Origin of the sequence: Clostridium sp. Cult2 (genome assembly GCF_021655075.1) — a bacterium.
Lineage (GTDB): Bacteria > Bacillota > Clostridia > Tissierellales > Tepidimicrobiaceae > Schnuerera.
In genome coordinates this window covers 1-50,849 of record NZ_PPXX01000075.1, presented here as the reverse complement: position 1 = coordinate 50,849, position 50,849 = coordinate 1, and the positions used below count along the sequence as shown (strand labels likewise).

General features: G+C 31.7%; 42 protein-coding genes, 1 tRNA gene and 3 other annotated features. Of the genes, 1 reads left to right on the top strand and 42 read right to left on the bottom strand.

The window, feature by feature from the left end; genetic code table 11:
- The 15 genes from C3E90_RS08260 to C3E90_RS08190 form a co-directional block, all read right to left on the bottom strand.
- On the bottom strand, positions 1 to 94 hold a 94-nt coding region (locus tag C3E90_RS08260), incomplete at its 3' end, for a GTP-binding protein (RefSeq protein WP_132693438.1).
- Between the two features lie 67 nt (positions 95 to 161).
- Positions 162 to 237: transfer RNA gene (locus tag C3E90_RS08255), tRNA-Thr, on the bottom strand.
- Positions 238 to 295: 58 nt separating this feature from the next.
- Positions 296 to 913 carry an RNA polymerase sporulation sigma factor SigH gene (gene sigH / locus C3E90_RS08250; protein ID WP_236915171.1) on the bottom strand — a complete coding sequence of 206 codons (618 nt, stop codon included), beginning with the start codon at positions 911 to 913 and terminating at the stop codon, positions 296 to 298.
- A 108-nt stretch (positions 914 to 1,021) separates the two neighbouring features.
- Positions 1,022 to 1,555 (bottom strand): NYN domain-containing protein, encoded by a 534-nt coding sequence (locus tag C3E90_RS08245; RefSeq protein WP_236915169.1) that lies wholly within the window; start codon positions 1,553 to 1,555, stop codon positions 1,022 to 1,024.
- Positions 1,530 to 2,285 carry a 23S rRNA (guanosine(2251)-2'-O)-methyltransferase RlmB gene (gene rlmB / locus C3E90_RS08240; RefSeq protein ID WP_236915168.1) on the bottom strand — a complete coding sequence of 252 codons (756 nt, stop codon included), beginning with the start codon at positions 2,283 to 2,285 and terminating at the stop codon, positions 1,530 to 1,532. Before rlmB ends, C3E90_RS08245 begins: the two co-directional genes overlap by 26 nt.
- A gap of 35 nt (positions 2,286 to 2,320) precedes the next feature.
- A complete protein-coding gene (gene thyX / locus C3E90_RS08235; RefSeq protein WP_236915167.1) occupies positions 2,321 to 3,079 on the bottom strand; it encodes an FAD-dependent thymidylate synthase in 759 nt (252 codons plus the stop codon).
- A 26-nt stretch (positions 3,080 to 3,105) separates the two neighbouring features.
- Entirely contained in the window at positions 3,106 to 3,537 is a 432-nt protein-coding gene (locus C3E90_RS08230) for a ribonuclease III domain-containing protein (RefSeq protein ID WP_236915166.1), read from the bottom strand.
- Between the two features lie 3 nt (positions 3,538 to 3,540).
- Positions 3,541 to 4,938: a cysteine--tRNA ligase gene (cysS, locus tag C3E90_RS08225; protein WP_236915165.1), complete on the bottom strand. Its 1,398-nt coding sequence runs from the start codon at positions 4,936 to 4,938 to the stop codon at positions 3,541 to 3,543.
- Between the two features lie 45 nt (positions 4,939 to 4,983).
- Positions 4,984 to 5,198 (bottom strand) — a binding site (T-box leader).
- 65 nt (positions 5,199 to 5,263) lie between these two features.
- The gene (gene gltX / locus C3E90_RS08220) at positions 5,264 to 6,745 is read right to left on the bottom strand and encodes a glutamate--tRNA ligase (protein ID WP_236915164.1); all 1,482 of its coding nucleotides are present in this window, start codon (positions 6,743 to 6,745) and stop codon (positions 5,264 to 5,266) included.
- 75 nt (positions 6,746 to 6,820) lie between these two features.
- Positions 6,821 to 7,678, bottom strand: coding sequence for a DUF1002 domain-containing protein (locus tag C3E90_RS08215; protein WP_236915163.1), 858 nt, complete (start codon positions 7,676 to 7,678; stop codon positions 6,821 to 6,823).
- 175 nt (positions 7,679 to 7,853) lie between these two features.
- Positions 7,854 to 9,578 (bottom strand): proline--tRNA ligase, encoded by a 1,725-nt coding sequence (locus tag C3E90_RS08210; RefSeq protein ID WP_236915162.1) that lies wholly within the window; start codon positions 9,576 to 9,578, stop codon positions 7,854 to 7,856.
- A 112-nt stretch (positions 9,579 to 9,690) separates the two neighbouring features.
- Positions 9,691 to 9,903: a binding site (T-box leader), on the bottom strand.
- A gap of 80 nt (positions 9,904 to 9,983) precedes the next feature.
- On the bottom strand, positions 9,984 to 10,451 hold the full coding sequence (gene ispF / locus C3E90_RS08205; protein ID WP_236915161.1) for a 2-C-methyl-D-erythritol 2,4-cyclodiphosphate synthase: 468 nt from the start codon (positions 10,449 to 10,451) through the stop codon (positions 9,984 to 9,986).
- A gap of 11 nt (positions 10,452 to 10,462) precedes the next feature.
- The gene (ispD, locus tag C3E90_RS08200; protein WP_236915160.1) at positions 10,463 to 11,203 is read right to left on the bottom strand and encodes a 2-C-methyl-D-erythritol 4-phosphate cytidylyltransferase; all 741 of its coding nucleotides are present in this window, start codon (positions 11,201 to 11,203) and stop codon (positions 10,463 to 10,465) included.
- A gap of 105 nt (positions 11,204 to 11,308) precedes the next feature.
- Positions 11,309 to 12,406 (bottom strand): PIN/TRAM domain-containing protein, encoded by a 1,098-nt coding sequence (locus C3E90_RS08195; protein WP_236915159.1) that lies wholly within the window; start codon positions 12,404 to 12,406, stop codon positions 11,309 to 11,311.
- 70 nt (positions 12,407 to 12,476) lie between these two features.
- Positions 12,477 to 12,959 (bottom strand): CarD family transcriptional regulator, encoded by a 483-nt coding sequence (locus C3E90_RS08190; RefSeq protein WP_236915158.1) that lies wholly within the window; start codon positions 12,957 to 12,959, stop codon positions 12,477 to 12,479.
- Positions 12,960 to 13,170: 211 nt separating this feature from the next.
- On the opposite strand from C3E90_RS08190, the gene C3E90_RS08185 reads away from it, so the two are divergent.
- Positions 13,171 to 13,587, top strand: a complete 417-nt coding sequence (locus tag C3E90_RS08185) for a DUF1573 domain-containing protein (protein WP_236915157.1) — start codon at positions 13,171 to 13,173, stop codon at positions 13,585 to 13,587.
- Positions 13,588 to 13,644: 57 nt separating this feature from the next.
- Here the strand turns inward: C3E90_RS08185 and disA are convergent, their stop codons facing one another.
- From disA to C3E90_RS08050, 27 genes are all read right to left on the bottom strand, one after another.
- A complete protein-coding gene (gene disA, locus C3E90_RS08180; protein WP_236915156.1) occupies positions 13,645 to 14,688 on the bottom strand; it encodes a DNA integrity scanning diadenylate cyclase DisA in 1,044 nt (347 codons plus the stop codon).
- A 105-nt stretch (positions 14,689 to 14,793) separates the two neighbouring features.
- Positions 14,794 to 16,173 carry a DNA repair protein RadA gene (gene radA / locus C3E90_RS08175; RefSeq protein WP_236915155.1) on the bottom strand — a complete coding sequence of 460 codons (1,380 nt, stop codon included), beginning with the start codon at positions 16,171 to 16,173 and terminating at the stop codon, positions 14,794 to 14,796.
- A gap of 138 nt (positions 16,174 to 16,311) precedes the next feature.
- Positions 16,312 to 16,701, bottom strand: coding sequence for a DUF302 domain-containing protein (locus tag C3E90_RS08170; RefSeq protein ID WP_272879098.1), 390 nt, complete (start codon positions 16,699 to 16,701; stop codon positions 16,312 to 16,314).
- A 40-nt stretch (positions 16,702 to 16,741) separates the two neighbouring features.
- On the bottom strand, positions 16,742 to 19,174 hold the full coding sequence (locus tag C3E90_RS08165) for an ATP-dependent Clp protease ATP-binding subunit (RefSeq protein ID WP_236915170.1): 2,433 nt from the start codon (positions 19,172 to 19,174) through the stop codon (positions 16,742 to 16,744).
- Positions 19,175 to 19,196: 22 nt separating this feature from the next.
- Complete coding sequence (locus tag C3E90_RS08160) at positions 19,197 to 20,213, bottom strand: protein arginine kinase (RefSeq protein ID WP_236915153.1); 1,017 nt, start codon at positions 20,211 to 20,213, stop codon at positions 19,197 to 19,199.
- A gap of 3 nt (positions 20,214 to 20,216) precedes the next feature.
- Entirely contained in the window at positions 20,217 to 20,732 is a 516-nt protein-coding gene (locus C3E90_RS08155) for a UvrB/UvrC motif-containing protein (RefSeq protein WP_236915152.1), read from the bottom strand.
- A 16-nt stretch (positions 20,733 to 20,748) separates the two neighbouring features.
- Positions 20,749 to 21,207: a CtsR family transcriptional regulator gene (locus tag C3E90_RS08150; protein ID WP_236915151.1), complete on the bottom strand. Its 459-nt coding sequence runs from the start codon at positions 21,205 to 21,207 to the stop codon at positions 20,749 to 20,751.
- 225 nt (positions 21,208 to 21,432) lie between these two features.
- Complete coding sequence (locus tag C3E90_RS08145; RefSeq protein ID WP_236915150.1) at positions 21,433 to 22,272, bottom strand: LPXTG cell wall anchor domain-containing protein; 840 nt, start codon at positions 22,270 to 22,272, stop codon at positions 21,433 to 21,435.
- 83 nt (positions 22,273 to 22,355) lie between these two features.
- Entirely contained in the window at positions 22,356 to 22,940 is a 585-nt protein-coding gene (locus C3E90_RS08140) for a TasA family protein (RefSeq protein WP_236915149.1), read from the bottom strand.
- 35 nt (positions 22,941 to 22,975) lie between these two features.
- Positions 22,976 to 23,524 carry a TasA family protein gene (locus C3E90_RS08135; protein ID WP_236915148.1) on the bottom strand — a complete coding sequence of 183 codons (549 nt, stop codon included), beginning with the start codon at positions 23,522 to 23,524 and terminating at the stop codon, positions 22,976 to 22,978.
- Between the two features lie 73 nt (positions 23,525 to 23,597).
- Positions 23,598 to 24,152, bottom strand: a complete 555-nt coding sequence (locus C3E90_RS08130; RefSeq protein WP_236915147.1) for a signal peptidase I — start codon at positions 24,150 to 24,152, stop codon at positions 23,598 to 23,600.
- A 29-nt stretch (positions 24,153 to 24,181) separates the two neighbouring features.
- Complete coding sequence (locus C3E90_RS08125) at positions 24,182 to 25,957, bottom strand: Cna B-type domain-containing protein (protein ID WP_236915146.1); 1,776 nt, start codon at positions 25,955 to 25,957, stop codon at positions 24,182 to 24,184.
- Positions 25,958 to 26,164: 207 nt separating this feature from the next.
- Complete coding sequence (locus tag C3E90_RS08120; protein ID WP_236915145.1) at positions 26,165 to 27,352, bottom strand: AfsR/SARP family transcriptional regulator; 1,188 nt, start codon at positions 27,350 to 27,352, stop codon at positions 26,165 to 26,167.
- 114 nt (positions 27,353 to 27,466) lie between these two features.
- Positions 27,467 to 29,530 carry an elongation factor G gene (gene fusA / locus C3E90_RS08115; protein WP_236915144.1) on the bottom strand — a complete coding sequence of 688 codons (2,064 nt, stop codon included), beginning with the start codon at positions 29,528 to 29,530 and terminating at the stop codon, positions 27,467 to 27,469.
- 478 nt (positions 29,531 to 30,008) lie between these two features.
- Positions 30,009 to 30,743 (bottom strand): aspartate/glutamate racemase family protein, encoded by a 735-nt coding sequence (locus tag C3E90_RS08110; protein WP_236915143.1) that lies wholly within the window; start codon positions 30,741 to 30,743, stop codon positions 30,009 to 30,011.
- A 44-nt stretch (positions 30,744 to 30,787) separates the two neighbouring features.
- Positions 30,788 to 31,903 carry an ATP-NAD kinase family protein gene (locus C3E90_RS08105; RefSeq protein ID WP_236915142.1) on the bottom strand — a complete coding sequence of 372 codons (1,116 nt, stop codon included), beginning with the start codon at positions 31,901 to 31,903 and terminating at the stop codon, positions 30,788 to 30,790.
- A 71-nt stretch (positions 31,904 to 31,974) separates the two neighbouring features.
- On the bottom strand, positions 31,975 to 33,534 hold the full coding sequence (gcvPB, locus tag C3E90_RS08100; protein WP_236915141.1) for an aminomethyl-transferring glycine dehydrogenase subunit GcvPB: 1,560 nt from the start codon (positions 33,532 to 33,534) through the stop codon (positions 31,975 to 31,977).
- Positions 33,535 to 33,577: 43 nt separating this feature from the next.
- On the bottom strand, positions 33,578 to 34,975 hold the full coding sequence (gene gcvPA / locus C3E90_RS08095) for an aminomethyl-transferring glycine dehydrogenase subunit GcvPA (protein WP_236915140.1): 1,398 nt from the start codon (positions 34,973 to 34,975) through the stop codon (positions 33,578 to 33,580).
- A 128-nt stretch (positions 34,976 to 35,103) separates the two neighbouring features.
- Positions 35,104 to 36,684 carry a Na+/H+ antiporter NhaC family protein gene (locus C3E90_RS08090; protein ID WP_236915139.1) on the bottom strand — a complete coding sequence of 527 codons (1,581 nt, stop codon included), beginning with the start codon at positions 36,682 to 36,684 and terminating at the stop codon, positions 35,104 to 35,106.
- A 490-nt stretch (positions 36,685 to 37,174) separates the two neighbouring features.
- Complete coding sequence (locus C3E90_RS13510; protein WP_236915138.1) at positions 37,175 to 39,217, bottom strand: sigma 54-interacting transcriptional regulator; 2,043 nt, start codon at positions 39,215 to 39,217, stop codon at positions 37,175 to 37,177.
- 50 nt (positions 39,218 to 39,267) lie between these two features.
- Positions 39,268 to 40,779, bottom strand: coding sequence for a M3 family metallopeptidase (locus tag C3E90_RS08080; protein WP_236915137.1), 1,512 nt, complete (start codon positions 40,777 to 40,779; stop codon positions 39,268 to 39,270).
- A gap of 104 nt (positions 40,780 to 40,883) precedes the next feature.
- Positions 40,884 to 43,991 (bottom strand): isoleucine--tRNA ligase, encoded by a 3,108-nt coding sequence (gene ileS, locus C3E90_RS08075; protein WP_236915136.1) that lies wholly within the window; start codon positions 43,989 to 43,991, stop codon positions 40,884 to 40,886.
- Positions 43,992 to 44,039: 48 nt separating this feature from the next.
- Positions 44,040 to 44,260, bottom strand: a binding site (T-box leader).
- 66 nt (positions 44,261 to 44,326) lie between these two features.
- Positions 44,327 to 45,313: a lipoate--protein ligase gene (locus tag C3E90_RS08070; protein WP_236915135.1), complete on the bottom strand. Its 987-nt coding sequence runs from the start codon at positions 45,311 to 45,313 to the stop codon at positions 44,327 to 44,329.
- Between the two features lie 81 nt (positions 45,314 to 45,394).
- The gene (locus C3E90_RS08065; protein WP_236915134.1) at positions 45,395 to 46,687 is read right to left on the bottom strand and encodes an NAD(P)H-dependent oxidoreductase; all 1,293 of its coding nucleotides are present in this window, start codon (positions 46,685 to 46,687) and stop codon (positions 45,395 to 45,397) included.
- Positions 46,688 to 46,717: 30 nt separating this feature from the next.
- Positions 46,718 to 47,944 carry an NAD(P)/FAD-dependent oxidoreductase gene (locus tag C3E90_RS08060; RefSeq protein ID WP_236915133.1) on the bottom strand — a complete coding sequence of 409 codons (1,227 nt, stop codon included), beginning with the start codon at positions 47,942 to 47,944 and terminating at the stop codon, positions 46,718 to 46,720.
- Between the two features lie 153 nt (positions 47,945 to 48,097).
- Positions 48,098 to 49,351, bottom strand: a complete 1,254-nt coding sequence (locus tag C3E90_RS08055; protein WP_236915132.1) for a uracil-xanthine permease family protein — start codon at positions 49,349 to 49,351, stop codon at positions 48,098 to 48,100.
- 256 nt (positions 49,352 to 49,607) lie between these two features.
- Positions 49,608 to 50,477 carry a radical SAM protein gene (locus tag C3E90_RS08050; protein ID WP_236915131.1) on the bottom strand — a complete coding sequence of 290 codons (870 nt, stop codon included), beginning with the start codon at positions 50,475 to 50,477 and terminating at the stop codon, positions 49,608 to 49,610.
- Between the last annotated feature and the right edge of the window lie 372 nt (positions 50,478 to 50,849).

Sequence of the window (50,849 nt, the reverse complement as noted above, 5' to 3'; positions counted from 1 at the left end):
TTGCTGCTGTTAATGTTGTTTTACCATGGTCTACGTGACCTATTGTTCCTATGTTTACGTGAGGTTTAGTTCTTTCAAATTTTGCTTTACCCATTTACTATTCCTCCTTAATAATATAAAATTAGTTAAGAAAACTCCTCCGGGTGTTTCTTTTTATTATTTGGAGCCCATGACCGGACTTGAACCGGTGACCTCTTGCTTACCATGCAAGTGCTCCACCTACTGAGCTACATGGGCATCTTAAACCACTGTAACATATTTTACTACCAAGATATTTCATTGTCAATAGATAATTTTAATATTCCTTCAATTCCAAGTATCTTTCAAGCTTACGTTTCACTCTTTGTAATGCATTATCAATGCTTTTTACATGTCTATCTAATTCCTCTGCAATTTCTTGATAAGTTTTTCCATCTAAATAAGCCATAAGCACTTCCCATTCTAAATCACTTAATAGTTCAACAATTTTACTTTCCATAAAATATAACTCTTCACTACTAATTATTAATTCTTCTGGATCAGTAATTTTTGCGCCAGATATTACGTCTAACAATGTCCTATCCGATTCTTCATCATATATAGGTTTGTTCAAAGAGATATAAGAATTTAATGGAATATGCTTTTGTCTAGTAGCAGTTTTTATTGCAGTAATTATCTGCCTGGTAATACAAAGCTCTGCAAAAGCTTTAAATGAAGTAAGCTTGTCCCTTCTAAAATCACGGGTAGCTTTAAAAAGTCCTATCATTCCTTCTTGAATGATATCTTCTTTGTCTGCCCCCACTAAAAAATATGCTCTTGCTTTTACTCTAACAAAATTTTTATACTTCGTTATTAAATATTCTAAAGCTTGAGGATCGCCAGTTTTGGCCTCTTCTACAATATCTTCATCCTCCATACCTTCATAAATGGTCATATCCAATTCATTGTATAATCCAAGACCCACCAAACATCCCTCCAAACCATGTTTGAAACACACCCCATAATTAACTAAATTATAATTAATTAATTACCAATAGTCAAGCTATTCATTGTTTTTTCGCCATCTATTCAATTTTTTTAATATTTCTTCATCTAGTTTACCTATAAATAATTCGGTTTTGTCCTTTTCTTTACTTTTCTTTCTCCTTATTAAATTCCTTTGATTTAGTATTTCCACTTCTAGTTCTCTTGCAGATATTCTAGTACCCCCCCTTCCTAATACTATTTGTTGTTCCATCCAGTCTGAAGTAGCAACCCTTACCCTTTTAATCCTGCCAATATCATCTAAAGTCTTTTCTATATATTGATCAGCAGTTTCATTTTCCTTTGTATATATCACCTCAACCCCTTTAACAGTTTCTTTCTTTCCAGCATTCCCCTTAACCAAATGGGCATCAAATACAACTATGACTTTAATTCCTGAATAGTGTTGGTATTCTGCCATAGTCTCTATCAATTCTTCTCTTGCTACCTCTAAATTTAAATTACTCAATTCCCTGAGATTGTTCCAGGAATTAATAATATTGTATCCATCAACAAAAAGATATTCTTTATATTCTTTTGCTCTTCTTTTCATAGTCCTGCTTTACTACTTCATATATTAATATTGAGGCTGCATTAGAGGCATTTAGAGAAGAAACCTTGCCTTTCATAGGAATTTTTACTAGAAAATCACATTTTTCTTTTACAAGTCTAGATATACCCTTACCTTCACTACCTATTACCAAGGCTATAGGCCCTCTAAATTCGGTGCTAAAATAGTATTCCTCACCGTCTATGTCAGCTCCATATATCCATAGACCTTTATCTTTTAATGTTTCTATTGTGTCAGAAATATTATTAACCTTTGCAATCATCATATGTTCTACTGCTCCTGCTGAGCTTTTATAAACTGCACTTGTTACATGGGCCGATCTTCTTTTAGGTATTATTATACCATGGGCTCCTCCACATTCAGCTGTTCTAATTATAGCTCCTAAATTATGAGGATCTTCAATTCCATCTAGAATTATTAAAAATGGAGGTTCATCTAACTTTTCTGCTCTTTTAAGCATATCATCTATAGAAAAATAAACATAAGGAGTAACCAAAGCAACAACCCCTTGATGAGGGCTTCCTTGGGCTATTTGATTTAATTTATTTTTGTCAACTTGCTGTATTATTATATTTCGGTCTTTTGCTACACCAATTATCTTATTTATGGAGCCTTTTAATTCACCCCTTGCTACATAAATTTTCTCAATTTCTTTTCCTGATTTTAGTACTTCTAAAACAGGATTTCTCCCAATTATATATTGTTCATCCATTCTTTACTCCTACTTTCCATATTTTCTTCTTAAAATTATATTCCTTTAAACTTATTCCTTACTTCTATTATTTTTCCACAAGTCATGTTTCCTTCTGGGCAATGGCCTTTTAAACAAGCAGGTCCTGCGTTTTTAAATAAAGTTGGGTACACTTTTTTTACAGTCTTAAGCATTTCAATTGCCAATGCCCTTATTTCCCATTGAGCTCTATTACAAGTTCTAAGCCTAAAAAAATTTAGTAAAGTTCTTGCATTCATGGTAAAGACTATCTTTGTTTCACAGGCATTAGGAAATACATACCTAGCATCTTCTATAGCTTGCTTCTCAGATTTTTGCTTAGCTTCTTTTTCCTTTACACCTTGTTCTAAGTATTCTCTAAAATATTTTTCAAATAATATTTGAGTTATTTCATTATAATATCGTTGATCTTCTTCCATAGCATTCACAAATAATTTTTTAGCTTGAGGATTTTTTGCAATAGAAGGAGGGATTATATATTCAAATTGATCTAATTTAACATATCTCTGTGATTGTTGTGAATAACTAGCAATTCTGTGTCTAACAAGTTGATGGGTTAACGTTCTTGAAACCCCTTCCACTCCAAAGGTAAAATTTACGTGTTCTATAGGAGACTCATGCCCTAAATTTACTAACACATCTAAAAATTTCTCCACGTTCTTATTCTCTAAATTTTCCTCTATATCGCTAATTCCTACAGGTGAATAACATAATTTCGCTGCAGAAGCAATTAATTTTTCACCATCAGGCGTATATCTTAATAATTCTACCTTCATATTATCCCCCTTTACTTTAGTTTATATCAGTTATCCATAGTGAGATGGACTATTTTATTAAACAACTCCATCATCCTATTATCTTGTCCAGTTAAATATAGATATCCTATTAAAGATTCGAAACCGGTGGCATATTTATAATCTACTAGTTCTGCATTCTTAGGAACAGAATTTGTTTTTGCATTCCTTCCTCGTCTCACTAAAGATTTTTCATCATCTGTTAATTGGGTTTTTAAAGCATGAACAATATTTGATTGAGACTTAGCTTTAACATATTCAGTAGTTGCCTTGTGTAGTTTCCTTACTGGAAGACCTTTTTTTAGTAGATAAGTCCTTACACATAATTCGTATACTGCATCTCCTATATAAGCTAATTGAAGGGGGGAAAGCATGTTTATGTCCTCTCCATTTAAGTTTCTATTTATATTTCTAAAAGTATTTTTATATTCCTTTTCCATAAGCTAAATTCTTTTCCATTTCACTCCCTCTTGCGTGTCCTCTAGAATAATTCCTTTTTCCTTTAATTTATCTCTAATTTCATCTGCTAATTGATAATTTTTTTCTTTCCTAGCTTGTGTTCTTTTCTGGATTAATGATAGTATTTCCTCTTCTAATATTACTTCTTCTTTTGATAATATCCCTAAAACTTTTGATAATTTTACTAAATTATTATAGGTATATTGTATCACAAATTTTGGAGATTGTTCATTGAAATTGGTATTAGCATATTTGACTATATCGAATAAACTAGCTATAGCATCTGCAGTATTTATGTCATCCTCCATACTTGTAATAAATTCATTCTTATATTTATCTATTTCCCTTAACTTATTCTTTTCTTCTTCATTCAATTTTCTATCTGGGCTCTTATCTAGTAGGTACTCCAAATGGGCCTTTCCATTATATAGTCTTTCTAAACCATTTTTCAACTGCTCCATAACATCCCTACTGAAGTTTATAGGGTTCCTATAATGAGCAGATAATAAGAAAAATCTTAGAACTTCTAAATCAAATTCTTTAGAAATATCTCTTACGGTAAAAAAATTCCCTAATGATTTAGACATTTTTTGGTTATCTATAGTCAGCATACCATTATGCAACCAATAATTAGCAAAAGGTTTCTCTGTTAATGTTTCAGACTGAGCAATTTCGTTCTCATGATGAGGAAATTGCAAATCTTCTCCTCCAGCATGGATATCAATAGTCTCACCTAAAAGTTCTCTTGCCATTACTGAGCATTCAATATGCCACCCTGGTCTTCCTTTTCCCCAAGGACTCTCCCAGAAAGGCTCTCCTTCCTTAGCTTTCTTCCATAATGCAAAATCCATAGGGTTTCTTTTTTCTTCACTAATATCCACTCTTGCTCCAGATATTAAATCATCTATACTCTTCTTGGATAATTTACCGTAATTTTTTGCACTATTTATATCAAAATATACATTACCATCTATATTATAAGCTGCCCCTTTATCTATTAATCCTTCAATAAACTTAATCATAGGTTGAATAAAATCTGTAGCTTTTGGATGTATTGTCCTTTCTTCGTATAAATTTAAACCCCTTGCATCTTCGATAAAAGCTTCTATATATTTACCTGCAACTTCTCTTACTGTGATCTTCTCCTTATTAGCTTTGTTTATAATCTTATCATCTATATCGGTAAAATTGACAACGTACTTTACATCATAGCCTTTATAAATAAAATATCTCCTCAAAGTATCAAATACCACCATTGGCCTTGCATTACCTACATGAATATAATCGTATACCGTTGGACCACATACGTATATAGTCACTACTCCATCTTTTATGGGCCTAAATTCTTCCTTTTTTCTTGTTAAAGTATTATATAATTTCATTTATATCCTCCCCTCTATTCAATTCACAAAAAAGCCGCCTCTAACTAAAGAGACGGCAAATCCGCGGTTCCACTCTACTTGGTTTAAACCCTGCTTTATTACGTCTAACGTCGTAACCCGTCTTATCTTACTAAACCTTTCAGATAATAAGTTCAAAGGTGCACTTCAACTATAATCTACCCTGAAAGTTTCTTTCAGCCCATGGGAAACTTCTCTCTTTTAGGATATTATAGTTTACTTTTCCTCTTCATCACTTTCTATTAAAGTATTTACTTTAATTTTACTTTAACTTCATATAAGGTTCAAGTGAATTTAATCTTTAATATTAAAGATAACGCTCTTCTACATATTCTATTCTATTTAATATATTTTGTTTACCTAATAAATAGATTATACTCACCAATTCTGGTCCATGTACATTTCCAGTTAAAGCAACCCTAGTAGGCATAAATAATTTCTTACCTTTTATTCCTGTACTCTTTTGTATTTTTTTCATAATGGCTTTAGAAAATTCTTCATCTACTTCTTCTGTATTCTCCAATTCTTGTTTAAAAGCATCCAAAAGGCTAGGTACATGGTCTTGTTTCAATATATCTAATGCTTCATCATCTTCTGGCTCTATTTTATTGTCGAAAAAAACTTCCACTTTACTTACTATATCAGAAACATTGGATAAACTCTCCCTTACTATCTCTACCATAGTTTTTATCCAATTATATCTTTCTTCCACGAATTTATCCTCTATTAAATTAGCTTCCTTTAGATAAGGTATAGCTAGATTTGTTAGTTTATCTAAATCATAATTCCTTATATGATGTCCATTTACCCAATCCAGTTTATCTCTATCAAAAATTCCACCAGTTTTTGATACCCTTTCAAAAGAAAACTTTTGGATTAATTCTTCCATAGTAAGTATTTCTTCATTATCCTCTGGGCTCCATCCAACTAATGCTAAGTAATTTATCAATCCTTCAGGAAGATAACCCTTTTCTCTAAAATCCTCTACAGCCACGTCTCCATGGCGTTTGCTTAGTTTCTTTCTTTCTTTGTTGAGAACCGTAGGTAAATGAACATAGGTTGGTTTTTCCCATCCAAAAACTTCATATAGATATACATGCTTAGGAGTAGACGGTAACCATTCTTCTCCCCTTACAATATGGGTTATGCCCATTAGATGGTCATCTACTACTACTGCCATATGGTAGGTAGGATACCCATCTGATTTCAATAATACTTGGTCATCTATATCTTCAGTATTTATTGTTATATTGCCCCTTACTAAATCCTCAAATTTAATATCTTTATTTGGAGGAAGTTTTAGTCTAACTACATATTCCTCACCATTGGCAATCTTTTCCCTTGCTTCGTCTAAACTCAAACTTCTACAAAGGCCATCGTATTTAGGTATAAGGCCTTTTATTTTTTGTTCTTCCCTAACCTTATCCAATCTTTCTTTCGAGCAAAAACAATAATAGGCATATCCTTTTTCAATTAATTCATCTACATATTTTTTATAAATATCCAATCTTTCTGACTGAATATAGGGTCCATAATCACCTTTTTGTACAATCTTACCGTTCTCTATAAACACACCTTCATCATATTCAATTCCAGCCCAGTGTAAAGAGTTAATTAAGTTTTCAATAGCACCTTCTACAAATCTAGTTTGATCTGTATCCTCTATTCTTAATATAAACTTTCCATTATTATGTCTAGCAAATAAATAATTGTATAAAGCAGTCCTAATAGAGCCTATATGTATAAAACCCGTAGGACTTGGTGCAAATCTTAGTCTTACTTCTTTCAAAACAATGACACCTCCTAAATTAATTACCTATATATTATATATCAGCTAATATTGTGTGTAAACCTATCTTAATTCTTATCCAAATATTCTATTGAAAAAACTGATTATAGCATCTAATATACGTCCCAAAATAGACTTAATCTCTATATTTTGTTCCGTTATTTTATCAATCTTTCCCGATATATCCTTTAGTTGTCCTTTAATTTGGTCTATATCCAAATTTAATTTAGATATATTTTTCATAAGGGATACTATTTGATCCATTTGGTTCTCCGTCAATTCTATTCCCAAATCCTTAGCCATCTGTTCTACAACTTTTTTTATTGAACCTTTGCTCTTAATATTATTGTCAATTATATATATTTTAATATTATTTATTAATTCCTCAGCCTTTTCTTGTCCAATTTCACTTCCTAATGTGGCGGTTTTGGCTATCTCTTCACTAGCTATTTCTTTTTCTTTTTCTGTTATTTCTTCCCCTGTAATATCTTCAAAGGCCTTTATAACTCCAGTCAAAGCTGCTGTTCCTGATGCTTTAATAGGGCTAGCAACTATTATTTTAGCATCTTTAATGCCTGCAGTTATTAAAGCGTTCCTGTACATATCATTGGTAACCCAAGTAATGTTATGAGATTCAACTGTTATACCTTCTCCCTTTGAAAGTTTTTCTACATAGACAGAAGATATTGCATTAGTGCCAATAAGTTTTTCGTCAACAAACTTTCCTAAATATTCTCTTTCCTCTTCATTAGTAACTTCGATAATATTTACATTTTCATCTACATTGAAAAATTTTAGCATTTCTTTTCTTTGTTCTGGTGATAAGTTTTTACCTAATGTAACTACTATGTTTTCTGTTTCCCCTTCTGCAAAAACTATGGATGGTAGAACCATTACAACCATTAGAATAAAAACTAAAATATTCTTCCTCATTTTCTTCCCTCCAAAATATAAAAATAGGTTCATAAAATAGGATACCTTATTAATATAAATATTACAAGCTAGTTAGAATTATATACCCAAATTAGTATGACTAAATTATAATTATATATTAATAGCCATAAAAGGTAGTATCAAAATAAGGCTGTAAACTTACAGCCTTATTTCTCTATATTCTCATTCCTTCTTTATCAAATTCCTCTTTAATCTTATCCATAATGTTATCTACTGGTATTTCAATTCTTCCTTCTTCTCTTCTTAAGGAATACTCTACAATATTTTCATTTGCCTTTTTACCTACTGTAATTCTTATAGGTATACCTATTAAATCCCTGTCATTGAATTTAACTCCTGCTCTTTCATTTCTATCATCTAATAATACTTCTAATCCTTCATCTAATAATTCTTTATATATCTTTTCTCCCAGATTTTTCTGTTCTTCATTTTTTACATTAATAATGGTGATTATCACATGATAAGGAGCTACAATTAAAGGCCATATAATGCCATTATCATCATGATATTGTTCCACAATTGCTGCCATGGATCTAGATACACCAACACCATAGGAACCCATTACAAATGGTTTTTCTTTCCCTTCTTCATCTAGATAAGTAGCATGTAAACTATTACTATATTTAGTTCCTAGTTGGAATATATTGCCTACTTCAATTCCCCTATCCATGGATAGAAGTGCACCACATTTTGGACAAATATCCCCTTCTTCAATTAAAAGTAAATCATCAACTATTTCACCTTCAAAATCCCTACCGTAATTTACATTTTTTATATGGTAATCCGTTTCATTCCCACCGACGATTAAATTCTTCAATTTTGTAATTCGAGAATCCACTATAAGCTTTACATCTTCTTTAAGTCCTACAGGACCAGTAAATCCTTTATTTGCCCCAGATATTTTAATAATAGTTTCTTCGTCTGCCATTTCTAGTTCATGTTCTGGAATTTTTAAGTAATTACATAGTTTCGTCTCATTTAACTCCCTATCTCCTGGTATTATCACCACTACTACCTCACCTGAAGCTAAATATACTAGGGCTTTACCAAAATTGCTCTTTTCTATTTTAAAGAATTCTACTAAATCATCAATAGTTGTAGCATTAGGTGTAAGAACTTTTTCCATTTCCTTTTCTTCTTCATCTTTTAACTCAATATGATAAACTACCTTTGCCTTTTCATCAGTAGCTGCATAATCACAACTATCACAATAGGCTACTAGACCTTCACCAGTTTCTGCCATAGCCATAAACTCGTGGGATTGGTTTCCCCCCATGGCTCCTGAATCTCCTTCAACAACCTTGTATTTCAATTTTAGTCTTGTAAATATTTTTTCATAGGCTTCCCACATTTCCTTATAGGCCCTTTCCATTCCCTTTTCATCTTTATCAAAGCTATAGGCATCCTTCATAATAAATTCCCTAGCTCTTATTAATCCAAATCTAGGCCTTTTTTCATCCCTATATTTTGTCTGTATTTGATATAGGTTCAACGGCAATTGTTTATAGGATTTAATCTCATCTTTAATTAAATTTGTAAAATACTCTTCATGAGTTGGACCAAGACAAAATTCTCTACTATTTCTATCGTTAAGTTTAAACATTTCTGGTCCAAAATTCCCCCACCTTCCACTTGACTCCCACAGTTCTCTTGGTTGAATAGCGGACATTAATAGTTCTTGGGAACCTGCATTGTCCATTTCTTCTCTAACAATATTTTCAATTTTTCTAATTATTCTATATCCAAGGGGTAGATAAGAATATACTCCTGATACTAATTTACGCATCATACCCGCTCTCAAAAGTAATTTATGACTAGGTATTTCAGCTTCCGATGGTACTTCCCTTAATGTTGGCATATATAATTTTGACATTCTCATTTTCTACTTCCTCCTCAAATTTTATTCTCTCCTAGGCACAGTGCCCTGTCCCATTACCTACTACTTACTAACTACTGTCAAAAGCAAATAAAAAAACCTTCCATCTCTAACCAGTAGAGACGAAAGATTTGCTTCCGCGGTACCACTCTAATAGACTTAACTATTTAAGTCCCCTTAAAGTTTTAACGCAACTAACGTTTAAGCATACTACTTTCTGCTTAAAAGCTCCAGGATGGGTTAGGTATTAAGGGGGCCAGAAATCTTCCACCTTTTGATTTCCTCTCTTTGACCATTAACACTTACTATTTCCCGTCATAGCCATATGATTAATTATAATTAATCATACTAAAACTTGTATAATCTGTCAAACACTTTTTTATAAGACAAGAGAACCGTCCCCGTGTCTTATTTTAGTAGGCAGACGCTTTGAGCGCTAATACCTTCTCCTCTACCTTCAAAGCCTAATCTTTCAGTGGTAGTAGCTTTAATATTTATGTAAGATAAGGGTGTTTTAAGAACTTTAGCAATGTTTCCCTTCATGTTTTCTATATAAGGGGCCATCTTAGGTTTTTCAGCTATTATTACAGCGTCTATATTTCCTACCTTATACCCAGATTTTAGCATAATATTATAGACCCTATCTAATAGAACTAGACTAGAAATATCCTTATACTGATTATCCGTATCTGGAAAATGCTTACCAATATCTCCTAATCCTAATGCACCTAAAATGCTATCCATAATGGCATGGATTAAAACATCAGCATCAGAATGTCCTAATAAACCCTTTTCATAAGGAATTTCCACTCCACCAATTATAAGCTTTCTTCCTTTTACCAACTGATGGACATCATATCCTATGCCTATTTTCATCTTTAATCATCCTATCTACTTTGGAATACAAACTCTTTTCTTCTAAATATTGCACTTTTATCCTTTAAAATAGATTCTGCTATTATTAAATCTTCCGGAGTAGTTATCTTTATATTCTCGTAACTCCCCATTACCATTTTAACTTCCATACCTAATCTTTCCACCAATGAACTGTCGTCTGTCCCCATAAAATTATCATTTATAGCTTTTCTATAACCTTCCATAATAATTTCCTTTTTAAAACATTGAGGGGTTTGTGCTGCCCATAGAAGATTTCTTTTAGGAGTATTATCTACAGTATTATTATCTTTCACTACTTTTATGGTGTCTTTTACAGGAACTCCAATTACACAAGCTCCATATTTTATGGCTCCTTCTATTCCATTAACTATGTTTTTAATTTTAACGAAGGGCCTTGCTCCATCATGTGACAAAACTATGTCAGCCCTTCCATTTAACGCCAATATTCCATTGTATACAGAATCTTGCCTTTCTTTGCCACCTCTTACAATTTTAGTAACTTTATTGAATTTAAATCTTTTGACTATTTCTTTTCTACAATAATCTATTTCATCTTCCCTTGCAACTACTATTATCTCATCAATATATCTACATCTCTCAAACTTCTCTATGGTATGAGCAAGGATAGGTTTATTATTTATGGAAATAAATTGCTTATTTATCTTGCTTCCCATTCTATTACTCATTCCAGCAGCTGCAATTATAACTGAAACATAGTGATTTTCATACATGTATTTCACCTCTTAAACATTATAGCATAGATAGAAAAAACATAAAATGTTTTATAGATTAATATTACAAAAAAAAGCAAAATATAAGGACCAATTAAATTGGTCCTACACTGCTCTATCTACTATGGTTTTGGGTTTAGCAAATATCATCCTACCTGCTGATGTTTGAAGGACGCTGGTTACCAACACATCTATAGTCTCTCCAATATGTTTTTTACCACTTTCAACAACTATCATAGTTCCATCATCTAAGTAAGCTAAACCTTGCCCTGATTCCTTACCATCTTTTATCACTTGTACTACCATTTCTTCTCCTGGAAGTACAACTGGTTTAACTGCATTAGCTAATTCATTGATATTCAAAACATCAATACCTTGCACTTCAGCTACTTTATTTAGATTATAATCATTTGTAATAATCTTTCCTTTTAATAACTGAGTAAGCTTTAATAGTTTAGAGTCCACTTCTTTAACATCTTCAAATTTTTTATCATGAATTATTACTTCAATATCCAATTCCTTCTGTATTTTGTTTAAAATATCTAACCCCCTTCTACCTCTATTTCTTTTGAGGGAATCAGAGGAATCAGCTATATGTTGTAATTCTTCTAATACAAATTCTGGTATAACTAAAGGTCCTTCAATAAAGCCAGTTTTACAAATATCTGCTATCCTTCCGTCGATAATTACACTTGTATCTAATATCTTAGGACAGGACCTACAATCTGTCTTCAATTTATCCTTTCCAAATCCCTTACGGAAATTCCCAATAGTATTAGTAAAATCATCTCTCTTTTTAGTAGGAACTTTTATTCCTAAATATCCAAATATAACGTAGAAAACTATGGATATTGCAACGCCTAAATAAGGTATTTCAAGTTTGTAAAAAGGTTGGCTCAATAAATATGCAATAATCAAACCAATTATTAATCCAATAGAGCCCAAAGCAATATCGTAAGCAGGAACCTTTTGAAGCTCAACTTCAACAAATTGAACTACTATCCTCCCAGCTTTCATAATCTTTGGAGATAATAAGAAAAAAATAATTCCAAAAATTAAACTTATGCCCAAATAAAATGCCAAACTTATCCAACCTTTGTCATGTAAATCTATTATATTTAAAGCTGTAAATCCTGCAACTATTCCATAGCCTACTAGCAAACCTATTAATGTAATAACTCCCCTAATAATTTTATCAATCATTAGTTCACCTCCTATAGTATATTTATTACCAATTTATAAAATAATATAACAAAAATATTATCATTTATATTTATGCATAATTAACTGCTTCGTCTATAAGCTTTTCTGTTTCTTCTTGATCTGAATCAACTACTAAAACAATTTCGCTTATAAGCATTTGTTTAGCGCTATTTAGCATCTTACGTTCTCCTGTAGAAAGAGACTTTTCCATATCTCTTAACATTAGATTCCTAACTACAGAGGCAATTTCAAATATATCTCCAGATTTTATTTTTTCCATATTTATCCTATAACGCCTATTCCAATTTTGAGGCATTTTTGTTTTATCTCCCTTTAAAATGTTTAATACTTTTTCCAAATCATCACTATTGATTATTTCCCTAATTCCAATTTCTTCAACATTGTCTACAGGTATCATAACCTTCATATCACCTATAGGCATTCTCATAATATAATATTTTCTCTTTTCTCCTAAAATTTCTTTTTCCTCAATTCCTTCTATTATCCCAGCTCCATGCATAGGGTAAACGACTTTATCTCCAATGTTGAACATGTTACAACCTCCTATCATACTGCTTCTTAGTATATTATACAATAATAGTTAAAGGTTGTAAAGATTATATTCTACCACAGTCATAAATCGCTTGTCAACTCTTTATTGATGATTTTAATTTAAAAAATATTGATAGAAATATTTGACAACAACTTGTCCTTGTCAGTATAATAAAAACATAACCAATAATCATTTGACAGGGGTGGACTAAATGGACAGAAATACCGTAAGCATTGAAAAAAATGTTAGTTGCGATGATTTTCAAAAGCAAGTGGAAGATGTACTTATTAGACATAGAAGTATTCTTGATATTATAACAAAGTTAGATGAATATACTTCAAGGATTAATAGAGCTGTAATTAAATCTGTCACTTATTGTGGTTGTATTGAAATTCATGCTACAAAACAGGATTATAATAAAGAATCTTTAGAGGAAATTAAAAATAATATGAAAAACCATATTCAAGGAAATTTATGTCCCAGTTGTAAAGAGATACTAGAAGAAGAAATAGGTGCTTATATATTCTATTTATCTGCTTTATGCAATGCCTTAGACATAAAGATATCAGATGCTGTATTAAAAGAATATAGCAATATGAAAACCTTGGGGATTTTCAGCCTTAAATAATTGTAAATGTTATAGGCTAAGATATGTCAAAATATATCCTAGCCTTTTGTGTTAGGCTTATAAAAATTGATTTTGATACCTTTTTAAACCTTCTGTTATGCTAATAGTTCTTACTTCTCCTACCCCTTCCACTAAATCTAATTCATACGGACTAGCTTCTATAATGTTCTGAAGAGAACCAAAAGCATGTATTACGTTTTCTAGAACATTGGAAGGAATTCTTGGAATTTTACTAAGCACTCTATATCCTTTAGGTTGAACCTTAATATCCAATGTATCTAGCCCTTTATTATAACCCATTATATTAGCAATTAAATTTAAATTTAATAGTTGTTTAGAATTCAAGCTATTTATTTCTTTAATAACGGTAATATAATCCTTATGTCTATTGTTTATATAATCTTTTATTAGGTATATCCTATCATCTTTTACACCTTCCATCAATTCTACAACTTGCATATTAAGTAGTCTTCCTTCCGTTCCCAATTCAGATATATACATGTTTATTTCATTACCTATCCTCCAAACCATTTCTACTTTTTGTATAGCATTGACAACTTCATAAAGGCTTACTATATCCTTGAATTCAGATGTTGTCAAATTAAATATTACCTGTTCTAATGTATCCTTATATTTTTCTAAAGTTTGGACTGCTTGATTTGCTTTATTCAATATTTCATTAATATCCTTCAGCTTATATTTGTAATCCGATTTATAAATAGTTATAACTTCTCTTCTTTTGGATATGGCAATTACTAAAACTCCTGTTTGCTTTGCAACTCTTTCGGCGGTTTTATGGCGAGTTCCAGTTTCATTTGATGGAATATGTTGGCAGGGGAATAGTTGAGCATTAGCATATAAAATCTTCCTACAATCACTAGTAATTATTATTGCTCCATCCATCTTTGCTAATTCATAAATATAGGAGGGGTTATATTCACAGTTAATATAAAAACCTCCATAGGTAATATTTAATACCTCTTTAGTATTCCCTATAACTATCAAAGCTCCTGTTTTTGCATTAATAATATTATCTAATCCAGCTCGCAATTGGGTTCCTGGAGCTACCATCTTTAAAGTTTCATATAAATCTACATCCATATAAGTTCCTCCAAATCCTATCCTATATACGATATTATATGGAATAGATGGTCTTTCAATTCTCAAAATAAAAAGCTATTTTTTGAAAATCATCATTAGAAACTTTTATCTAAAAATATGCTCAATCACTTCCTGTAGAGTATTTAATCTTATCAATTCAATATTCTCAAAGTCCATATTGGATTTTATTCCATCTTTATGAATATATACTTTCCTATATCCCATTCTATCCAATTCTCTAATTCTAACCTCTAATGAAGGAACCCTCTTTAATTCACCTGTAAGACCTACGTCTGCAATAAAAACTGTATCACTTGGAATCCCTTCATCTCTTACTGAAGATACTATGCTCATTATTATAGCTAAGTTAACAGATTGTTCACTTAATCTTAATCCTCCCGTGGTCTTTATAACAACATTTTTGTCATATAAATTGATTTTACCCCTTTGTTCAAGGATGGATATTAAAGTGCTTAGTTGATCTTTTCTTAAACAGTCTCCTACCCTTGCAGGATATGGGGTAAAGGAATGGGATACCAAACTTTCTATTTCAACAATTATTAATCTCGAACCTTCTTTTATCACAGACAATGCACTACCCGGAATAGCTTCCCCATTTCTCCTGTTTGTAATAAAAAACTCAGAAGGATTGTCTATAGGTATCATGCCTTTTTCCTCCATTGCAAATAATCCTATTTCTCCTGTAGGTCCAAACCTATTCTTCGTTGCCATTAAAGTCCTTAGTTCTTCATCACTTTCACCTTCTAAATATATTACAGTATCCACTAAATGCTCTAATGTTCTAAGTCCTGCCATCTCATTAGCCTTAGTCATATGCCCTACCATGATCACTGCTCTTGGTCTGCTTTTATTTTTCGCCATATCTACCAAAGCATTGGCACATTCTATAGTTTGTATTGGTGAACCAGCTCTAGAATTAAATTCGTCCAATTTAAAGGTTTGAATACTATCTATAATTATTAAATCTGGATCTATAGTATCAATGGTATTTAGTACATTATCCATGCTAATATCGGATAGAATCCAAATATCCTTTGGAATTTCATCTAAAATTCTATTAGCTCTATTTTTTATTTGAGTTTCACTTTCTTCACCTGAAGCATATAATACCTTATTCCCTTGTTTTGCAATATCATTTGATACTTCCAATAATAAAGTTGATTTGCCAGCCCCTGGCCGTGCAGTCAATATAATAACAGAGTCCTTTACTATGCCACCACCTAATACCCTATTAAATTCATCTATACCAGTTACAATTCTCTGATTATAATCTACATCTATAGCAGACAGTTTAACCGGAGATGTTCTTTCTATTTTTTGGCTTTGTTTTCTATTAGCTATTTTGTTAGAATCCAAAAGGACTTCTTCAAAACTGTTCCAAGCACCACACTCAAAACACCGTCCCGTCCATTTTATGCTTTCATTCCCACACTGAGTACACCTATAAATAACCTTCTTCTTCATATTTTCCTCCTTAGCATTAAAGGTTAAATTATATAAATATTAGTTCTATTTATATTATAGCAGCAATTTATTTACAATGTCATCAATTAGAAATGAAAAGTCATAGTTTAAAAACTATGACTTTTCATTTCATAATATTTACTTTGCTGCCTCATCCATAGCCTTCCTTAATGCATCTTCCACTTCTTCAGCCACATCTTTTAATTTAGTCTCTTCCATCATCCCTAGTAAAGATGTGGGTTTTGGCATACCTATCATCACTTCCCCATCTATTTCACACACAGCAATTTTACAAGGTAAGAAATATCCAACCTGTATATTTTCTTCTAACACATTTTTTGCTTTTTGAGGATTACATACCTCTAATATTTGAAAATTCTTATTAAAATCTACACCTTTTTCCTTTAATTTATCCTTCACATTCATCTCCCACAAAACACCAAACTCATTCTTAATCAAGCTTTCCTTAATACTATTGATAGCTTCATTGAAACTTTTTGAAGTTTTAACCTCATATATGAAATCCAAATTTATCACCTCCTAGGATATGTAGGCAAGAACCCATAGTTTAAGCTATAGGTTCCTTATCAAATACTAGTCTATCTCCTTTGAAGTCTATTAATATATTGTCTTCTTTTGAAACCCTTCCTCTTAAAATTTCTTCTGCTAATTGATCTTCTATCATCTTAGTTATAGTTCTTTCAAGAGGTCTAGCACCATATACTGGATCAAATCCCTCTTTGCTTATATGTTCTATAATATTCTCTGTAACTCTAATATTAATATTTAATTTCTTCATTCTTTTCTCTAAATCCTTAATCATTATTCCTACGATTTTTTTCACATCTTCTTCCCTTAAAGAATGGAATACTATTACTTCGTCAATTCTATTTAAAAATTCTGGTCTAAAAGTCCTTTTCAACTCATCCATAATGGTTTCTTTCATCTTTTCATATTCTTCTTTTTCTTCTTCAGAAGCTACAGAGAAACCCAATACATTTTGCTTCCTGATGGATGTAGCCCCTACATTAGATGTCATTATTATTACCGTGTTTTTAAAATCAACAGTTCTTCCTTTAGAGTCAGTTAACCTACCATCATCTAAAATTTGTAATAATATATTGAATACATCTGGGTGAGCTTTTTCAATTTCATCAAATAATATTACAGAATAAGGTTTTCTTCTAACAGCTTCTGTTAACTGTCCTCCTTCATCATAGCCTACATATCCTGGAGGAGAACCTACTAATCTCGACACTGAGTGTTTCTCCATGTATTCACTCATATCGATTCTTATCATAGAGTCCTCGTCACCAAATAAAGTTTCAGACAAAGCTTTAGCTAGATAGGTTTTTCCTACCCCTGTAGGTCCTACAAAAATAAAGGTACCAACTGGTTTTTGAGGATCTTTCAATCCAACCCTTGCCCTTCTAACTGCATTGGATACAGCTTCTACTGCTTGGTTTTGTCCTATTACCTTTTCATGTAATACCTCTTCAAGGTTTAGAAGTTTTTGGCTTTCCTCTGTAGTCATCCTACTAACAGGAATTCCAGTCCAATTAGAAACAACATAGGCTATTTCATCATATCCTACAATCATATTGGATGTTTGCTTTTCTTTTTCCCATCTGGTTTTTTCTTTTTCTAATTCCTCTTTAATACTCTTTTCCATATCCCTAATTTTAGCTGCTTTTTCAAAGTTTTGAGTATTTATTGCTTCTTCCTTCTCTTGAGATAGCTCTTCCAATCTTTCCTCTAAATCCTTCAATCCATCAGGAGCTACATAGGAATTTATCCTTATCATAGAAGCAGCTTCATCTATTAAATCAATAGCTTTATCTGGTAAGAACCTATCACTAATATATCTACTAGATAATTCTGCTGCTGCTTTAAGGGCTTCGTCGGAAATCTTAACTCTATGATGAGCTTCGTATCTATCCCTTAAACCTTCAAGTATTTTAATAGTATCCTCTACAGTAGGTTCTTCTACCATAATAGGTTGGAATCTTCTTTCCAAAGCTGAGTCCTTCTCTATATGCTTTCTATATTCATCTATGGTAGTAGCCCCTATTACTTGAAGATCACCCCTTGCAAGAACTGGCTTAAGTATATTAGAAGCGTCTATAGCTCCTTCAGCAGCACCAGCTCCAATTATGGTGTGAAGTTCATCAATAAAGAGTATTACATTACCAGCATCTTTTAATTCTTTCATTACGGATTTTAATCTTTCTTCAAATTCACCTCTATACTTAGCTCCTGCAAGCATACCAGGTAAATCCAAAGTTACTACCCTTTTATCCTTTATTATTTCTGGAACCTTTCCTTCCACAATCTTTTGAGCTAATCCTTCTGCTATAGCAGTTTTACCTACACCTGGTTCTCCAATAAGTACAGGATTATTTTTGGTTCTCCTGCTAAGTATTTGGATTACCCTTTCAATTTCTTTTGCTCTTCCTATAACAGGGTCGATTTTCCCATCTACTGAAAGTTTAGTCAAATCCCTACCATATTTATCTAAGTTTGGAGTAGATTCATTTCTTCCTTCTGGCGTTGATGTTGATTTAGATGCACCATCGGATAACAAACTAATAATATCCTCTCTTAATTTTAATGTATCAACTCCCAATTTTTTCAATATGGCAATGGCTACTCCTTCACTTTCCTCTAATAGTCCTAACAATATATGTTCAGTGCCTACATAATTGTGCCCTAAATTTCTTGCTTCTAAAAAACTTAACTCAAATATTCTTTTAGTCCTAGGAGTAAAACCCATAATATCTGCATTATAATTTCCCTCCCCTATAGCCCTAATAACCTCATTTCTAACGGTATCTAAATCCACTCCCATTTTGTTTAAAGATTTAGCTGCAACCCCTTCTCCTTCTGCAAGTAATCCTAACAGTATATGTTCTGTACCTACATAGTTATGACGTAATCTTTTCGCTTCTTCTTGAGCTAACAATATAGCTTTTTGAGCTCTTTCAGTAAATCTTCCAAACATTGCCATTTTATCCCCTCCTAATCTATATCCTTTCTCTAATAAAATTAGCTCTAACAATGTTTCTTTCCTCTTGAGTTAATTCTTTATCTGTGTTTTTTTGAATAGAACCTGGCTGAACTTCAATCATAAATTTTGTAATCTCTTTAAGACCTATGTCATCAATTATACCCATTTCTACGCCTAACCTTACATTTGATAGAAGTCTCATAGCTTCTTTAGATGTCATATTCCTAGAATACTTTAATACACCTAAAGACCTAAAAACCTTATCTTCCATTTCATTTTTCCTTTTCTCAAGTAAACTATTCCTAACATCTCTTTCCTTATCCAAAATTTGATATATTACATTTTTCAATTTTCTTATTATTTGTTCTTCCCCTTCTCCTAAAGTCATTTGATTGGATATTTGAAATAAATCACCTATCGCCTCAGTGCCTTCTCCATATAGACCTCTCACAGTTATTCCAATTTTATTTAGTCCATTTATCAAATTCTTAATATATCCTGTAATTGATAAAGAAGGTAGATGGACCATAACTGAAGCCCTAAGCCCTGTTCCTACATTAGTAGGACAAGCTGTCAGATACCCAAAATCTTCATGGAAAGCAAAATCTAAAGAACTTTCTAGAAAATCATCCATGTCATTGCCTATCTTCCAACCTTTTTCAAAATTTAAACCAGGAAGTAAAACTTGTATTCTCAAATGATCTTCTTCATTTATCATTATGGTAATATTTTCATCATTTCTCAATAAAAAACTACCATAATCTGGTTTTTGTATTAATCCTGGACTAATTAGATGTTTCTCTATAAAAACTACTCTTTCTAAAGGGGTTAAATTGTTTATCCTAGTAAATTTATAGTTCATATTATTGGGAAGGTCTTTCATCACATTTAGAACTGTTTGAGTAAGTCTTTCCGATTCCTCCAAGTTCATCTTTTGTGGAAATCTATAGTTTTTTAAATTCCTAGCCAGTCTTACCCTTGTACTAACAACTACATCTTCTTCAAAGCCTGTTCCTTCAACCCACTTTACCATTCCCTATTCCTCCTTTTGCACATCTAATTCGCTCTCGATTTTCTTGATTTTATCCCTTAATATGGCTGCTTCCTCAAAAGCTTCTTTAGATACAAGTATATCCATTTCTGTTCTCAGTCTATCTATTTCTCTTTTTTTAGCAAGGGTTTTATTAGTTCTTTTGGGCACCTTCCCTACATGTTTATTATGACCATGTATACCTCTAAATAATGGAATTAAATTTGATTTGAAAGTATCATAACATTGAGAACATCCAAATTTTCCAGTTTGTCTAAATTCAGCATAGCTTAAATTACAATAAGGACATGTAAACTCTTCTACTTCTTTCTTAGTTGGTTCTCCTTGGATACTATCAATCAACCCCGTTAATAGTTTATGGAATGAAAAGGTAGTATCAAATTCAAATTCATTGTTATTCATAGCACATTCATCACACATATGCAGTTCTTCTATTTGACCATTTATTATTTTAGTATAGTGAACTGTTGCATTATTCTTATTACAAACTTGACACAACATTTTTTTAACCCCCTAATTATCTAATGAGAATAAGAAGCATATTTTTAAGTATATCTGCCCGTAAATTATTTCTACCTACAGTAACCCTACCTAAAGCAGTATCCTCTATAGCTGCCTTCATAAGCATTTCTTCTCTTTTTGAAATTATTTTTTCCTCCCTTAAACCCTCAATTAAATGGTAGGCTTTATTTTTAGTTATGGTCTCCCCTATTACATTTATAATTAAATCCCCCATATCTTGATCTTCTTCAATTCCTACCTTCATTATCTTAATATACCCGCCTCCACCCCTTCTACTCTCAATATAATAACCTTTGTAAGGAGTAAATCTTGTGGTAAGTACATAGTTTATTTGGGAGGGTGCACAACCAAATTGTTCTGCTAATTCATTTCTTCCTATTTCAATTATCCCATTTTCCGCTTCTTCTAACATCTCTTTTATAAATCTTTCAATAATATTACTTATCCTTGGCAAAGTATCACTCCCTTGACTTTGACTTTCTTTGTCTTTTCATATATATTATATATCTTTTATTAATATTTTCAATACCTTATAAAAAACTAAAAATATAGTTTAAAAATGCCTCTAACTATATTTGTTATACCCATAGTTAATATTAATATTCTCATATATTATGCTTTTCATAAGAAATAAAATCGCCTTTTCAATTCTAATAAGAATAGCTGAGAATTATCTCAGCTATTCTTTCTTTTTAAACCCTAATCCTAATCCAAGTAATACCATTGCCCCCCCTAAAATATAGAACAATACAAGGGATGCTTCCCCAGTCTTTGGTAGCATTGGTATTCCTTCTGGAATCTCTTCCTCTATTTCTTCAATAGGCTCTTCAGGTTCTTCTATAGGCTCCTCTGGAACCTCTGGCTCCTCTGGTTCCTCTATAGGTTCTTTAGGTTCTTCTATAGGCTTCTCTGGAGCCTTAGGTTCTCCTGCTGGAACCTCCTCATCACGAATGGTTACTGGCGGTTCCCACGGTTCATCAGAATCGCCAGGATCATCACCTGGTGGTGCAATAGATTCTGCTATGAATATCCATTTTACATCTACAGACTTTCCTTGATATTCGTTTCCTGTTTCAGGTCCAGGTAAATGAACTGTAGCTATTAATTCTTCATTGCTACCGGTATTAAATCTCCCTAAAGCTATATTTGAGGTTGCAAAATCCTTTATTGGTCCTTCATATATTTTATTTCCTTTAAGGGTTACCGTAAGAATTAAAATATCAAAAAGGTCTGCTCCATCAGCGGGGGCTTCTCCCATTCTCTCAGCTCTCATATATAAATTGAATGGATTATTATAATTATTTTTAATTGTGATTTTTGCAGTTTTAGTATCTCCTGGATTTAAATTTGTTAAGTCAAACAATCTTTCATTGGCAGGTTCTACTACCAACCCGGTATCCTTTCCTATCAACTCCAAATCAGCTGCATAGATAGTAGAAAGAAAAGATGAGAATATTAATCCAGCAATTATTAAACTAAATCCTATTGTGGTAAAAATTTTTGATAGTGATTTTTTCATACACCACCCTCCTTTCATAGGGTGCCTCCTTTTTTTGTTTGAAAGAGGCATGGGATATACATGCCTCTATATATTAATTAATATTATTCTGTCCACTCCTCAACACCTACTGGCAAATCAGAAATGCCCCATTCAGTTTCATATGCTTTATAGGAAGCTTGAACTGCTTCTGCTTTAACTTCTAGTGTAAAGGTTGCACCTTGGTAATCATTGCCCATATCAGGTCCGTTAAATTTAATACCAGTTATCAATGCATCTGTGATATCATCTTTATTTAATATTTTATGGTAGTAGTAATAATCACCAGACAGTATCCATTTTGAAGAATCTAAACCAACATATTCAGCTGGCGCTAATGTATTATCTGCAGTTTCATCTTCAAAGGTCCATGTTGGTGTCAGTTTAACTCTTACATAAGTTTGCTTGCTACCATTACTTAGAACTTCTATCTCCTTTTCATGGTTATCACCTGGGTTAACATTGTCTATGTTTATTCCATTAAATTCTCCTCCCACAGTTATGCCATTTTCTATTAAGTCTATATCCACTGTACCTGCTTTAAAACTATTTACTACTTCACTTGAATCTGTAAACCAAGCCATTGTACCCAATACTAACAATGCTACTAAAAGAATTATTGAACCTAACATTATATTACGCTTTTTCATTATTAAATCCCCCTTAAATTATAGTATTTTATTTGTTATGGTGTTGGAGTCAATATTTCAACTCCCGTTGGTAAACTGTCTATTCCCCAAACGTCTTTATATGCCTCGTGGGAGGCTTGAACTGCTTCTGCCTTAACTGTTATAGTAAATGTTGCACCTTGATATTCATTGCCTATATCACTAGCAAAGGTTACACTTTCCAATAACAAAGATGTTTCCTCACCCTGTTCCAAAATATATTTGTAATAGTACCAACCATTTTCATATACCCAATCATCTTCATTAGTGTTTAATATTACCACATCAGTACTTAAATTGATTGGATTCCACTGAGGTATTAATGCTACTCTTACATAAGATCGTTTAGTACCTATGCTTTTTACTGATACATTTTTAGTTTTTTCATCCCCAGGGTTTATATTGTCTAAGTCTTCAAAACCATGTTCATTTACTTCAATCTCTACTGTTCCGGCTGTAAATAGATTGGTAGCTACCTTTGTATCGCTAAACCATGCCATAGTGCCTACTATTAAAAGAACTGATAAAGCTATTATTGAACTTATTATTATTGTCTTTTTCCTCATATTTTCCCCTCCTTAATCCTTAATATGGCTTTCTTTTAGTTAAGAACAAGGTTTTACCCAAAAGGGGAATGCCTTATGATTTTATGCCTCCTTTACTCACTCCCTCTTCACTACTACCCACATTCTTTTTCTCTCTTTTTTCAAGGAAATGAGTAATTATTCCAATCACCATTATAACTATTATTATGATTAATCCAATTTTAGTTTTTAATGGTCTTAACAAAAAACCTATATAGGGTATAGAAAATACTACCTTCCCAACAAGTTTATTTGAATCTAAAGGCATTGGATCCTCTGTTTCATTTGCATCCCCCTTGGTTATGAAGGAGGTTCCTCCATTTTCAATATCCATTACCCTATGGGTTACTACAGAATCCCCTGAACCTCTATAGGTAATCATATCCCCCTTGGTTATTTCATTGGCTTCTTTTTCTTTTACTATGGTTAAAGCTCCTAACTTTAGAGTGGGGCTCATACTACCACTATCTACTGTATACAATCTATAACCTAAAATGGAAGGTTCTTTGCCCATTATTCTAGTCTGGATAGTAGTAAATATTAGAACTGCCATTACTATCATAAACAGGATGAATAATATATTTTCTATAGCTTTCTTTTTGTTTACCATAGTTAACCCTCCACCTTTTAATTTCGCCTCTACCCCTCAAATTCGTTAAACATTTGTAACCTTCTAAAATATTCAATGCTTTCAATTGAAATATATTCGAATGGATTGGTTTTTGTATTCAACGCAAAATCCTTTGATGCTAAATCTATTCCTTTATTAGAGGTTAATTCTACAAAGCCTATTTTCATCATAAAAATGTTTACTTTAGAACCTGGATCATCCCAGAACCATCCATCATTGGTACGTTTATTGGTAACTGTTGCTGTGGCTTCGTTGCTTTCAAAAGTTAGTGTAATTTCTGAAGGTGAAATACTAACTAGTTCATAATTCATTGGTACTACTTCTTCTATTCTGTATTTACCAGTTACCAATCCAGTTATCGTATTAGATTCCCCATGACTTAGGCTTAAAGTATAGACTTTATCCCCAGGTCCGTAGATAAAGATATAAAATTTCCTGTCTCCATCTTTATCAGAATCAAAATCCTCTACATATTTTGTTATAGTAATCTCCCCTTGAGGAATAAAGGTGTTTGTTACTATTAACCCATCCAATGTCTTTTCATAGTACATTGGTACTTCTGCTTCATCGATAAAATAAATATATGGTTGCCCATAAGGATTATATTCTGGCATATCCTCCCAAGTATAGCTCCAAGGTAAAGTTTCATTACCATCTACTATACCTTCGTTGGCAATTTCAGATGGACCTAGACCTACTTGTCTTTTTAATTGTAAAGTTACTGCTGGCCAATTTTCTCCGCCAACCCATTCTTTATATCCTGTTACTTCTATTGTTGGAACTATTACTGTCATATAGCCACCTACATCATGCCCCCCTCCTATACCCTTGATAAAGAAGTCTACTTTCCCACTTTCAGGTATAGGTAAATCAAATATACTAAATCTAAATACTGTCCAGTGTGAATCTTTTACATTACCTTTTAGTCCCTCTGGTTTATAGTCTTCATCATCCACATAGATATCAACCAAAGGGTTATATCTATCAAAATCAGTGGAAGTTACTGTGTTTAAAGTCATATACTCTAGTTCATGAGTAGACTTAACTGCTGCATACACTATGCCATTCTTTAACCATATAAGCACTGGTATGGTATGATCGTTGATAGATTCACCTTCAAGTACAGTCTTTACAACTACTCCTTCTTCTGAATAATAATAGCCTGGAGTAGCAATTGCCATAGGCATAATATTCGATAAACTTAGCCCTGGATTCTCAATATAATAGACTTCGATTATATTATTCTCTTCACTTATTTCAAAAGGTAATTTAGTTGACCTATCTTCATCTACTATATATCCATCAGGCATATTCTCATGGGAAACTTCTTCTACTATAGGATTATCTATTGATACTACTCCTTCCACTTCCCATGAATCTGGATTTTCTCCATCTAGATAATATCTGATTAAATATACTAAAATTTGCCCCTCTAAATCTGTTGGTTCTTCTAAATTCTCATCTTCTACGGAATCAGTAGAATCTGTTGACTCTTCTAAATCCTCATCCTCTTCTGCTGGTTCTTCTGGTTGCTCTGGTTCTTCTGGTTCTTCTGGTTCTACAGGTTCCTTTAACTCCTCTGGTTCCTCATCTCCACCTGGTTCTTCTGGAACTAAATGTTCCTCTGGTTGTTCTGGATTCTCACCTTCTTCTAGTCCTTCTGGGTTTGTATTTTCTTCCGCTGGAGCTTCTGTTTCTTCATCTCCACAGGTATAAAACCCAGTTCCTATTACCAAAATTAATACCAATAATATAGCCAATATTCTTTTGATATTTATGCTCATTTATTTATCACCTCCATAATGTTAAATAATCTTACAATGATGTTTAAATCTTTCTAATTCATATATACCTAGATGATGTTTCTCAATAATTTCATTATTGCTATTTTTTAGTTTCATAAGGGCTTCATTTCGATTTCATAAAATAGAAAACCGCTAAGCCTTGGTTTTACAAAGCTTAGCGGTCTTTCCATGTGTTATTTCTTTTATTTAAATTGGTTTTGTCTTTATGTCTAAATAAATTCTTTTATCTTTATTGATTGAATTAAATTTACTTAGAATTCTATTTTCTACTAAGAATATATTTTTATATTCAATATCATATAATATGAAAGTTATTTGGTTTCTATTCCAAATAGAAAATACATCCCCTTTTCTTAATAAAGTATATATAATGCCTTCCAAATCTTTCATTGGCTGTAAGTACAAATCATCATTTGCTTCAATATTTTTTGATGGATTAATGGTTATAGTTCCAACAAAACTCCCCTTTTCACCTGCTCTAATATTCCTCCTCTTCTCTAGATTGTATAAAAAAGTAAAATAATCAGGTTCACAAAACAGAGCCCCTTGTTTTTCTTTGTGTTCACCTAATCTTTCATCAATATGGGAAATTTCGATATATTTACTATCTTCAAAACTTTCCATTAGCCTCCTATACAATATTTTCATTTCTTGGGAAGGTCTAATATTCATTTCCCTATACAATTTAGAGGTTATATACTCATAGTGACTAAGAGCATATTTCTTTTCATTTTTATTTATTAAGGCTTCAATAAAATAAATATTTAAATTCTCATTAAAAGGAACTATATGCATTGCACTCTCGCTTACCTCTATGATTTCTTCATACCTTCTATTTTCCTTTAGTAGTTCTAACAGTCTAGAAATTGCTTGCAAATATAACCTATCGTATCTATTTCTAATTGGTATAAGCCATTCTTCATATTCACTTTCACTTAAATAATGCCCTTTATAGATAGAAATAGCTTCATAATAAGATTTTATCGCTTCATCCTTAGAAATCTCTCTTAAGCTGTTGGCTCTTTCAACAGCCCTTTCAAAAATATCCACATCGAATATGCATTTTTTTTCATCTAAATTAAATATATAATATCCATAAGTAAAAAGGATTTTAAAAAAAACCTCTTCCCCTTCCTCTCCACAAATGCCCTTTCTTAGTCTAGATATCTGTGTTCTCAAAACCTTCTTAGGGTCAATAAAGTCTTCATCATACCATAAGTCTTCAATAATTCTTTCAGAGGTAAGTTTTTTATCTTTAAAGGTTAAAAGGTATTTAAAAAGTTTAATCAGTCTATAAGGATATTGGGTTGTACTCAATAGGGATTTGTTGTCTTTAACTATGTCAAAGTCTCCAAGTGTAATAACTTTAATCATTATTACGCCTCCTTTCCATAAAACTAATAGACTTATTTTAATATACCCAACTTCTAAAGAACTAAATGAAAGAAAAAAGTTCGACTATTGCCATCGAACTTTTTCTTTTATCTATTACTCTTTTTCTGCTTTAGCTTCTTCTATTATTTTTTCAGCAATATTTGAAGGAACTTCATCATATCTTACAAATTCCATGGTAAAACTTCCTCTGGCTTGGGTCATACTTCTTAAATCTATAGCATATTCAAACAGTTCAGCTTGTGGTGCTTCTGCTATAACTAGTTGAGAACCATCTGCCTGAGGCTCCATGCCTAAAATTCTACCTCTACGTTTATTCATATCACCCATTACGTCCCCCATATAATCTTCAGGAATTAATACTTCTACTTTCATAATAGGTTCTAATAATATTGGTTTAGCTTGTTCCATACCCTTTTTAAAAGCTAAAGAAGCTGCTATTTTAAATGCCATTTCATTAGAGTCTACAGGATGGTAGGAACCATCAAATAATGTAGCTTTTAAATTTACTACTGGATATCCTGCAAGAACCCCTTCTTCTAAAGATTCTCTTAATCCTTTTTCAACTGCTGGGAAGAAGTTTCTTGGTACTGCCCCGCCGAATACCTCTTCTTCAAAAACAAATTCTTCATCTATAGGTTCAAATCTTATATGGACATCACCATATTGTCCAGCTCCGCCCGATTGTTTCTTGTGCTTTCCTTGTACACTAGAAGTGCCTTTTATTGTTTCCCTATAAGCAACTTTTGGATTAATTAAATTAACTTCTACCCCAAAGGTATTTTTTAATTTATCTATAATAACAGCCAATTGCATATTACCTTGCCCACCAATTAATAATTGTTTTGTTTCTGAATTTCTTTCTACTGCAAAGGTTGGATCTTCTTCCGTTAATCTGTGTAAGGAGGTTCCTATTTTTTCTTCATCTCCCTTAGCCTTAGGCTCTACTGCTAAGAACAAAGTTGGTTGTGGATATTCTATTCTATCATATAGAGTTGGATTGGATTTATTGCAAATACTATCTCCCGTTTGTGTAACTTGTAGTTTGGAAGTAGCCCCAATATCTCCAGCTACTATTTCAGATATTTCTATTTGGTTTTTGCCTCTAAGTACAAATAAGCCTCCTAATTTTTCAGTTTTATCCTTGCTAACATTGTATATATCTTGGTCTTTTGTAATCTTTCCAGATAATACTTTAAATAATGATAGTTTTCCTACAAATGGGTCTACAATAGTCTTGAATACTATAGCTGAAAATGGCTCAGAAACATCCACCTTTCTTTCAACTTTTTCTTCCCCTTTATAGCCCACATTTACTCCAACTTCCGCAGGATTTGGAATATAATTTTTAATTAAATTTAATAAAACATCAATTCCCATAGCTTTTTCTGCTGATCCAACTACTAGTGGTACCAAATCACCATTAGCAATTCCAAGTTTTAAACCTTTTCGAATTTCCTCAATAGTGAACTCTTCGCCTTCAAAATATTTTTCCAGCAACTCTTCATCTGTTTCAGCAACTTTTTCCATCAATAATTCATTTATGGATTCGATTTCTCCTTGAATTTCTGTTGGTATATCAACTTTCTTAGCAACTTTTCCATCATATTCAAAAGCTGTTCCATCAATGATATTTACCAATCCCTTAAAACTCTCTGCTTCCCCAATTGGTAAAGTAAAAGGTACTACCTTATCACCAAACTGCCCTTGAATATCATTTAGCACTTTTTCAAAATTAACGTTTTCTTTATCCATTTTATTTAAAAATATAACTTTTGGGATTTCATGCTCTTCTGAATATTTCCATGATTTTTCTGTTCCAACTTCCACACCAGAAGAAGCATCTACAACTAATATAGATCCTTCGCTTGCCTTTAAAGCGCCAAACATTTCTCCTACAAAATCAAAATATCCAGGAGTATCTAAAAAATTGTATTTTATATCATTCAACTCCACAGGTATTGCAGCTGTTCCAATTGAAACCTTTCTTGCAATCTCCTCTTTATCAAAATCTGATACAGTATTTCCATCATCTACTTTACCTTGCCTTTTAGTTATACCTGCAACATATAGTATTGCTTCCGTTAAAGTTGTTTTTCCACTACCACTGTGTCCTATTAAAGCTAAATTTCTAATTTCATCAGTTTGATATACTTTCATGAATACCTTTCCCCCTTAACCAGCGTTTTTGTTATTTATATTCAAAGATTTTAAATTATTAAAACCTTTCAAATCTAGAAATCATTATAACTACCCTTTTAGATTATATCATGAAACTACTATTTGTCATAGTGTTTTTTATTGTCAGGAAAATTATACATATAATACTATATATGTCATCAACTATTAAAAGGATTTGTATTAATTGACAATCATATTTAGAAAGGAACTTTACGATTTAAAACCTTACGTACCAGGAAAACCAATGGAATATGTACAAAGGGAACATGAACTTTAAGTAGAATCTATAATTTCTCTAACATTCTATTTACAAAATAATTAAATATTAAAATAAAAATTCCTTGGATAAAGGTAAGTACATCCAAGGAATTTTTCACCACATCATAGACATATCAACATAGTTTATCATATTATCTCATAGTTATTTTATTACAAATATAAGTAAAAATATGTTCTATCAATTTTTCATGAATTTTAAATCATTACTATTTAAGTCTTTAACTCTACCTCCTGCAGCATTTATAGCCTTAATAGCTAGTATTTTAGTTGGATCTATTAAATCCCAATCCAGTATTCTATATCTTTCAAAAGCAACGGGTAACTCAGTACATCCTAAAATAATAGGAACATGGTTATTTCTTAATAAACCATTTATCATCTTTTTAAAATCTGATATATTTGAATCTAGAACACCTTCTTTTATGTTGTAAATTAATTTAGTAACGTATTTTCTTTCTTCTGCTTCTGGACTTATTATTTCTAAATCATATTTTTGAAATATTTTGCTATATATCTTGGATTTATATGTTCCTTCAGTAGATAATAAAATGATTTTATTAATTCCAACATATTTATCTTTTATTGTTTTTGCAGTTTCCTCTATCATATTTATTATTGGTATGCCAATAAATTTGCATAGATTATCATAAAAATAATGTGCAGTATTACAGGGGATAATTATAAAATTAGCACCCATATTTTCAAGGGTTACTGCTGATTTTATTAAATATTTTAAAGGATCTTCTCCCCTGCCTAGAATATATTCTGTTCTATCAGGTATTTCTGTATTATTATCTATTATTAAATGTATATGATCATTATCCTTATGTGCGTCGGTATAATAAATTATTTTATTACATAAATCCATTGTAGCTAATGGTCCCATTCCTCCTAAAACTCCAACCTTATACATATTATTCACCTCGTAAAAATACATATGATAACTTCTAAACAATATTAATATGATATTGGATATACTACTTCTTCATTTAATCCAGTAATAACGCGGATATATCCACAAAGAGCCCTATCGATATTATCGTCCCCAGTATCTATAAGTAACGGCTTCCCTCTTAGATTATTTATTTTTTCCTTTGTTGCTATAACAATAATATTTTTCTTCCCTACTTTGGTAATTACTTCTGGACTAATTTGTTGATTACCTCTACCTAATATATACCCTTGTCCTCCTATAGGAGTAATTATTAGTTTTGACTTATTATTATCAATATTTTTTAGTATTTGTTTTTCTGTACAATCTAAACTTACCAAACTTTTATTACATACAATATCGATACCTAACAATGTATAATTTAATTTTAAACCTTTCATTATAGCCCTGGTGGTAGTCCCCGGTCCTATAATGTATAAACAATCTTTTTCCATCCTACTAATTATTTCAGTAGCTATTATATTTTGAGCTTGAACCTCATCCAACCTACTATTTGATTTTAATCCCTGAACATAGCCCTTTTGATAAGGTATAATTAAATAACCATATAATCTAGTAGAGACTATACCTTGTCTAAAAGCATTTTCATCAATATCAACAACTTCAGCTTCTTTTGTATTTATTCTTCCTCCTACTAAGTAATCTCTAGCTAATTGACCTGCATTTACAGGACTACTGGCATATACTGCTGAATGAATTTTAACTCCTGCGGGGACCCCTAGAACTACCATATCATTGTTAACCACACTATAGATATCTCTGGCAGTTCCATCTCCCCCGACAAAAATTAGAAGATCTAAATCAAATTCACTCAATTTTTTTGCTGCTTGAATTGTATCCTCTCTAGTAGTTATCGTCTTGTTAGTATATCCAATTACTTTTGTATTTAGGTTACATTTTTTAGCTTCATTTTCACCCATATTCCCTGAATAGGTAAAAATTTGAACATCATCCTTTATACTTTTGAGTTGCATTAATGCTGCAATACATCTTTGCGGTGCTTGGGGAATAGCTCCAAGTTCAACAGCTCTTTCCAATATTTCCTTTCCATCTGTTCCTTTTAATCCAACTCTTCCACCCATTCCTGCAATTGGGTTAACTATTAATCCTACTTTATACATTCTTTCACTCCTTTAAGTAATCCTATGCTAGTTTAAACTAGCATAGGATTTTAGTTAACCTAATTAATATATCATTTTAATCCATTCTTTTTTTTATAAGCTTTCCATGTTACAGCCCACTTGGATGGATCTTCAAAATATGAAGTATCTACCTTATGAATAACACTATTATGCGGTGCATTTCTTACATACTCTGGGTTTTCATAAGCTTCCTTAGATACTTCCTCTAAAATTGCAATATATTCATCTAACTCATCTTTAGTATAAGATTCGGTAGGTTCAAGGGTAAATGGTTCAGGAACTATCCAAGGATCATGACTAGTCCAATAATGCACTCCGAAATCTGCCATCCTCCTAGCAATATCCAAAGTAGTCACTCCCGTATCATTAGTAAGCTTATCCCAACTATATCTTGTTTGTTCAATACGGTGTTTCCCTGGGGAATATGGTGCGCTTGCCCCTTTAATCTTAATAATTTTATTTAATAAATAGTTATTATTTAATACTGCAATTCTAGCTGCTTCTTTTAGTCCTTCTTCGCCCAAGTTCATAATCCAAGCGTAGGCTTTTAATACAACTGGTATGGCTCCATAAAAAGCTCTGACTTTTCCTATGCTCTGTGGCTTATCGTAGTCTAGATAATACTTAATACCATCATACTCTATAGTAGGTACTGGTAAATATTTCGATAGTTCTTTTGTCACTCCTAAAGCTCCTGTAGCTGGTCCCCCACAGCCATGAGGAGCAGAAAACGTTTTGTGTAGATTAAAGAAACACATATCGAAACCCGCTTCTTTAGCACGAGTTATTCCTAATATACCATTTGCATTTGCTTGGTCATAAGAGCATAGTCCACCTACTTCATGAACCAACCTAGTAAATTCTTTAATATTAGGATTGAATAATCCAGTATCTTCTGGATTTGTTATCATTAATGCAGCCGTACGTTCAGATAAAACACTTTTTAAAGCATCCACACTTGGATAGCCTTCATCATCAGGATATAGGTTAATAACCTTATACCCTTTTATAGCTGGTGTGGCTGCATCCGATGGATGAGAAAATATTGTAGTAATAATTTCATCTCGTTGCTGGCTTTCATTTTTTTCTTCAAAATAAGCATGAATTATAGACGAAATTGTAAATAGAGCTTGAGAACCTCCTCCTGGTTGAAATGAAAATTTGTCCAAACCAGATATTTCTCTCATCAATAAATCTGTTTTATAAATTATTTCTAAGGCACCTTGTACAGTATCTTCATCCTGCAACGGATGTAGTTCAGTAATCGAATCTAAAGACGCTAACTGGTCATTAATCTTAGGATTATATTTTATTGTACATGTTCCTTGTCCAACATCAATGTTTAAGTCTCCTCCAAGAGTTTGCTGTGAAACATGCAAATAGTGTCTTAAAACTTGTGGTTGTGGGATCTCAGGCAATTTAGGACTTTCTTTCCTAATCATATTAGCCGGGATACTTGATATTCCATCACCTACCTCATCTTCAATTACCTTTTCTGCTTTTGGTATTAATATTCCTCTCTGACCTTCAGTAGATAACTCGAAAATTATAGGTTCATCCCATTTTGCCTGATGGTAATTCCTTAACTTGTTATCGTAATTTGAACTCATATTTACTACTCCTTTCTCCTGCAAGTTTTGTTTCTATTTCTTATCATTTCAATATATTAGTCAATGCATTGACTAACTTATCAATATGATTTTTTGTATGAACCTCAGTAACACAATATAAAGCACATTGTCCAAGTTCAGGAAATTCATCAGATAAATCTTTACCACCAAAGATTCCATAATTAAGCAATTCTTTATTTATTTCTTTAACTTTTTTGTTTGTATGGTTAAAATCAACTATAAACTCTTTAAAATGGGTTGAACTAAATACAGGAGCAAATACATTATTTATTTTGGAAATTTGTTTAGCTGCATACATAGAGTTTTGAATAATCAACTTGCCCAATTCTTCCATTCCTCTTGGCCCCATAACAGCTAAATATACCCCTGCAATAATGCCCCACAATCCTGCTGCAGTTCCTACATACTCCTTTGCCTTTTCTCTGGATGCTAAGGAAGTTCTTTCAAAAGCAACATCTCCAAAACCAAATTCTCCTTCTACCGAAGTAGGTGCAATACCATAAAGTCGATTTGGATATTCTTGCATATATTTTTCTTCCTCGAAAGTAGAGATAAAACCTCCGTGTCCACCACCATAATTCATATGTATCCCTAGTGGTTGAATATCCCCACAGACAATATCTGCCCCATAATGACTTGGTGGTTTAATAACTCCTAAAGAAATTGGGTCCACTCCAACTAAACATAATCCAGAACTTTCATGTATAATTTTTGATATCTTTTCTCCCTGTTCTTCTATAAAGCCTAGATAGGATGGATTTTCCAAGTATATTGCTGCAGTTTCCGATGTGATTTTAGCTTTTAAATCATCTAAGTTCATTTGTCCTGTTTTATTGTCATAATCTACTAATATAATTTTTAAGTCAGGCTTACAATAATTTCTTATGATTTTTAGTCTATCTGGACTTATTGTTCTAGATATTAGAATTTCGCTTTTCCCAGTTATCCTAGAGGCCATACGTATAGCTGTTGATGCAGCTTGACCCCAATCATATGTTGGAACATTAACAATATCCATATCTAATAATTCTGCCATCATGCTTGCATATTCAAAAAGTGCTTGATATTTACCATGTTCCTCATAAGTGTCTCCACTATAAGCTGTTAAAAATTCACCCCTTCGGCCAATTTCATCACAAATTGATGGTATATAATGTTGCCAACATCCTCCTCCTAAGAAATTAATGTTTTCACTACATGTTTTGTTTTTTGATAATATTTCTTTCACATGTCTAGCTAATTCGATTTCAGATAACAAAGGCTTTGGAATGTTCATTTTACCATTAAATCTTAAATCTTCTGGAATACTATCGTAAAGCTCTTCTATAGAGTCTACCCCAATATTCTTCAACATTTCCTCCTTTATTTGGGGAACTGAATTGGGGATATATGGATAAATTATAGATTCATCTTTTTTCATTGATAACACCTCCTATATATTTTGTATCAATTAATCTAATTGTCATAGTACTTTTACTTCCACATTTATGGAAAAACAAATAACCCTTTGAAGATGCATAGTAACACTGTTACTAAAAATTATTTTAATTACACAATTGCTTTATAGCTTTTGAGATAGTTTTCGGAAATGCCATACTTTTTGCTATAATACTTATTTAAAACATAGCTAATTCCGACAAGGCATGCTATTCCTAATATATTTAGAATTATTGAATTAATTGCTGTTGATTGGTAAATAATAAGAACTATAAAATCTAAAATCCCACATGTTAGGGCATATGGTAATTGGGTAGTTACATGGTCTATAACATCCCCTCCTGCAAATAAAGCTGATAATACGGTAGTATCGGATATAGGCGAGCAATGATCACCAAAGACCGCTCCAGAGCATACTGCTCCAGTTACTACATACACGAATTCTATACTTCCCGTTAAATAATAAGCCATTGGAATGGCTATAGGTGTTACTATAGCAAGAGTACCCCAAGACGTTCCTGTTGCAAAAGATATAATCATAGAAAATATTAAAATTATTGATGGCAAAATTACTGGTGAAATACTTTCTCCTACTAAACCTATAAGATAATTAGGTAAATTCATATCTTCTGTAACAGCTGCTAATGACCATGATAAAACAAGTATTACACAAGCTAATAGCATAAGTTTAAACCCAGATAATAAGGTATCCGTAATTTCGTTAATATTCATAATCTTGTATAATAGGGCAATTATTATGCCAGTAATCAACATAGCCATGGCTCCCCATAGCAACGCTTGCATAGAATCCGTATTTGAAAGTAATTCAGTGAAGTTTTCAGCAGGTAATCCAGTCTTATAAAATCCATATAAGGTTATTACTACCAACACAAGAATTGGTATTACAAAGCTTTTTATCATAGGTTTAGTTTCTTTAGGTTCTCCCAATTCATTGTCTACATTTAGCATTGAATATGAACCTTCTCTGGTTGTTTTGTCTTCAGTATAAGATCTATATTCAGCTTTAAGCATAGGACCATAGTCCCTGCCAGTAATTACTATTATTCCTACAAAAACAATGCCAAAAATTGCATAAAAATTAAAAGGTATACTATGAACATATACTGAAAATGGAGATGCATTATTTATGCCACAGGTTGCTAATGCTGGACCTAACAGTCCTATCTCAAAAGCTACCCAATCTGATATAAATAATGTAGCCATTGGTGCAGCAGTAGTATCTAATATATAGGCTAACTTTTCAGAAGACAACTTCTTTTCTTTAAATATATCCCTAAAAACATTGCCAACAATAACTGAGTTGGTATAATCATTGAAAAAAACTATCATCCCTAACAGCCATGCTCCAATACCAGCCCTTTTACGAGTTTTTATTTTATTTTTTGCCCACTCTGTTAGAGCTTTGCTTCCCCCTAACTTCCATATGAAAGCAACACTGCCTCCCATTATTAATGTAAATACTAGTAATTGAGTATTTGAAGTTGATGTTATAGAATTTACCATAGTTGTAATAAAGTAATCGATGGCACTAAAAATATTACCATTAAACATTAATATTCCACCAGCAAAAACCCCAACAATCAAAGATAATAATACATTCTTTGATATAAAGCATAGTACAATAGCTATTATCGGTGGCACTAAGGATAAAAAACCATAATTTCCATCCATAATTATTCCTCCTCAAATTTTGAATTTTCACAACTTACTTATCTTTGCTGTTTTAAACAAATCTTAAGTATACATTGTTATCTATCTCCTTTAATTAATATTTGGGAATATTTTTTACTATAGAAATTACAATGCATTATTTATGCCAGTATTGTGAATATTTTAAAAGCAAAAATAATGATAATTACTTGTTTTCATCGTGGCTAAAAATATTGTTTATCTACTGATAGATTCAAAAATGACTCATTGATTCATTTTTGAATCTATCAATAAATTGTTACATTTAAATAATATTCTTCATAAAAAGGCTCCCATAATGGCAAAAAAGAATTATTTATTTGCATATTTATATTATGATTCATTAACAACTCAAAATTCAACCATTTCTCTATACTCAAAAATAACATAAAAGTAAAATCAGCTATTTCTTTAATCAAAATAATTATAAGACAGCTGATTTTACATTATTCTATTAATTTTTCATCATAATTCACAGGTTGTATTTTTTTAATTTTCTTACTACTGTTGATTGGCTAATTCCAAGAATTTTACCTATTTCTCTAGTTGACATTTTGCTATTTTTAACTGTTTTAAATACCTTTTCTTCTGTTCTCTCTAATATCTCCTGTAAATTCATAGCTTGAAGATTAGATATATCTTCATAACTATTTTTTTTCTCCATACCTAGACTAGCAATTACATCTTTTAATGTAATTATTTCATCTATAGAATTAATAAATACACGTTGTATAAAGTTTTCTAACTCCCTTATATTACCTGGCCAATTCAATTCAGATAAATATTGTAATGCATCTTCATTAATAGTTTTGCTAGATTCATATTTTAAATTATTTTCTTTAATAAAATATTTAACTAAAGGAACAATATCCTCTTTTCTCTGTCTCAATGGTGGTACATTTATTGGATATACATTTAATCTGTAGAATAAATCTTCTCTAAAAGTACCTTCAAATATCATTTGCTTTAGATTCCTGTTAGTTGCTGCAATAAACCTAACATCAATCTTAATAGGTATTGTTCCCCCAATTCTATATATCTCTTTTTCCTGGATAGCTCTAAGTAATTTTGCTTGAAGACTTAATGGGAAAGCAGAAATTTCATCTAAAAACAATGTGCCCCCATTGGCAATTTCGAAGAAACCTGATTTTCCGTCAATTTTTGCTCCTGTAAATGCTCCCTTTTCATAACCAAATAATTCAGATTCTACTAGATCATTTGGTATTGATGCACAATTTATTTTTACAAATGGATGATTGCTTCTATTACTTGAACTATGAATTATCTGGGCTATCCCTTCTTTTCCTACACCTGATTCTCCGTTGATGAGTACATTACAATCAAAACTTGATACTTTTAGTGCTTTCATTACAACTTGTTCCATTTGTTTACTAGTATATACATAATTGTTAATATCAACTTCCTTTAACATTCTAGACTTCTCATCAGTCCCAAAATTATTAATATGCTTATCAAATATAATTTGTCTATATATATTTTCTTGTAAATTTCTCAAATCCTTATTTTTTTCTAATAAATTTACTACAAACTTTTCATGTCCTTCACAATATCCCTTATATGCTAGAATATTAATATCCCTTCCAATACCTTCTGCGTTTAAGAAAGCAGTCTTATAATTACTACCTATTCCTGCAAAATACAAAGTTCCATTAGGCTTAGTGCATAAAACACTTAAAATCTCAGTTCCCGGTGAACGTGAACAATTAATAGTTAAATCAAAAAGTTCTTTCTCAATAGTCATAATAGTATCAAAAGCTTCTATTGTATTAGAAATATCAAAGTCATAAATTCGATTATAAATATTATACTTACTTAAAAAATTTTTTTCTTCTTTGGTTCTAACAATTCCAATTATATCTTCACCATGATTTAACTTCTCTCTTACAGCATAAGCGCATAATAACCCAATTTTTCCACCTGCTTCAACTATAAGTACTTTGTCACCCTGTTTAGCCAAACGATTAACTTCCTTTGAAGATGCCCCTTCATCTAAAGCATATATTAGTTCGTTTGCAGAAAATATATTATCTATCTTAATAATCTGTGTACTGGAAAAAAGTATTGCTTCCCCTTCCACTTCAATCTGTGCATGATCTATATGAATCCTATTAATCTTATATATTCTTATTGGTGTGAGGGATAGTGTTGTTGAAATAATATAATCACCCACATTAATATCCTGAGTGTTATTATATTTCTTACCTATCTTTTTAACTTTTCCAAATAATATACCACCTGTATCAGTAACAGGATTATGCAATTTACCTCTTTTATCAATAATCTCTAGTATTTTCCTCTCTATTCTGCTAATATCTCCTTGACATTCTATTGTTATTTGATCAAAGCTTGCTAAATCTATGTTGATAATCTTCACATCAATCAATATTTCATTGTTAAATATTTCCATCGCATTGTCAAGTTTCCACGCTGGTTGAGGTAAAGTGTTTTTAGGTTCTAAGGCTCTATGAACTCCATATTCGGTAAACTTTGTCACCTCTCATCACTTCTCCTTTTGCTAACTATAGGGCGAATATTCGCCCTACGTTAGAAATACCATTTTAGGGAAAATTCTTCTCCACTTATCCTCTTGAACAGCTCTTCATATTTATATAGTCCAGAGGGGTTGATTACTTCATTAATCAAAAATTCACCAAATTCTTTTGGCTTTTCGGATATACTATTAATGCCTTGATTTCTGCAGAATACTTTTCTTAACATCTCACAAGTTACATCCCCCATAAAATAATTATGCATATAGATAGGATGAGTTGTATAGTGAATTCTATAGCCAAAAGGCGGTGCTTCTGTAGATGATTTATCCCCAAATAATTCTCCATAAACTTTAAAATATAATTCATATATATCATCTAAAGAAGTGATATTATTTCTATACAGCTCATGGTCAAAGAAAATATTTCCTATGAACCTTAGATAATTTAACTTTTCATATACTGCCATTTCTTTGAATTCTTCTTCTACACTTTCATCAAAAAAGTTCTTATAAAATAGTTTATCGTATAAAAAACTTCCAAATAGGTTTGCTATACCTTCTGTAACTATTCCACTTATTCCACTGTTTAATATTATTTCATTAGGGTCTTGTAAAAAAGAATGAACTCCATGCCCAGTTTCATGTAGAAGGACTTTGAATTCACTATATTGATTCTTTATATTGGTAAGAATCCTTGAATCCTTCCTTGTTTCTATTGGGAAATTATATCCCCATTCAGATTTATTCTTTCTTGGAAATACATCATAAGTAATATTAAATTTATCCAAATCTATTCTAAAACCCAAAAAGAAATCCCTTATAATATTATAATAGTTAGACATATCCACTTTAGTATTTAGAGAAGGAGATATCTTAGACTTTATATATTCTTCGTCCCAAGGCTTGATTTCTTCCTTATTTATGTATTTATTGGCATATCCCTCTCTCTTATTATTCAATATATCTATATATTGTCCTAGTTCCTCTTTCCACCCATGAAAAATATTTGGGCTAAGTTCATCTCTTTCCAATTTATATTCGACAAAATCTTTAGAATCATAGGCCTTAGCTAGCTCTTTTCTCAAGTTTATCAGCTCAATAAATCCTCCATCCACTAAAGGCTTGTTTATCTGGTTCCTTGAAAAATAAGCCTTTTTTCTTAAACTCTTATCTTCTTCTTTTGACAGTACTTGGTCTATTTCTACGGAGGCTATCTCCCTTCCATCTATATTAAATCGAAAAGTGTTAAGTATTTTAGATAATTCATTGGTTTTTCTTCTTATTTCTAAATTCAATTCATTTAATTGTTTGCTCATATGAAAAGGTTCAAAAATACTATAAGCTATTTCAATCCGTCTTCTATCCACAGGTTCTAATTCTTTATCCCTATGTTGGCAAATTATTTCAAAGTTCTCCTTGTCCTCTAAAAATTCAATTATTTCCTTATTGGCTTCTTCAATCCCCAAATCATAACCAGTAGTATATAATACCCAACCTAATTTATTAGCATATACTCGTCTTCTATATAGTTCTTTGAATAATTCATTAATCTTTTTAATAGACATAGAAACACCCCTTTGTTTTTATTATATCTATTATATCATTAGAGACTCTAGACGATAAGATTTGTTAATAGAAAAGAGCCCTTATGGACTCTTTTCTATTACTTCTAAATTTTTTCTAGTTTTATTCCTGTTAAATGACCATTTAAATCTTGTTCTTCTAGGGAATCATCAGTTATTCTTTTTATGGATAATGCTAAAGTTTCATCTTTGATATAGTCTTCAAATAATTCAACTGCTTCTTTTATTTCATCATCTCCATCATAATAGATGTTGATATTATCCAATACCTCATATCCATTGTTCTTTCTCATCTGTTGAACTTTAGATATAAATTCTCTTGCATATCCTTCATCAATTAAATCCTTTGTGAGAGTAGTGTCAAGAATTACAAACAAGTTATTTTCCATGGCTACGTCAAAACCTTCTTTTGAAGATATAGTAACCATTACATAATCTTTCTCTATTTCTACTTCTTCTCCATCTAGATTTAAAATCAATTTTTCACCAGAATCTAGTTTACTCACTGCCTCATGAGGATTCAACTCATTTAGAACTTTTCCAAAAGTTTTAACTTTAGAACCTAAAATAGGTCCTACTACTTTAAAGTTAGGTTTTAGAGAATAATTCATAAACTGGCTTAAATCTTTTTCAAATACTACTTCCTTAACATTTAATTCTTCTTTAATAAGAGGTACTAAATCTTTAATTTTCTCTTGGTATTTTCCATCAATTAGGACTTCTTTTATTGGTTGACGCACCTTAATTCTAACTGCTTCTCTAGAAGCCCTTCCTAATCCCACTAAATCTCTTACTAAATCCATCTTTTCTTCTAATTCTAAATCTATTAGTTCTTCCTTATATTCAGGGTAATAATCTAAATGTACCGATTTATTGTCGGTTAAACTTCTATATAACTCTTCTGATATAAAAGGTACAAAAGGTGCAATCATCTTGCTTATACCTACTAATATTTCGTAGGTAGTATTATATACAGCTTTTTTATCGTCATCTAGTTCAGTAGACCAGAAACGTCTCCTCGAGCGCCTTATATACCAATTAGATAGGTCTTCTATAACAAATTCTTGAATTCCTCTTGCTATTCTAGTTAATTCAAAAATATCCATATCCTTTTTTACTTGCTTTATGAGGCTATTATATTTTGAAAGTATCCATCTATCAATTTCTTCTCTTTTTTCATATTCTATGAAGAATTCTCTTGGATCTACATCATCTGTATTAGCGTATAGAGAGAAGAAATTATATACATTTCTTATACTTCTAAAGAATTTGCTCTCTATCTCTCTAAGTCCATCTTCATCGAATCTAGTTGGAGTCCATGGTGGAGATACATAGATTAAATACCATCTCAATACATCTGCTCCATATTTATCGAATAAAGTAAATGGGTCTACTGTATTCCCCCTAGACTTAGACATTTTCTTTCCATCTTTATCTAGTACTAAATCGTTTACTAATACACTTTTATAAGGAGATTTCCCTGTTACAAAAGTGGATATAGCCAATAATGAGTAAAACCATCCTCTAGTTTGGTCTATTCCTTCGCAGATATAGTCTGCAGGGAATAATTTATCAAAGTTTTCCTTATTCTCAAAAGGATAATGGTGTTGAGCAAAAGGCATTGCACCACTGTCAAACCATACATCTACTACATCTAATTCTCTATTCATAGTTCCATTACATTTATCACATTTAAAATGAACATTATCTACATATGGTCTATGAAGTTCTATAGACTCATCTATATCTTCTATTGCCCTTTCTACTAATTCACTAATTGAACCTACACTTGTAGTATGACCACAATCTTCACATCTCCAAATAGGTAATGGTGTTCCCCAATATCTAGTCCTTGATATAGCCCAATCATTTAAATTTTCTAGCCAATTACCAAATCTCTTTTCTCCAACAAAATCTGGGTACCAGTTTACTCCATTATTGTTTTCAATTAATTTATCCTTTAATTTGGTAATTTCTATATACCAGCTAGGCTTTGCATAATAAAGTAAGGGGGTATGACATCTCCAACAATGAGGATAATTATGAACCATTCTTTCTTTTTTGAATAGTTTCCCATTTTCCCTTAACCATCTTACTATTTCTGGATCTGCATCTATTACAAATTTGCCTTTCCAAATAGTGTCAGTAAACTTCCCTTCATCATCTACTGGTTGTAATACTGGTAAATTGTATTTCACGCCTGTATTATAGTCATCTTCACCAAAAGCTGGAGCAGAGTGGACTATTCCTGTACCATCTTCTGTAGTTACATAGTCTCCCATTGTAACATAAAATGCTTTTTTATCTCCTTCTACCTTTATAAAAGGGATTAACTGCTCATATTCTACATACTCTAAATCCTTACCTTTTAACTCCTCTAATACTTCATAATCTTCTCCTAATACATTGTTAGCTAATACTTTACTTACATAGTATATTTCATCATTTTGTTTTACTCTTAAATAGATTTCGTCTGGATTAACTGTAAGGCACACATTGCTAGGTAGAGTCCAAGGTGTAGTAGTCCAGGCAAGAAAGTATTCATCTCTATCCTTTCGCTTAAACTTTACTACTACCGTTTCTGATTTTATCTCTTCATAACCTTGAGCTACTTCATGGGAAGCCAAACCTGTTCCACAACGAGAACAATAGGGTAATATCTTATGCCCTTCGTAGATTAATCCTTCTTTAAAAAATTTGTCTAAAATCCACCATACGGATTCTATATAATCATTTTCTAAAGTTATATATGGATTGTCTAAATCGATTTCATAGGCCATTCTTGTGGTCATATCTCTCCACAGTTTTTCATATTGGAATACAGATTCTCTACATTGCTTATTGAATTCCTCAATTCCATATTCTTCAATTTCATACTTGTTCTTTAAATTTAATTTTTTCTCAACTTCAATTTCCACAGGTAAGCCATGGGTATCCCATCCTGCTTTTCTTTTTACTTGATATCCTTTCATAGTTTTATATCTACACACTAAATCCTTCAAGGTCCTAGCCATTACATGATGTATTCCAGGTTTGCCATTAGCAGTTGGAGGCCCTTCGTAGAAAATAAAAGGTTTATTTTCATCTCTAGTTTCTACAGATTTATGAAGAAGATCAATTTGTTCCCAGTATTTAGAAATATCCTGTTCTCTTTTACTTACTGATTCATTAGATAATTCTCTAAATCTACTCAATTCTTTCATCCTTTCTATTTTAAGTATGATAAAAGTCCCTAAGCAGAGCTTAGGGACGAATTTCCGCGGTACCACCCAAATTATAGGATATAATATATGTTATCCTACCACTTCATTTATATAACGCCTATAGCGTAATATCCTACTATAATTTCAGATATTATACTCCGAGGTGATTTTCATAAAAGGTTTACTAATAATCTCTCACCCTGTGATTATTTCTCTGTACAATAATTTCCTTTTATTACTGTCCCCGTCTTCGTAATTAATATTGTATTTTGTGTATTAATATATAACAAATCCATTGTGTTTGTCAAGTTTATTTATATTTATATTTATATTATACAATTCATTATATCATCTTTTGATATTCCAGAAAAGTAATAACCTATATCTATATTATCTAACACCTTGCCTATTTCATCTTCTTTATACCTGGCACCTATGAATTTATCTTCTACGTCGGATATTTCTCCTCCTCCAAAGAAATCTCCATAAAATTTAATTCCTTTAATTATTCCTTCATGCACATCTATTTTAATTTCAACTTTTCCTGAAGGAAATCTATTGGATTTCTCTATGTTGAAATCTGGAGAACTACCGAAATTCCATTCCCAAGTAGCATACCTTTCTTCCATTAGTTTGTTTATATTGGCATAGTCTTCTTCTGACAATTTATATTCTTTAATTTCTTTATTTCCTTCAAACATATGCTCTAATAAAAGCTGTTTAAAATCCTCAACAGCAATATCATCTTTTAAATGATCTTTTATATTTGTAACTCTACTCCTAACAGATTTTACTCCTTTAGAGGCTATTTTATCTTTTGATACCTTTAAAGCTTTCCCTAGAACCTCTAAGTTTGTATCAAAAAGCATGGCTCCATGATGAAGAACTTTTCCCTTTTTCATATATTGTGCATTGCCACAAAATTTTTTACCATCTATTGTAATATCATTTCTACCAGAAAATTCTGCTTTTACTCCTAATTTCCCTAATACTTCTATAACTGGTTGGGAAAAAGCTTCAAAGTTAAAAGCAGATGTACTTTTGCTTTTGGATATTATAGTATAATTCAAATTACCATAATCATGGTAAACAGCTCCGCCACCAGACAATCTTCTTACCACATTTATATTGTTTTCTTTTATATAATCTAAATTTATCTCTTGAATGGTATTTTGATTTTTCCCTACAATTATGGAAGGCTCATTTATCCATAATAAAAAAATCTCATCAAACTGATTTAAACTATCAAATACATATTGTTCTAAGGCTAAATTGAATTGAGGTCTATTGTCATTGTTTCTGATGTATATCATATAAATCCCTCCATTTAATTATTAAATAATACCATTATATTTTATCTAATATTTAGGTAATTGTAAAATATTGTTTATAGTTTAACCCATTATTTCATCTTGCAACTTCCTTAATTTATATATATTCTTTTCCGTATTCATTTCTAACATATCATAGGTTATAGGCTGGCCTTTCTTAATATCTTTAACTACTTTAGTATCTTTATCAATAAGCCCTATGGGAACTAAATTCTCCTCTTTTGCCACTTCATACTCTTCTATACTACCATAAACAGTATATCCTCCTATGCCATCTAATTTTTCTCCTACTTTTAAATCTTTCTTGGCTATTGCAATAGTTTCAGCTACTATCCCTTCTGTGGGTGCTATAGTTGCTTCCTTATAATAGTATGCATTAAAAATAGTTATAGGTGTTTCCAAGCTTGTAAGATGATAAGGTCTATATAGTACATAGTTAGGTCCTGCCCCCATGTTCAAGTACTCTAATTGTTTATGTACTTCAGCTAATTTTGTGGTAAAAATAGCAAAAACTCCTGGAGCAATTCCCCTTACATAGTCAACTACCCTATATTTATTGAGAATTCCCCCTTCTTCTTTTAGCCTAAAAAATCTAGTCAATTCCTTCAAATTACTATTAATACCATGGCCTCCCCTTATATCTGGAATAAAACCTGTAGCATTGGCCATGCAAGTCATCTCAATCATAGTATTGGTTCCATCGATAAAACCCGTTAACATGTGAGGTTTTAACTCTTTTTCTAAAGCTTTTACATATACGGTATCTGGGTTTGCCTCTAAATCTAAGGGATTATTTTTCCCTTTTCCAATAGCTAATACATCAAACCCTAATCCTACAGCAAAATTGTATAGTTCCATAACTGCACCAGGTTCATCTCCTGCTGTTCCTGTATATACAACTCCTGCCTCCTTAGCTTTTTTATATAAGATTGGCCCAACTACTGAATCTGCTTCCACATTTAACATGATTATATGTTTTCTATTCTCTATTGAACTTAGGGAAATTTTTGCACCTACTTCAGGTACCCCTGTAGCATCTACAACCACCTCAATAATATTGGCTTTTGTTGCCATATTCATATCCTCAGTTGCAACATATTTTCCCTTTTCTAAATAATAATTTATATCCTTTAAGGAGTTTGAGATAACTATATCCTCTTGCCCAACACCTGCGGACAGAAGTGCATCTACCGCTTTTTTTACATCTCTATTTACAACTAGTGAAGGCCACATTCCTTTAATTCTAGACATTTGGTTTATTAAACCTTTCCCCATTTTACCTGCTCCCACTATAGCAACTCTTATGTATTTTTCTTGTTTTGCTAATTCATTTAATCTTTTTTTCATAGTATGCATAAAATCAATCCTTTCAGTATCTTTCTTTCCTTATCTTAAAGAAGCATTTCTACCAGCTACATATCCCGATGACCAAGCCCACTGAAGATTAAAACCACCACAATCTCCATCTATATCCATAATTTCTCCTGCAAAAAATAGTCCTTTTACAAGTTTTGATTCCATAGTAGAATTTTCTATCTCATTAGTGACAATACCTCCAGCAGTAATCTGTGCATTATCCCAAGATTTACTACCAATAATATTAAATCTTAAATCCGTCAAAATAGCTGATATTTTTCTCACTTCCTCATTGGATAAATGGGCGATTAGTTTGTTCTTATCTATTGCCGTTTCGTTTAGAATAGGGAGTATTAATCTTTTGTTTATTAAGCCAATAAGGCCTATTTCTATGGTCTTTTTTGGCATAAAACCAAATCTATATTGTAAATAGTCAAATAATTCTTCTTGAGTTCTAGTATGGATTATGGATACTTTAAGCTGTATACTTTTCCCCTTTTTTAAATAATAAAGGGCAGTCCTACTCAATTGAAGAATAGGAGGTCCTGATATACCGTAGTTAGTAAATAATATATCCCCACTATCTTCTTTAAGCAGTTTGTTTTTATCATAAAGTCCAGCAGTACCTATAAATTTGACTCCATCTACCTGTTTAAATAAATCTCCTTCCAGCTTAAGTTGGACTAAACCGGGAAATACTTCAATTAAGCTATGACCTAATTCCTGAGCTAATACATATCCATTCCCATCTGAACCGGTATTAGGCGCTGCATTACCGCCTGTAGCAAGAATTACCCTATCTCCATATATTTCCCTTCCATCCTTTAGGGTTAATATAAAATTATTATTATTATTCTTGATATCTACTACATAAGCCTCCGTCATAACTTCTATATCTAAATATTCCAATTCAAATCTCAACACATCTAGAACACTAGAACTTTGAAAAGATAATGGAAACACCTTGCCATCTTCTTCAATGGCAGGAGTGATGCCTAATACTTCAAAGAAATTTATTGTTTCGTCTACATTAAATTGTGATAAACAACTATAGGGAAATTTTTTATTTTCTCCATGATAATTTTCTATGGATAGATTTACATTGGTATAATTACATCGTCCATTTCCTGTAGCTAATATCTTTCTACCAACTCTATTGTTTCTTTCAAGTATAATTACATCTGCGCCCTGGTTCCTCGCAGAGATTGCAGCCATCATCCCTGCAGCACCACCACCCACTACCAATACCTTAGGCATAATATAACTTCCTCTCTAAATTAATTGTTATTCTTAATTATCATTCCTTTTTATTCTATATGTTATTTTGGATTTTGTCTATTATTAAGTATATAACAAATAGAGCCTATCTTATCAGCATAAGATAGGCTACTTTATTTATTATATATTAGTTTATCTCCTATTTAAAATAGCATTTAATGCTATTCCTACTATAGCTGCAAAGCTTAATCCAGATATTGTAACAGTTTTAGTAACTGGAATCCCTATAGTAATACCCAATTTACCCTCTACAATTCCACTTCCAAGGCCTAATATTATAATTGTTCCCATAACTATTATGTTTTTCCAGTTAAATTCTACATTGTTTGTTTTTATGGTTTTCACACCTATTAAGGATATCATACTAAATAACATTAAACTTATTCCGCCCATTACAGGTGTAGGTATAGTGCTTAAAAATACTCCTATTTTTGATACAAATCCTAACATTACTGCAAATATAGCTGCTAGCCTTAATATAGATGGGTCATAGTTTTTGGTTATTGCTAAAACCCCTGTGTTTTCACCATAGGTTGTATTGGCTGGTCCTCCAATTAAAGCTGCTAACGTTGTTGCCAGTCCATCTCCCAATAAGGTTCTATTTAAACCTGGATCCTCTATGAAATTTTTACCTACAACTTGACCATTAGTAGTTATATCTCCTAAATGTTCCATAAAGACTGCTAATACTACAGGGGCTATTATGGTTATAGCACCTATATCAAATTTAGGGAATCTAAAAGTTGGTATTGCAAATAATGCAGTGTCTTTTATTATACTTGTATCAGCAACTCCCATTTTTAATGAGATTAAATATCCAACAGTTACTGCTATCAATATTGATAACTGTTTAAAAATGCCTTTTCCTTTAAAATTAACTAACAATGCTGTTCCTAAGGTTATACCAGCTAACAAAAAATTTTCTCTAGCATTACCAAAAGCCACTGGGATTAAGTTCATGCCTATTACTATTATCATAGGTCCTATAACTTGAGGAGCAAGATATTTTTGTATTCTTTCTACTCCAATTTTCTTTATTAAGAAAGACAATATTACATAGATTAAACCTGCTACTACCATACCACCTTGAGCATAAGCCAAGTCCCCATTATATATTTCCTTTACTGTTAATATCACTGGTATAAAAGCAAAAGATGAGCCTAAGAAAACTGGAACCTTACCTTTTGTACAAAGATGGAATATTAAGGTTCCAAGACCTGCTGAAAACAGCGCTACAGATGGATTAAATCCTGTAAGCATTGGCACCAAAACTGTTGCACCAAACATTGCTATTAAATGTTGAAGAGCTAAAATAACTTTTTTTGAATTATGCCATAATCTAGATTCAGTTTTACCTGATTCGTTTATAATTACATTTTCAGTCATAAAAAAACCTCCCTTTTTTAGTTTGTAGGAGAGTTTTCTCTCCTTTTCAGCCTCCCTGGACTGATTTAAAGGACTGTTAGATTGTAATTGTATTGGCGTAAAAAAAGTCTTGCCGCCAGCAAGACTTTTTATGCAATATGCACAATTATCCCTATATTACAATCTTGCCAGTCTCTCTGGACTGATTTAAAGATTTACTCTATATTTTTATTCTTAAATATTATACCACCATATTGTTCATTAAGCAACAATTATTTTATAACCTTCTATAGATTTCTTTATCATCTAATCCATCTATATTTAAACCATGATTAATTTGTTCCAGTATAAGATTTTTATCCTTCATAAGAGTTCCCCTTAATGAAATATAATTTGAAGCATGATTACTTCTAAATATACAATTATCAACTTTAAGTCCTTCTATCAAAACCTTTGTCTCTCTTAATACTTCCAAGGGAGTTAAGAGTTCAAATTTACCTTCCTCTACTTCTTTATAAAGTAAAGTGTCTTCTTCTAACAGTAAAGTCAATAACCCGATATAATGGGGTTTCATTTCATTTAGGGTTTTAGCTGATTCTACTGCATGAAGTTCTGAATTGGCCTTCCCCCCAATTCCAGATATTAAAGTAACCGAAAGTTCTATACCAGCCTCAATGATTTTTCTACCTGCTTCTATCATTTGTGAAGAATCTACTCCTTTATTAATATCCTTTAATATCTTATCGCTTCCAGATTCTAAACCTAAATATACAATCCCTAATCCCAAAGATTTTAATTCAAATAATTCCTCCTGTGATTTACCTAAAATGGATTTTGGAGAACCGTATATTCCTACTCTTTCACATTCTGGAAATAACTTTTTTATTGCTTTAAGTATCTTCACCAATTCCTTGGTTTTAATCACCAAAGCATCTCCATCAGCTAAAAATACACGTTTTACATTTTTATAATATTTTCTACCAACAATTAAATCTTCAATTATTTCTTCTGTACTTCTTATTCTAAATTTATCCTTTTTATACATGGAACAAAATGTACATTTGTTATGAGAACATCCTATGGTGGCTTGAACTATTAAGCTATAGGCTTCACTAGGAGGCCTATAGAGGGCTCCTTCGTATTTCATTTATATCTTCTCCTTTTAGGTTAACAAATTATGTTTTCTGAAAATGTTTTATCAGCACTTATCAATTCATCAGATTTGTTTAAATGAGTAAAAACACCTGAGAATTCTAAGTTATTGAATTCGAAATAGGTTAAATTTTTTAGCATTGTTTGTTATATAAACAATACCCCAAAATATTATTATTAAAATAATTACATATTTCTTATTTTTATAATAATCAACTCCTTCCTTTAATTTTAAGTATATCAATTTCAATTTGTTTTTCAAAATAACAAAAAACCCCTACTTCGACCTACGAAATAGAGGTTTTTATCTATGTATTTGGCAGCGTCCTACTCTCCCAGGGCGTTACCACCCAAGTACCATCAGCGC

Excerpts from the sequence above, each read along its gene's own strand:
- sigH (WP_236915171.1), bottom strand. The coding sequence starts at position 913 with ATGACCATTTATGAAGGTATGGAGGATGAAGATATTGTAGAAGAGGCC.
- C3E90_RS08245 (WP_236915169.1), bottom strand. The coding sequence starts at position 1,555 with ATGAAAAGAAGAGCAAAAGAATATAAAGAATATCTTTTTGTTGATGGA.
- rlmB (WP_236915168.1), bottom strand. The coding sequence starts at position 2,285 with ATGGATGAACAATATATAATTGGGAGAAATCCTGTTTTAGAAGTACTA.
- thyX (WP_236915167.1), bottom strand. The coding sequence starts at position 3,079 with ATGAAGGTAGAATTATTAAGATATACGCCTGATGGTGAAAAATTAATT.
- C3E90_RS08230 (WP_236915166.1), bottom strand. The coding sequence starts at position 3,537 with ATGGAAAAGGAATATAAAAATACTTTTAGAAATATAAATAGAAACTTA.
- cysS (WP_236915165.1), bottom strand. The coding sequence starts at position 4,938 with ATGAAATTATATAATACTTTAACAAGAAAAAAGGAAGAATTTAGGCCC.
- C3E90_RS08215 (WP_236915163.1), bottom strand. The coding sequence starts at position 7,678 with ATGAGGAAGAATATTTTAGTTTTTATTCTAATGGTTGTAATGGTTCTA.
- C3E90_RS08210 (WP_236915162.1), bottom strand. The coding sequence starts at position 9,578 with ATGAGAATGTCAAAATTATATATGCCAACATTAAGGGAAGTACCATCG.
- ispF (WP_236915161.1), bottom strand. The coding sequence starts at position 10,451 with ATGAAAATAGGCATAGGATATGATGTCCATCAGTTGGTAAAAGGAAGA.
- ispD (WP_236915160.1), bottom strand. The coding sequence starts at position 11,203 with ATGTATGAAAATCACTATGTTTCAGTTATAATTGCAGCTGCTGGAATG.
- C3E90_RS08195 (WP_236915159.1), bottom strand. The coding sequence starts at position 12,406 with ATGATTGATAAAATTATTAGGGGAGTTATTACATTAATAGGTTTGCTA.
- C3E90_RS08190 (WP_236915158.1), bottom strand. The coding sequence starts at position 12,959 with ATGTTCAACATTGGAGATAAAGTCGTTTACCCTATGCATGGAGCTGGG.
- C3E90_RS08185 (WP_236915157.1), top strand. The coding sequence starts at position 13,171 with ATGGACAGAAATACCGTAAGCATTGAAAAAAATGTTAGTTGCGATGAT.
- disA (WP_236915156.1), bottom strand. The coding sequence starts at position 14,688 with ATGGATGTAGATTTATATGAAACTTTAAAGATGGTAGCTCCAGGAACC.
- radA (WP_236915155.1), bottom strand. The coding sequence starts at position 16,173 with ATGAAGAAGAAGGTTATTTATAGGTGTACTCAGTGTGGGAATGAAAGC.
- C3E90_RS08165 (WP_236915170.1), bottom strand. The coding sequence starts at position 19,174 with ATGTTTGGAAGATTTACTGAAAGAGCTCAAAAAGCTATATTGTTAGCT.
- C3E90_RS08160 (WP_236915153.1), bottom strand. The coding sequence starts at position 20,213 with ATGGTAAAGTGGGTTGAAGGAACAGGCTTTGAAGAAGATGTAGTTGTT.
- C3E90_RS08155 (WP_236915152.1), bottom strand. The coding sequence starts at position 20,732 with ATGTTGTGTCAAGTTTGTAATAAGAATAATGCAACAGTTCACTATACT.
- C3E90_RS08145 (WP_236915150.1), bottom strand. The coding sequence starts at position 22,272 with ATGAAAAAATCACTATCAAAAATTTTTACCACAATAGGATTTAGTTTA.
- C3E90_RS08140 (WP_236915149.1), bottom strand. The coding sequence starts at position 22,940 with ATGAAAAAGCGTAATATAATGTTAGGTTCAATAATTCTTTTAGTAGCA.
- C3E90_RS08135 (WP_236915148.1), bottom strand. The coding sequence starts at position 23,524 with ATGAGGAAAAAGACAATAATAATAAGTTCAATAATAGCTTTATCAGTT.
- C3E90_RS08130 (WP_236915147.1), bottom strand. The coding sequence starts at position 24,152 with ATGGTAAACAAAAAGAAAGCTATAGAAAATATATTATTCATCCTGTTT.
- C3E90_RS08125 (WP_236915146.1), bottom strand. The coding sequence starts at position 25,957 with ATGAGCATAAATATCAAAAGAATATTGGCTATATTATTGGTATTAATT.
- C3E90_RS08120 (WP_236915145.1), bottom strand. The coding sequence starts at position 27,352 with ATGATTAAAGTTATTACACTTGGAGACTTTGACATAGTTAAAGACAAC.
- fusA (WP_236915144.1), bottom strand. The coding sequence starts at position 29,530 with ATGAAAGTATATCAAACTGATGAAATTAGAAATTTAGCTTTAATAGGA.
- C3E90_RS08110 (WP_236915143.1), bottom strand. The coding sequence starts at position 30,743 with ATGTATAAGGTTGGAGTTTTAGGAGGAATGGGACCATTAGCTACAATG.
- C3E90_RS08105 (WP_236915142.1), bottom strand. The coding sequence starts at position 31,903 with ATGTATAAAGTAGGATTAATAGTTAACCCAATTGCAGGAATGGGTGGA.
- gcvPB (WP_236915141.1), bottom strand. The coding sequence starts at position 33,534 with ATGAGTTCAAATTACGATAACAAGTTAAGGAATTACCATCAGGCAAAA.
- gcvPA (WP_236915140.1), bottom strand. The coding sequence starts at position 34,975 with ATGAAAAAAGATGAATCTATAATTTATCCATATATCCCCAATTCAGTT.
- C3E90_RS08090 (WP_236915139.1), bottom strand. The coding sequence starts at position 36,684 with ATGGATGGAAATTATGGTTTTTTATCCTTAGTGCCACCGATAATAGCT.
- C3E90_RS08080 (WP_236915137.1), bottom strand. The coding sequence starts at position 40,779 with ATGTCTATTAAAAAGATTAATGAATTATTCAAAGAACTATATAGAAGA.
- C3E90_RS08070 (WP_236915135.1), bottom strand. The coding sequence starts at position 45,313 with ATGATATACATCAGAAACAATGACAATAGACCTCAATTCAATTTAGCC.
- C3E90_RS08065 (WP_236915134.1), bottom strand. The coding sequence starts at position 46,687 with ATGCATACTATGAAAAAAAGATTAAATGAATTAGCAAAACAAGAAAAA.
- C3E90_RS08060 (WP_236915133.1), bottom strand. The coding sequence starts at position 47,944 with ATGCCTAAGGTATTGGTAGTGGGTGGTGGTGCTGCAGGGATGATGGCT.
- C3E90_RS08055 (WP_236915132.1), bottom strand. The coding sequence starts at position 49,351 with ATGACTGAAAATGTAATTATAAACGAATCAGGTAAAACTGAATCTAGA.
- C3E90_RS08050 (WP_236915131.1), bottom strand. The coding sequence starts at position 50,477 with ATGAAATACGAAGGAGCCCTCTATAGGCCTCCTAGTGAAGCCTATAGC.